Below are 57,671 nucleotides of genomic sequence, written 5' to 3'. Positions count from 1 at the left end.
CTACCCGCATTGGGCGCGGCGGCGGACCGCCTCGCGCCCAATGCGTTCACATAGACACCTGGTGACTACCGTCATCCGTTCAAGGCGTATCTTCGACATTGCGCGGCGTTGCTTCTGCCCCTTGGAAGAGGGGTGCATTTCCTTCCTTTGCCTTGTTCTCTTCCACTTCCGATTCACGGGACATCTGCAACCATCGGTTTAGGGTGCGCTTGTATTCCACAAACATGGCCACGCGCCACGGAACAATCATCCCGTAAGCCAGGAGGAAAAATACCGCACCCGTCTGGGGTAATGTGATATATTGTTCTAGGTAGCTGTGCAACAGCAACCGCACCGCCAGAAGTCCCAGCAAAATCAACACAAAGGCTTTGGAACGCTTGAGATAAATCTTGCCGTCAATGACATGGAACTTCGACGTCCGAATCAATGGATAGGATAGAAATAACGCGCCGGCGAGAAACGCAACCAGGCCCCACCACACAGGGATCCGCATCACCGGAGCTGCGAACATGACAAAACCGGTGGTCATGCCGATGGGCGGCATGATGATCTTTTTTACCGAGGTGGGCCGCTGCGCCGCTTTAAGGCGTATGGCGATCACCATAAGCGCCATCACCACGGCGCCGAGCGTCGCCGTTGTCTGAAGGTTAAAGAAGGCGGCGTGAGGCATCATCAACCCTCCCACGGAAGGCTCATGCCATCAGTATAGCACAAAAACTCCGGATGTGTTCCCCGGGCGGTCAAACACGTCAGCCGAGGGCTTCAGGTCAGACCCCGGAGCTTCGGAACCGGCACCCCGGCAGTGGCCCTTGCAACGGCGGCACAGAACGGCAACTCACGGGCAGGGACACAGCGATTGTCAATAAAAATTCCCATGTCCCGGAACAACGACTGTGAAAGGAGCGCAAAAACATGGCTACTTATCCCGAAAAAGAGCAAAGGATCACCCTCAGAGATGACGAGGGCCATGAGGAAACCTATGATTTGGCGGATATCCTGGAAGTACATGGGCGTACCTACGCCATCTTACTGCCCGTGGATGAGATTCTCAACACCGAGGGGGTGGTGTATCGCCTGGATCCGGACGGAGGCGGGGGCATTGCTTTTGCTCCGGTAGAAGACGACGAAGAATGGCAGGCGGTGGTCGACGCTTTCAACACAGCCCTTTTTGAAGAGGACTGATCTGCAAGATCCAGGGAGCCGGAAAACTGCTTTAAGACTGTCGCTCGATCTCCCGCCGCCGCTTGGCAATGGCCGCCTTAGCCAACAGGTACGTTTCCCGCTCGATGAGATGTTCCTCCCAAAGATCCTCCAACTCGAGCTCCATCATCAGCAGATCGTCTAAGGGTGAGCCGATATATACGATAATCCCGAAGCGGCGCAAAAGGGATTTGACATCTGCCAACGTCCAACCGGGCGGGGACCCCGGCGTCTCGGTTCCGTTTATCCCTGGCACACCGTTTCACCCCTCATGATCCTCGGGAGATCACCGGCCGAGCTCTTTCAACCGCTGCCACAGTTCCACCATATCGGGAAACCACGGGGCGGTCACCTGGATCCGCTCCCCGGTTCGGGGATGGTCGAAAACCAGCCGCTCGGCATGAAGTGCCTGCCGCTCAATCCACGGGGACGGCTCCCCGTAGAGAGTATCCCCAATGACCGGATGACCGAGTTCCGCAAGATGGACCCGGATCTGATGCGTCCGTCCCGTCTGAAGTCGCACTTTCAGGTGGGTGGCATTCTCCACCCGTTCCACCACTTCAAAGCGCGTTCTGGCCCGCCGGCCCGTCGGTGCCACCTGGCGGCGGTTCCCGTGGTTTGGATCTCGTTCGATGGGCAGATCGATCCAGCCCCGGTCCGCTACCACTCGCCCCTGAACGAGGGCGGCATACTCCCTATGCACCCTTCGCATCCCATCCCACCTGCCGGCTTCGTCCGCTCCGAACACCGGACTCCGCCCGCCTTCGGCAAAGCGCAGATCTCGCGACAGCCGATGATGGGCAAATTGATTTTTCGCGATGAGAACGAGGCCGCTCGTGTCCCGATCCAAACGATTTAACGGTCGAAAAGGGCGATGGCTCCCGGTCAGCCGCCAGGCATACACGACACCGTTGGCGAGGGTGCCGGTATAAACCCCTTTGGTCGGATGAACCAACATCCCCGGGGGCTTATTCACCACCAACACGTCCTCATCTTCATAGAGGGTCTCAAAAGGAATCGGCTCGGGCAACACATCATCGGAAGGCGTCTCCCCCCAGCGTATCTCCAAGATATCCCCGGCAGACACGCGTTCAGAAAGGTAGGCCGGGCGGCCATTTCTCCGAATTCCATTTTGGGTAATGGCCAAGCGGACCAGTCGGCGGGAGACATGCAGGCGCCCCTGTAAAACTTCTCTCACCTGTCTCCCGTGGTCTCTCGCCTCGACCCGCCACATCAGCGTACATTCATCGTTCATCGACGCTTACCTCGGTGTAGACGTCCGACCTGTCCGGGGCGCCATCCCCCGCGCGTTCCCGCCGTTTTGCACAATTGCGGGGCATAGGGGGCGGCCCGTAGGCCAATCCTAAGCCCGAAGGGAGGGACGGTCGATGCCCGGTGTCAAATGTATGGTTGAGGAGTGCATGTATAATAATCACCGCGGCGGCTGCACCGCCGAGGAAATTCTCATCGCCACCAACGGCAACCTTATCGCCGGTACCGTAAAAGGAACCATGTGCTCCACCTTCGACTTCGACCATCACACCAACCAATATGGCGACAACGTCAGCGACTGAACCTCCGATCCCCGGCCGCCGCTTATCGGGCGGCCTTCTTTTCGGTGTTTCCTCCGCAATATAACGTTCAGCCCCGAAGTTCTTACTCCCGCCCGAAAACATCATCCAATGCCGCCGTCAATCGCTCCACCGCCATGTCGATTTCCGGTTCCTCGACAATCAACGGAGGCAGCAACCGAATGGTGGTCCCGCCGGCCACCGTTACCAAGAGGCCCCGCTTCAGACATGCTTCGGCCACTTGGGAGGCGCCCTCATCGAGCACCACGCCAAGCATCAGTCCCATCCCGCGAATCTCCCGAAGGTGCGGGTGATTCCCCAGCGCATTGGCTAGGCGGCCTCGCAGGTACGCCCCGCGTCGGGCAGCCTTCTCCCACAGCCGCTCTTTCTCCACGACCTCCACCGTCGCCAAGGCGGCCCGCATAGCCAGGGGGTTGCCGCCAAAGGTGGAGCCGTGAGAACCGGGGACAAAAGCCTCAGCCACCCGGCGTTTTGCCAACACGGCGCCCACCGGAACGCCGTTGGCCAGTCCTTTGGCCAGGGTGCAAATGTCCGGTTGCACTCCAAACTGCTCGTACGCAAAAAATGTTCCCGTTCGCCCCATTCCGGTCTGTACTTCGTCGATGACGAGAAGGACATTGCGGCGATCGCACAGGGCCCGCACTTCTTGCACATAGTCTGTGGGCACGGGCATCACCCCGCCTTCCCCCTGGACCATTTCCATCATGACCGCACAGACCGTTCCATCTAAGGCTTCTTCCAAAGCTTTCACATCTCCCACGGGGACGTGGCGCACGCCGCCAAGCAGCGGACCAAACCCTTCCTGGTACTTCGGTTGGGCGGTGGCTGTAAGAGCTCCCAGAGTCCTCCCGTGGAAGGAGTGCTCCAATGTGATCACCGTCGACCGTTCGGGCATACCGTTGTGATACGCCCATCGCCGGGCCAGTTTGATCGCCGCCTCACTGGCCTCGGCCCCGCTGTTGCAGAAAAATACCTGATCCATGGCCGAGTGTTTCACCAGCCAGTTGGCTAACTCCACCTGCTGGGGGATGTAAAACAAGTTCGAGCAGTGCAGCAAGGTTCGAGCCTGGTCCGCGATCGCCTCGGCCACCGCCGGATGGCTGTGTCCGAGAATCGCCACCGCAATCCCGGCGGCAAAATCAAGGTATTGATTGCCATCGGCATCCCAAAGCCAGACCCCTTCCCCCCGCACCATCGCCACCGGCCACCGGCTGTACGTATGCATGAGCGCGCCGGAATGCGCCACGACCTCTTCGTTGCTCAATGTCACCAGTGCCACTCCCTTTTCAGGTTTCCCTCACGCCGACGCCCCGGCGCTGGACCCCTTATCGTCCTTAAGTTTTCGCGAGTACCATAGAAAAATGGGCAGCGGAATAACGATCCACCCCAGACTTTTTATCAGTCCGTTCAGTCCCCTTCGCCGCGCCTGTTGCATCTCATCCACAACCAAACGTTCATAATCGGCCCGGATCGTGGCTTCATCCGGGACAGGCGGGGCCGGCTCCCCCGGGGGGACCTTGACCGACTGGGCGATTCGCATGTCCCGATAGGAGGCGTAATCTTGAATGACCCCATTTGGCACGATAATGTCGCTCAGGGACATAAAGATTCCCACACATCCGCCGATGGACATCATCAAGGTGGCAAAAAGAACCAGGTACAAATAGATCCTTCGAATCATTCGGGCCCCTCCCCGGCAGGAAGGACCATCGTGCCGATTCCCCGGTCGGTGAACACCTCCAACAGCAAGGCGTGCGGATCCTCCCCATTGATGATATGAACGTGTTTAGCTCCCGCCTCCAAGGCGGTCAGGCAGGCCTTTACCTTGGGGATCATTCCACCGTAGATCTCGCCGCTTTCCACCAGCTGACGGATCTCCTCCGCCGTGATTTTCGACACCACTTCCGAACCACCGGGCCCTCGGCGCACAATTCCGGGTACATCCGTGATGAGGAACAATTTTTCCGCCCCGAGCGCCCCGGCCACAGCCCCGGCGGCCTCGTCGGCGTTCACATTGTACCGCCGTCCTTCCCGATCGACACCCACCGGCGCAATGACAGGGATCAGGTGGCGATCGAGCAATCCCTCGATCAGGGCGGTGTTCACGTGCACCACTTCGCCCACATAGCCGATGTCCCCGGCGGGGTGGTGTTTTTTGGCCACCTCCAAGAGCATTCCGTCCACGCCCGACAAACCGACGGCCCCTCCGTCGTGCTGATTGAATGCCGCCACGAGGCGCGGATTGACCGCGCCGGAGAGCACCATCTCCACGACCTCCATCACCGCCTCATCGGTGACTCGAAGACCCTCCACGAACTGCGCCCGATGGCCCAGGCGCTCCAGCATGGCGGTGATCTCTTTCCCGCCTCCGTGAACCACCACGGGGTGAATCCCCACCTGCTTTAACCAGATGATGTCCAGGATGACATCGGTAAAACGCTCCCCCATCGCACTGCCGCCATATTTGATGACGAAAATCTTTCCCGCAAAGCGCTGGATATACGGCAGTGCTTCAATCAAGACCGCCGCTTTTTCTTCCTCGCTCATCTCCTTAAGCTCCTTCTCTCCCCTTGGCACCGAGAACCCGAATCCTCGAGCTCCTCCTGAAAAGACGGTCCACAACTCCGTTATGTCCGGTAATGGGCGTTAATCTCGATATAACGCTCGGTCAAATCGCACCCCCACGCCACGGCCTTTCCGGAGCCCTCCCCGATCACCACCCGCAATGGCACCGGGTCCCCCCGCAGGACAACCCGGGCGGCTTCCTCATCGAAGGGCACCGCTCCGCCCCGGCGACAAACGGCAATGTCCCCAATATAAATGTCCACATTCTGTGGATCGAAGGAAGATCCGGCATATCCCGCAGCGCAGAGAATCCGTCCCCAATTCGGGTCGGCGCCGTACACCGCCGTCTTGACGAGGCTCGATCCGATCACCGCCTTGGCGACGCGCCGGGCCTCCTCGTCGGTGGACGCCCCTTCCACCCGGGTCTCAATCAAACGGGTTGCCCCTTCTCCGTCCCTGGCAATGGCCTTCGCCAGATGGATCGCTGCCTCGGTGACAGCCTCGACAAACCGGTCCCAGTCCGGGTGATCCGGGCGAAGTGGTCGATTTCCCGCCATGCCGTTTGCCAAAAGCAAGACGGTATCATTGGTGCTGGTATCCCCGTCCACGCTGATGCAATGAAAACTCGCATCCACCGCATGCCTCAGCGCTTCTTGCAAAGCTTCCGATTCCACCTCGGCGTCGGTGGTGAGAAACGCGAGCATGGTGGCCATATTGGGATGGATCATCCCGGATCCTTTGGCCGCCCCGCCGATCCTTACTGTTTGCCCATCGACCGTCAGCTCCCGAACCACTTCCTTGGTGTACGTATCTGTGGTCAGGATCGCTTCAGCAAACGCGCGGCCGCCGTCGTCTCGAATTTTTTTTGCGGCCTCCTCGATGCCCGCGCTCAAACGGTCCATGGGAAGCGGAACCCCAATCACTCCCGTGGAGGCCACCCCGATATCGCCCGGTTCCAATCCGAACAGGTCCGCCGCCTGGATCTGAATAGCGAGCACGTCCGCAGTTCCTTGCTCCCCGGTACAGGCATTGGCGTTTCCGCTGTTAACCACCACCGCCTGCAACCGCCGCTGCTCCCGGATCCTGGCCTCGGTCGCCTCTACGGCCGCCGATCGGACCCGGTTGGTCGTGAACATGCCCGCCGCCACCGCAGGCTGCTCGCTGTACAGAATGGCCACATCGAGGCGTTCGGCTTTTCCGTCCCGAATGCCCGCCGCTGCCGCCCCCGCCCAGAACCCTTTTGGGGCCGTGACCCCCAGCCATTCTTGGCGTTCCTCCTGTTGCATTTCATCCCACCGGTCAGCCACCGTTTACCCCTTCTTTCCGCAGTTCCCTTTTGCACTGCGCCGCACCACCCCGAAGGCGAAGCGGTCCGACCCCGGCTTTCCACAATCTTTGGATCGCTCACGGGTACATGGGGACCAGGTCCAACCCCATCGTTTCAGGCCACCCCATCATGACGTTCAAATTCTGTACCGCCTGCCCCGCCGCGCCTTTCACCAGATTGTCAATGACGCTGACCACGATCATTCGACCCGTTCGGCGCTCCACAGTCAGACCGATGTCACACAGATTGGTCCCCCGTACTTCCTTAGTCTGGGGCCATTGTCCCGCCGGCCGAACCCGAACGAAGGGCTCCTGTCGGTAGGCGTCCTGGTATACCTCCCACACCCGCTCGGTCGTCCACTCCCTCCATTCGCCCGTCAAGGTACCATAAGCCGTTACCAAAATACCCCGACCCATGGGAAGGAGATGAGCCGTAAAAGACACCCGGGCCGAACCTTGGCCAAAAGCTGCCAGATGATACTCGATTTCGGGTGTGTGCTGGTGTTCGGCAACTTTGTAGGCCTTGAAATTCTCCGCCACCTCAGCAAAGTGGTTTCCCAGGTTCACTCCGCGCCCGGCTCCGGTCACACCCGACTTCGCATCGATGATCAATCCATCGGCCTCCACTCCCCTGTTGCGGACGGCCGGTAATAGGCCAAGCAACGCCGCCGTCGGGTAACACCCCGGATTCGACACAAAGGACGCTCCTGCCACCCGCTCCCGGTTCCATTCCGTCAATCCATAGACGGCCTCTTCCCGCACGGCTTCCGACGGGGGATCCTTTTTATACCATTCCCGAAACAAAGGACCCGGAATGCGAAAATCTCCCCCGAGATCGATCACCCGCACTCCCCGTTCGCGAAGCGAGGGCACCATGGTCGAAGATAGCCCCGCCGGCAAGGCCAAAAACGCGACATTCGCTTCCTCGGCCACTCGATCGGGGTCAAAGGCCTGAAGCTCAAAGTCGGCGATACCGGTCAAATGGGGGTACACCCTGGACAACTGTATTCCGGCATGGGAGTCGGATGTCACCAGGGCAAGTTCCGCTTCGGGATGACGAACCAGCAACCGAACCAACTCCACCCCTGCATAACCCGTTGCCCCCACCACCGCCACTCGAGTCACAAATCCCACCTCCATTCTCCAATGGTTTGGTTTTGCGAGCCCGACACATCGACTTGTATGATTATACAACGATATGTATAAGCATTCAATCCTTCGGCCAGCGTTTCCACAGCCCAACTCCGACGACGGCACAGGCCGCTAACCCGGCCGTCCACCAAGCACCTCCCGGCCATTGATCCGCAATGCCCAGCCCAGGATCCTCCGCCACAAGCCCACCTGCCATCCACCCCAAAAGACCTGCACCCGGGTACACCAACCACTCCATCCGATTCAGAAGCAGCCGAATCAAGTCGCTCCCCCATACGATCAGCGGAATACTCAAAGCAAGCCCTGCGACGAGTAACAGGAGATTCCCCTGGGCGGCGGCCGCCACCGCCAACACATTGTCGATGCTCATGGTTACATCCGCAAGAACGATCGTCCCTACCGCTTCCCACCATTGCGGCGGCTGGGATTCCGGCTGTTCGTCCGCCGGCGGCAGGGTCTCCGGCCCCGGCAAAATCAACCGGACCGCGATCCACAGAAGAGCGACCCCCGCAGCCGCCTGGATGTAGGGTTTTGTCAGCCACCGCGCCGCGAGGATTGTCAGAAGAATGCGCAGGGCCACTGCGGCGGCGGCGCCAAAAACGGCCGCCCGGCGCCGCTGGCCCGCCGGAAGTCGACGGGTGGCCATGGCAATCACCAAAGCGTTGTCCCCGCTGAGCATAATATTGATCCACGCCAGCACGAACAGATCAACGACAGTCTGCACGGCACTCTCGCCTCCGCGCGAAATTCGCCAAACTACACCCAGTGCGAAAGCACCAACCCCCCGTACGCGAAAGCGGCAAGAATCACGAAGGCGGGATGAATTTTCCGGACCACCAGCGCCCACAGTGACACCGCCGCAATGCCAAGAAATTGCAGAATCCCGATGCCCTGTACAGATTCCTGGCCCATTTCCCAGGTCAATAGCACCAACATCACGGCGATGACCGGCTGGACCAACATCGTCATGCCCCGAACCGCCTTGGATCCCCGAAACCGAGCCAATAAGCGCATAAAGGCAATCAGTCCGACAGCGGTCGGGACCACCGTCGCCACCAAGGCCGCGAGGAGTCCAGGCCACCCTGCGACCTCGTACCCCACAAAGGCGGCGATCTTCGTGGCAATCGGACCCGGGAGGGCGTTGCCCACCGCCAGTACATCGGCGAATTGTCCGTTTGTCAGCCACTGGTACCGGTGGACGATCTCCTCTTGCATCAACGGGATCGTGGAAGGACCGCCGCCGTACCCCAAGAGGTTCGCGACCAAAAAACCCCATAATAAGTGCAGCCAATTCATCATCGCGAGCCCTCCTCTTCTCCGGACGTACCCGCCCCACTGTGGCCCTCCTGATCATCACGCCCTTGGTCGCCACCTTCGCTTTGCCCGACCCGTCCGCCCGCCACCGTTTCAGTGGGCTGAACATTCGCCCCCTGTTCACCCGACCCCGCCCCGCTGCCCAGCCGCCTGGCCCGAAGGGCGTCAACAACCCTCAAATGCACACTCCCGTAGAGCAAAGCGGCCAGCACTACCAGGGCGGGGTGTACGTTTACCGGTCCCAGCAAAACGAGCGCCAAAAGATCGGCCACCGCGGCGAATAACCATCCCAGTCCCCGGCTCGCAGAGGCGCCAAACTCATAGGCCATCACACCCAGCATCACCACGATCACCGGCTTGACCGCCGCGATCATTCCGGCCACCACCCGGGAACTTTTGAGTGCATACAAGGATCCCAATAACACGATCATCGCAAGACTGCTCGGTAGGATATGAACGACCACAGCGAGGACAGCACCGAGGATCCCTTTAACGCGATACCCGAGATACGCGGCCAGTTTCGTGGCGATGGGCCCCGGAAGCGCGTTCGCCAAGGCGACAATTTCGCCGAACTCTTCATCTTCCATCCAGCTATAGCGCCGGACCGCTTCATGGCGCATCAAAGGAATGACCGCCGGTCCCCCGCCGTACGTAAAAATGCCCGTGCGAAACATGGCGACCAGTAGATTCCACCACGATACCATGCCGCCGACTTCTTTCTCATCGGGCGCCGTGTTTTCCATCAACATCCCCTCGCTTCTCTCGTGTCGCCTAAACATGTGAGGCGCCCGGTGGTGTTTGTCCAACCCCATTCTTCGCTATCTTACCACATCGCCGATCCCAACATCGGGGCCTCCCCCGGCAGGCCGCCTTCTCGGCCCACCGCCGATGTGGGATCAAAGCCCAGTAGACGCCTCTGCCCTCGGTTCCCCTGAATCTCTTCCCTTGCGGCTTCTACCGGCGGTCAGTGTCAACGTCACCCCTGCCACGACCAACGCCCCGCCCAGCCATTGGACCACCCTCACTGGCTGCCCTAGCAGCATGGCCATGAACAACGTAAAAACGGGTAGTAAGTTCATAAAGATTCCCGCTTGGCCTGCCGGGATACGCATCACGCCTGCGTTCCAACAGACATAGGCCAACACCGAAGCGAACACGCCAATGTAAGCCACCCCCACCCAGGTGATGGGCAGGGCCAGCAGTTTCCAATCTAAAGCAGCGGGAATCAGTCCGATCACCGCCCCCATTCCCGAAGTCACCCAAGCCGTGGTCATCGTCCCCACTTCCCGTTGAACCCGGGGTACGTAAAGGGAGTACACGGCCCAAAGGAACACGCAGATGAGCATCAACCAATCGCCGGGGTTGAGCCGCAGCCCAGTCAGCACACTCCAATCCCCTCGGCTCACCACAACCACCACCCCGGCTAGGGAAACGATCAGCCCAATGACCTGTAGCGCCGATATCCGGCTTCTCTGCCAAATGGCAGCGAGGGCTGCGATGAGGGCTGGGTTAATCCCGGAAATCAGCGAAGCATTAACTGGGCTTGTATGATGGAGAGCTTGGTACAGGACAAATCCGTATCCCCCCACCCCCGTGACCGCTAAAAACACCAACCCGCCGAACCGGCGGCGAATCGCTTGGGGACCCGGCGATCCCGGGCGAGCCCACTCCCTTCTGACGAAAGGCCATAAGACCGTAAAGGCAATCCACCAGCGCACCGTGGTCAGAGCCCCTGCAGAAATCACAGGGGCAAGGGCTGCCCCGAACAAGTAATTTCCCGCCCAAAACAGGTTGGCCAGGGTGAGAAAAAGAACCGCCGCTTTATCCATGTCGGACTTCCCCGCTCACCTGAACGCCCGGGTCCCAGTCTTTCAGATCAACGACTTCGACCCGGGATGAAGCTCTTTGAAAATCCTCCACCACCTCCGGATGACACGTCAAATAAAACAGTTGCACGTCCTCGGCCAAACGCGTCAGGAGTTTGGCCCCCTGGCGCCTTCGCACCGGATCAAAATTCACGAGTATATCATCCATAACCAATGGTGGCACAACTCCCCTCTCCCGGAGATCGTCGATCAGCCCAAGCCGAATAGCCAGATACATCTGTTCGGTTGTACCGCGGCTCAACCGGGGTAGTGGCCATCGATGCCCCGCTGCATCTTCGGCATACCACGCCTCCTCCTCAAGAGGCACGACAATCCGTCGGTAACGGCCCCCTGTCAAGGCGGCGAATGCGGTCGACGCCCGGCGTATGACCGCGGGTTGTCGCTCCCGTTCGTACCTTTCCTTGGTTCGGCGCAGGAGATGCAGCGCCAAGGCATCCACTGCCCATTCCCGCACCTCCCGCCGCAGCCCGGCGATGAGATCTTCCCGGCGCTGCAGCCAATGGGACAGAGACCGCCCCTCCTCCAGCTCCTTAAGTCTAGCCGTGTTTTCCGCTCGTCGGGCTCCGATATCCCGAGTCTTGCGATCCAGCTCTTCCTCCATGCGGTCCAATTCTGTTAACTCATCTTCAATTGCAACCGGGTCCCAATGGGCCACCTCGGCCAACTCCCGTTCGTCCTCCGCCAGGCGGTGCAGCTGCTCTTCCAGTGCTCGACGGGTATCCCGCAATTCCCTCCGACGGCGAAGCTCCGGCCGGACTTTGCGCCACTCCTCTTCGCCCGTGATGCCCAGATCTGCCCAGCCCCGCTGCAGTTCACCTTTTGCCGCCGCCAATCGATCGGACGTCTGCTCGGCCATACCCGCCGCTTTCTTCCTTTCGTCTCGCAAGCGGTCTCGGCGCTGTACCCGTCGGATTTCATCGTCTAGTGCCGCCCGCAAGCTCCCACACACCCGGGCGTCCCAATCCGCCTGGGCTGCTAAATCCTCATCCTCCGGCAGGGAAGGGATGGGAAGTCCGCACTGTGCGCACAGCTCAGCCAACTGCCGCCTCCATCTTCGACCCTGGTCTCCCAAATCCGCCTCCCGACGCCGGCGCTCCTCCATCTGCCTCCTCAGGCGGCGCAGGTGATCGAAAGCATCCAGAGCGGCAGACACCTGGGGCCACGAAAGCTTCCTGGGAAATCCCTGACCGACCAACCAGGACTCCCAGGATTCCCGGCAACGAACAAGTTGGTCCTCTGATTCCTGGAGCTTCTTTTGTTCCATCTCTACGGTTCGTCGCGCACGTTCCTCATCCCGGCGCAACTGTTCGATCCGGGCTCGTTTATCCTCCACGAGGGCCATCCGTCGGGCCGCATCGTCCAAAACCCGTTCGATATCCTCAATGTCCCGTTCGCTCCAGTCGGCTCGTCCGAACAGCGACTCCGCCATTCGCGCCTCCCGTTCTGTCAAATCGCGAATATGGCTTTCGACTTCAGATTTTCGCCTCTCCCACGCCTCTCTGCGGGCTTTCGCGTCCCTCTCCGCCCGCCGTCCCCGGCTCACTCCCCAAACTGCCATTGCGGCTCCGACGATGGCCGCACCCCACACCAGGACCGAATGGGCTCCAAACAACGCCCCCACAAGAGCGATGAGTATCAACCCGGCAGCCGGGATGGCCCATGCCCACCTCTCCGGCCCTACCTGGGAGTTGGACGCCGACTGGATCGCTTCCAACGTGCTTTCCAAGCGGGCCTCTTTCTCCGCACGCTGTCGGCGAATTTCTAAAAGCTCTCTCACCTTCGCCCGTCGGCCCGGGATATCCCCTTCGGCAAACTTGCCTCCACGGACAGTGAGCCCGGATCCTTCCGGTGCGACACCGAAGGAGGGCACTTCGTCGCCCACCGCCGCCAGCGCCTCCGCCTCCAGTTCCACCCGCTCCTGCCGAATCCGCTCAAGGGTTTCTATCTCGCGTTCCGCCGTCGCCCGGCGGTCCCGCAGGACCACCTCGGCCTGCTCCAGAGCCCGCCACAATTCGCTGCCCTGCTCCCGGGCGGCAATCGAGGTGTCGGGCTCCGCCCCTTGGCCCGCAAGCTCGGGACCCAAGCGCTGGACCCAATCCCTCTCTTCCACGGCCCATGACGCCAACTCGTTGCGGATGCGTATTCGCTCTTCCCGGCGCCCCGCCTCCAGCCCCCGGCCTTCCAGCACCGTTGCGATTCTCTCCCGCTCTCGCCACAATGGGCCGGGCTCTGGCACACTCCGGAGCTCCGCCTCAAGCGCGTCCCGCTCCTTGGCGGCTCGGGCCGCTTCGAGCTGCAACCCTTCCACCTTCTCCAGAATGCGATCTAAGCGTGCGACCTCGTCCGGGTCCACATCCGGCAGATCGCGCACCTCCGCCCAGGAGGATTCCGTGTTATTCCATGCATCGAAGATTTCCCGCAGTTGTTTGAGCCGCAGCAATCTCCGCCGACGAACGCGGATCTCCTTTCGCCGGTCCGCAACCTCCGCCTCCTGATCGTCACATTGTGCCAGCGCCGCCGTTACCTCGGCGTACTCCGCCGCCGGATCCCCGAGTATGCGAATCTGTCGCTCGCATTCCTGGAGGGCGGTCTGGAGCTGATTAATAACCGGGTTCTTGCCCCGACTCTTGTACCGCTTCTCCATTGCCTGAACCAAGCGCTGCTCTGCCGCTGCCAAATCGGTCCCGCGCAAACCGGCGCCGGCGCTGTACAATTGTCCGGCAACCCTGGGGTCGGACAGGGATTCAAACCGCTCCAACTCCCCCAGACCGAAAGCGAATATCTGATCGTAGACGAACCGGCTCAACCCTCCAAGACGGCGGTTCCACGTCTCCTCGTCCACTTGAGCCCCGCCCGGGGCCAGGATCCGACTGTGCTCCCGCCGTCCCTCCACCCGGCGTTCCACTCTCCACTGCTGCCCGTCCGCAAAAACAACGTCTAAGCGCCCTCCCCATCCCTCTTCCGGCGACCAATACGGGCTCTTGTCCTTTCGAGATTCCCCGAACAACATGGCTCGGATAAAATGAAGCCACGTGGTTTTTCCCGCCTCGTTCAGTCCATACAGCAGGATGAGCCCGCCCGGTGCCACCGTGCGCTCCACATCCTGCCAACGCCCGTAGCGGTCCACCCTCCACCCCAGAATGCGCATCACGATTCCCCTTCCGCCACCAACTCATCCAACAACCGCTCTACAGCCCGATCCGTCCAATCTTCCACATCGATCCAATCCTCCGGCTCCCCCCGGCGATGAACAAAGCGTATGACCTTTCCAAGAACTTCCTGGGCTTCCACCGCCCACTGTCCGGCCTCCCGCCGCTCCTGGACATAGCGCAACAATTCGCCAACAAAAGTGGGCTCATCCAGCCATTTCTCCAAATTGCGCTCGCCACCCACAACCGCATCCAGCCGATTGATCCACACGTCGTTGCCACCACCAAACCAGCGGGTGCGGCTCTCCGACAGCCATTCTTCCAGAAACCCGTCGCGCCGGAGCAACCCGGCCACAGGGCCTCGGCCGACGAAGCGCACGTCGACAATGACCGGCCGCCCGGCCGCCTTCCGCACCTTTTCCAAGCGATCGTCCAGAACTTGAAACAGTTCCTCTTCTCCGGTGATCCCACCGATGGAAATTTCAATGTCTTCCCAACGCAATGAGTCGGTGGCGCGAAACTCCGCCTCCACCCCGTTCGGCCCCAGGGTGAGGATATAACATCCCTTCGGCCCCTTCTCCCGTCGGTGGCGGCCCTGGGACGTACCCGCGTAGAGAAAGTGGACTCCCCGGTGATGCCAGAACCGGGCGCCGTGCACATGTCCCAGCAACCACAGATCCATACCCACATCGGCCAGCTCTTCCACGGAACAGGGAGCATAGGACTCGTGCCCCGGATCCCCACCAACATTGGCGTGAAGGAGCCCGATCCGCCACCCCTCTCCCGAATTGTCGGCAACGGCAGCCGCGAATTCCGGGGCCGGGTTCTCCCGCACCTCGGCCTGTCCATAGCTCACACCCCAGATCCGCGCCACCTCGCGTCCCCCCCGGATCAGGGGCACCGCTTCCACCTTCGGGCCAAAAACGTGGACACCTTCGGGCCACGTCAATCGATGACTCCACCCGGACAGCGGGTCATGGTTTCCGTGAACCACAAAAACCGGGATTCCTGCCTGCGACAACCTCGCCAATTCATCGCGAAAACGCAGTTGGGCCCGGAGACTGCGGGTCTCCCGATCGTAGACATCGCCGCCCACCGTCAAAGCATCGGCCTGCTCTTGCAGACACACGTCGACGATCCGGGAGAACGAGTCGAAAGTCGCCTCGTACAACCGATCCTGTAAGGCCGCGTCTTCCCCCTCCAACCCTACGAAAGGGCTGTCCAGGTGGAGATCTGCGCAATGAACCAACTTCAGCCTATCCACGGGCCCAACACCCCATCTCACCCTTTGTACCGGCTCCGCCCAGCTCGTTTCACCCTCAAAGTGTGGCGGATCACGGCATCAGCAGTTGCCGGAGGAATACACGAACGTCCCGGCCGTTGATTGCATATCCACGGACCGAGCCCTTATCCGTTTGATTTCGCTTCCGACGGTGAAAATCCTGCCTATGATCCTGTACAGTGCCCACCACCATTGATCCCGCGAGAAAATCAGTGGTACAATGACGGCGATCGAACCTGCCGACTCACCGACCAATTAAGTGTGCGGGCGGACAGGACGGGGGGAGACCATTGTTGGAACTCCTGGGCGGCATACATATCGGACCATTGTTCCTGCCTTATCGACTCGTCGGCCTCATCCTCGCCGTCCTCGCCGGAGCTTGGGCGATGCGGCGGGGACCGTGGACCGATCCCGAAGCGCGGACTCCCCGGGACCAAAGCGTGGACGAGGTGGCCCTGACCGCCTATTGGAACGCGGCCATAGCGGGACTTGTCGGTTACCGCTTCGCAAGCCTGATCCTCACGCCCGCCGCATGGTGGAACGAGCCAGGGCGCGCCCTCTTTTCCGCTCCGCCTTCCGGAAGCGTATGGGTGGCCGGGGCGGCAGCCGGTGCCGCTCTCATCTTGACAGCGCTCCGACAAAGACTGTCGATACAGGCCCTTTTGGATCGGATCGTCCCGTCTCTTCTCCTCTCCGGCGCTTTTTATAGCTTTTTTGCCCTGGACGTGGGCAGTATCACCAACCTTCCGTGGGGCATACCCCTGGGAGACACCAGTCGCCACCCCGTCAACATCTACCGAGCCCTCCTCCTGATCACAGCCTTTTTCATCGTATGGTTGGCGGGGTCCCGGCAGGGGACCCATTCGGCGCCCCCTTCCAGCATCCGCAGCGTGCGCCCCACCGGCCTTGCAATCTTCCTTCTCGGTGCCGCCCTGCTCACAGCCGGCTACGCCGATAGCCCCGGCCCTCTCTATTTGGGACTGCGTCCAGACCAGTGGGCCAGTGTCGCCCTATTGGCCATTGGCGCCCTGAGTATCAACCGGGTACAAAAGCCCAGTTCGGTGCATAAACCCTAGGCCAAACCCGTCAACATATAGAGGCCCATCGCAATGAGCAGGCCGCCGCCAATCAGCTCGGCCCGCCACCCCCACCGAGATCCGGCTTTATACCCCAACGCGAAGCCCGCTCGGGCGGCCCCCCAAGCGGTAAGCCCCACGATGGGGATCACCACCCACGCCAAAACCCCCGTAAAACTCAGGGCCATCGCCGCCGTAAAAGCATCGATGCTCGCGGCTGCGGCCAACACCATCACAGGTCCCGACAACGACCAGCGCTCGTTCCGGTGCCTCCACGCCTGAGAGATGGTGTGCACACCAAGTAGGAAAAATACGATCATTCCGACGGGAAGGATGAGATCGCCAAATCGTCCGTGCAATCTCCGACCGAGTTCCAGCCCCAGGGCCGGTAAAACAATGTGAAATACGGTAACCGCCAATTCGAATCGCTCTCGTTCATGCCGCGATACCCCTTGCAGCCCGAGCTTGAGGCTCACCGCGAAGACATCGGTGGCCAGGGCCACGGACATGAGAGCGGTCTCGCTGTACACGATGGCGGGCGAGATGAGCACCTCTTCCAACATCGGGCACCTCTTTCTCAGGGTTTCCTTGTCTGTTTCATCCTCCCTCGTCCGCCCGGAGTTGCCGCAACTGACACCATTCTCGAACCGTTCACCGGACAACCACCTTTCTCACGTCTATGCTCAAATCAATCCGGGCAGAACCCGGCCTCGCATCGGCCACCGTCGCCCCGACCCCGGGCCCCCAATCTTGGCGTTGGTTCAATGGATCAAAGTGGCACCCGCCGAGGTGGTGGCCGGGTTCTACGCCTCCCATTCCGCGTCTCTCTGGTTCGGGTTGTTGCTGAACATGCTCCGTGGCGGGGTGCGGGTGGTCCGGCCGGACATCGACCAAGCGGCATTGGTGGCTGCCGACCACCCTGGACGGGGCCCGATGTGGAAAGGTGACGGTTCGAGGCCGGAAAAGCCTAGCGCCGAACCTCTGTAACCAGGGCCTCCCTCATGGCATCGACCACGCGATCGGCGCGAAACCGGACCACCGACTCTTGAACCGCTTCGGGGTTTGGCAGAATCCCGGGATCCCGGACGATCCGCTGCAGGATCTCCGCCAGTTGGTGAATCTCCCCCACGGGATACAGCCAACCGTTGACGCCGGGCCGGACGATATCTCTCGGCCCGACGGGACAATCCGAACTGACGCAGGGAATGCCGTGGGCCATGGCCTCGGCGAGCACCATGCCAAACCCCTCATACGCCGAGGTCAACACCAGCGCCGACGCGGCCTCCAAGGCACTCCAAGGATCGCTGACCCACCCCGTCCAGCGGATCCGGGAATCGATGCCAAGATCCCGTGCCAACGCAACCAAGGTCTCCTTCTCATCGCCGTCTCCGATCACCACGGCCTGCCAATCCCCATGCACCGCGGCCAGGGCCCGAAGAAAATCCGCCACCCGTTTTTGCCCTTCCACCATCAGCCTGCCCACGTAAACAAAAGTCGCCGTTGTCGGCCGGGGAACGATTCGCCGGGCCGGCGGAACGGGATTATAAATCAAGTAGATCGGGTGCCTCCCGTCAACCCTTTCAATTTGCCGGGCCATGTCTGAACTGATGGCGAGGTGAAAATCCGCCGCCTTAAGAATAAAATTTTGCCGCATGGTCGTCAGGGAAAAATGAAGCCACGATGCCACGGGCACCCGGCGGAAGCGAAACAGGGAGAAAAGCCTGGCCCACACCAGCGCCTTTTTATCGAGAGCGACCACCACATCGGGGTTCCACTGCGCCAGACGAAAAAAACCGCGCAGGAGTTTCGCGATCTTCCTCCCCGGCCCCACCCCCGTCAGCTCACCCGGAAGGTCGCTCAACCACGACCGGTCTTTGAGATCGCCGAATAATAGCACGTGCGTCGCATCCCCGCGCCCCTCGAGGGCTCGGATCACCGTCCCGGTCACGTTCTCGATCCCGCCCCGCCCGGATAAGGCAAAATAAACGACAAAGGCCACTCGCATGTCGATTCCCTCCAGATAAAGACGACTTTGCCAGTCAGGGCAGGTGGAGCGGCGATCCCTCCTCGGCTCCGCCGCGTTCCCGGCGGTGGGCCAACTGGTACCGTAGGACCCCCGGCAGAAGTCGCAGAAAGGACACGATCACCCTGGGATGTTTCAGCACCTCGGCCAACGCGATATGGACTTTTTTCTCCTTGAGAGGTTGGACAACTCGGTAGTAGTCCACCAGCTGCCGGGCATGGCTCACGCGATCTGATAAAGCCTGGTAGATCTCCGGCTCCCTTGACCGGTCCACCTTGGCGAGCAGCTCCACGGCAATGTCATAGACCTGCTGGTGAAGAGGAATTTTATCATGAACCAGAGATTCCCGGCGATTTCGATAGTAGTAGTACGCCTTTGGGGCCAACCACATGGACGCCCCTCGCCGCAGCCACGTGAACAAAAACACAAAATCCTCGCCAAAACGCAGCGTTTCCGGGTAACGAACGCCCGATTCCAGCAGCCGTTGCCGATGCATCAAGGGCTTGACAAGCCCGAGGTCCCAACGGACAAATTGCGCGGGCGCCACCCAGCCCTCGGTGGGCCGCAGGCCACGCTCCCGGAACAACGTGGTCCACGGAAGCTCCGCCCCGTCTTGAATAAAATAAAGGTCATCACAGATAAGATCAGCTTTCTCCCGCACCGCGGTTTCGTACAGCCGTTCCAAACGGTCCTCTGCCCACCAATCGTCCCCGTCCAAAACGGCGATCCACTCCCCCCGGGATTCCGCGATGGCCCGGTTGCGGCTGAAAGACGGCCCCTTGTTCCCTTCGTTGACAAACAGCCGGACCCGGCTATCCGCCTGGGCCTTCACCCGGGCCACGGTATCGTCCGTCGAGGCGTCATCCACCACAAGCACTTCGACATTCCCCAGGGTCTGCCCAAGGGCGGAGCGAAGGGCCCCCTCGATATACCGTCCCACATTATACGTGGGGATGATCACCGAAACCAAAGGTTTCATTGCGCTCCCCCTTCTGTCTGCCGCCCCGGGTGAACCGCCACTCGGACTCGGCAGTCACCCGCGAAAACGGCGACGAAACCGCCTCCATTATATTGAGACCGGATCAGACAGGCAATGTCCCCTTGCGCCAGCGCACCACCATAAACCCAGCCCCAGCTTCATCTTGGGACACCCTTCGCCTCATTTCCAGAGACCAGGCTGAAGCCTCGTCTGTGAATTCCCTTGGGCTGACATACAGTCCGAACCGCACCTGCTCCGGTATACACGGACCGATTTCCACCGCCTCTTCATAAGAGAAAAACCGTGCGCCGTGATAGACACTGGTGGCATCTTCCCGCCCACGTTTTGAGTATTGTTCCGCCCAGGGGCCCAATTTTGCAATAAACCCCACCACCACTCGCCCGCCCGGTTTGACAACCCGGTAGGCCTCTCGCAATGCCGCCTTCGGATCGGCGACAAACTCGAGGGTCGCATTGGCCAACGCCAGATCAAAGCTGTCCGGGGGAAACGGCAGATGGGTGACGTCCGCCCGCATAAAAGGGACGCGCCCATCCCCTTTGCGCCTGGCGACCTCCAACATTTTTTCCGATAAATCGACCCCGGTCACCGATAACCCGAGTTTATGCAGCCAATAAGTGTACGAACCTGTACCGCACCCCAGGTCGATGGCCGATTCCCCAGACCGGGGCCGCGCCATTGCTCCGATGAGGCGGCGTTCCACCGCGTCGACAAAATGCCCCAGAGGAGTGCGGCAAAAGTCATCGTAGGATTCAGCCTTCTGATCAAACAGCGTCATCTCGTCACACCCGTTTCGGTGAACCTTTCACTTTGGACGTCTCTCAACCACAACGCCGCCACGAGACCCGACGCGATCACGAGCACCCCTACAATGCCCATCGACGTGGAGGTACCCAGAGCGTCGGCCAAAAGGCCGGAGACGAGGGCACCGACCGCGTAGCCAAAATCCCTCCAGAACCGATACACCCCCAGCGCCGAAGCCCGCCACTCAGCTTCGGAATGGTCGGCCACAGCAGCGAGCAAGGTCGGGTATACCATCGCGGTCCCGACGCCCAGCAGAATGGAGCCTGTGGACCAGAGGGCAAACCCTTGAGTAAAGACGATCCACAGAATCGCCCCGCCCTGAATGAGCATCCCCACGATGATGAGCCAGGTGCGCCCAAACCGGTCGCTCAAAGGTCCCGTCGCCAATTGGAGGAGTCCCCAGGTCCCAGGATATAAGGCGACAATCGTCCCCACAGCCGCGATGTCCAAGGCATGAGCATTGAGAAACAAAGGGAGTAGTCCCCAGATCATTCCATCCTTAAAATTGGTCATGAACCCGGCTTGACTGGCGCTAAGGAGTGGTGTGTTTTGCCAAGTCGCAATCGCAAAGGCGCGGCCAAGGGGGAGAGAAGACCCCGCCACAGTTTTGGATAAGGCGGTGGTGTCCTTCACCGGAACGCTTGACAACAAAAGCCCGGCCAACGCATATGCGACACCCAAGTAGAAAGGCTGTGGCCGCACCCCGTACACCGCAGCCACATACCCGGACACCAGGGCCGTGATCGAAATGGCGGAATACCCGGCAAACTCGTTGAGGCCGAGGACCAAGCCCCGAAACCGGGGACCGGCCAAGTCAATTTTCATATTCACCGTCATGGACCAACAGAAACCCTGATTGATGCCAAGGAGGACATTGGCGAAAATCACCCAGTTCCAGTTTGGGGCAAACATCACCAGGAAGGGCACGGGCAAACCGACCACCCACCCGGCGACCAAAAGCCGTTTTCGCCCCAAAAGGTCCGCGATGCGGCCGGCAAACAGGTTGGACAGGGCTTTGACGACGCCGAAACTGATAATGAAAGCGACGGCTGCGCTTTTACCGGCAATGCCAAACTCCTCTTTGGCAAGTAACGGGAGGACCGTTCGCTCGAGGCCGACCATGCCCCCGACGAATAGATTGACGATCACAAGCAATGCGATTTGCACCGGGCGACTCTGCAACAGGCCGATGCCTCCCATGCCCGATCCTTCCTTTCCCGAATCGCTTATTGACCAGCGTTGGTGAGCCGAATTCGTTCGTAGTCGGACGGCTTGGGTGGTATGTCCTGAGTCATAAAAGCTATGAATTCATCGAGTGAACGGGCTTGAAGGGCCACATTGAAACGGCGTTCGAACCCAATTGTCGAAGACGGTTTGCCACTCAAGAAACGTCCGCAGACGGAACCTGAGTAGGCTCCGGGATAAACCTCAATCTGGTCATCCAATTTCATCAGTTTTTCAAATAGGCTGTTATACAAGTCTCTAGCTCCTTCCTCCAAACTGGAGGCCAATTCCGTTCGTCCTGCATCACCAACCATCAACGTGTGTCCGGTCAGCACGAACCACGGGGCGTCTGCGCGACGAAGATCAGATACAAGCAGTGAAATATGTTCCGGTGTATGGCCTGGAGTATGAATAATTTGAATCCGTGTATTGCCTGTGAATAAAACATCTCCATCTTCCACAGGGTGAAACGTGTAGCGAACATCTGCCGACCGATGGAGCACATAGCTCGCTCCTGTTCGCTCCGCCAGTCGGCGACCGCCCGAAATATGGTCGGCATGAAGATGGGTATCAAACACGTAGCGGATATTGAGCCCGGCGCGTTCGGCCTCGCGGACGTAGAATTCGACATCGTCTACGGGATCAACAACTGCGCCTTGACCTTCCGTGCCACACCCGAACAGGTAAGATGCGGCAACTGGGTTTTCATGCAAGTATTGTCGGAAAATCACCTTACAATCCCCCCCTGGAAACAGACATGGATCTCCGCCACTCGCGAACACCCTGCTCCACCCGAATCGCTCGATATCCGTGGCGCCGCAGGATCTGTACCGCTTCCGCCGCAAACAGACAGTAGCGTCCTCGACAATAAGCCACGATCTGTTTGTCTTTGGGTAGCTCCGCCATCTTTTGCTCTAATTCTTCAAGCGGGACCGACCAGGCCCCGGGGATATGATCGAATTCGTATTCATCCCGTGGACGAACATCGAGCACCACCACATCGGGGTCCTTCACCAAGGTGTCGAGTTCTTCTGCACTGAGTGGCCTGGATGAATCCAATGGATGAATCCAGCTCTCCCTTTCTGTTTCTATAGCGCGATATAGCCACTCTCCCACTTCCTCAACTTTCAAGAGTAAGTCTAGAACGCGCTCATCCGAAAGCCGGTACATCGAGTAGTTGCCTCGCTTGTAAAATTTCACAAGACGTGCTTCCAGTAAGGTCTGAAGATGTTGAGAGACGTTAGCAATACTTTGCTGAGTTTCCCGGGCCAGCACTTCGACGGACTTAGGTCCTTGTGAAAGCAGGTCGAGAAGCTCTAATCGTCGCGGGCTTCCCATGGCCTTCCCGAGTCTCGCAAGTTCGGAATATACAGCTTCTTTAAATGGTCTCGTATTCGCCCCCACCTCGATTCACCTCTTCTGCGCTGACAATGTTTACCCTCGCGGTAAGTGTCGCTGCAGGCTTGGTCAGTATTCAATTGTTTGCTTGATTAATATAGTCGCTGTGCGTTGTGCTGTCAACATGATTTCCTGCGTACATAATGAAGCCCCGCAGGAAAGATCCTGCGGGGCTTGCGGGAACGCGCCCGGCAACGTCCTACTCTCCCAGGGCCCTGCGGCCCAAGTACCATCGGCGCTGGAGGACTTCACTTCTGTGTTCGGAATGGTGACAGGTGTTTCCCCTCCGCTCTCGTCACCCGACCCTCGTTCCCTCAAAACCGAAAAGCCACCACAGCTTGAGAAAGCCTCGACCGATTCGTATCCGTCCGCTTCACGCCTCGCGGCGCTTCCACGCCGGACCGATCTACCTCGTCTTCTCCAAGGGGTCTTACCACCTTGCGGTGTGGGAAACCTCATCTTGAGGCGGGCTTCGCGCTTAGATGCATTCAGCGCTTCTCCCTCCCCGACTTGGCTACCCAGCGGTGCGCCTGGCGGCACAACTGGGACACCAGCGGTCGGTCCATCCCGGTCCTCTCGTACTAAGGACAGCCCCTCTCAAGTTTCCTCCGCCCGCGGCAGATAGGGACCGAACTGTCTCACGACGTTCTGAACCCAGCTCGCGTACCGCTTTCATGGGCGAACAGCCCAACCCTTGGGACCGACTTCAGCCCCAGGATGCGATGAGCCGACATCGAGGTGCCAAACCTCCCCGTCGATGTGGACTCTTGGGGGAGATCAGCCTGTTATCCCCGGGGTAGCTTTTATCCGTTGAGCGACGGCCCTTCCACTCAGTGCCGCCGGATCACTAAGCCCGACTTTCGTCCCTGCTCGAGTTGTCTCTCTCGCAGTCAAGCTCCCTTGTGCCTTTGCACTCGCCGCGCGATGTCCATCCGCGCTGAGGGAACCTTTGGGCGCCTCCGTTACCTTTTAGGAGGCGACCGCCCCAGTCAAACTGCCCACCTGACACTGTCCCCCGACCGGTTCACGGCCGCAGGTTAGAAGATCAATCCGCCAAGGGTGGTATCCCAACGTCGGCTCCCCCCGGGCTGGCGCCCGGAGTTCCCTGCCTCCCACCTATCCTGTACATGACCGACCCATCTCCCATATCAGGCTACAGTCAAGCTCCACGGGGTCTTTCCGTCTAGCCGCGGGTACCCTGCATCTTCACAGGGACTACAATTTCACCGGGTCTCTCGTTGAGACAGCGCCCAAGTCGTTACGCCTTTCGTGCGGGTCGGAACTTACCCGACAAGGAATTTCGCTACCTTAGGACCGTTATAGTTACGGCCGCCGTTTACTGGGGCTTCGGTTCAGGGCTCTCACCCTTCCCCTTAACCTTCCAGCACCGGGCAGGCGTCAGCCCCTATACCTCGCCTTCCGGCTTCGCAGAGACCTGTGTTTTTGCTAAACAGTCGCTTGGGCCTCTCCTCTGCGGCTCCCTCGGGCTCAGGATCTCTCCCTCACCCTACCGGAGCGCCCCTTCTCCCGAAGTTACGGGGCCATTTTGCCGAGTTCCTTAACGAGAGTTCTCCCGGTCGCCTTCGGATCCTCTCCGTGCCAACCTGTGTCGGTTTCCGGTACGGGCACCCAGGTCCTCGCTAGAGGCTTTTCTCGCCAGTGTGAACCCAGGGACTTCGGTACTCATGCTTCCCTCCCCTTCACGGCTCAGGCGCCCGTTGTGCGGATTTCCCTGCACAACACCCTCGCCGCTTGGACGGCCTCTTCCAGCCGGCCGCTCCCCTGTCCTCCTGTGTCCCCCCTTCGCTCAAACGGACCTCGGTGGTACGGGATTCTCCACCCGTTGCCCTTCGCCTACGCCCTTCGGCCTCGGCTTAGGTCCCGACTAACCCTGGGCGGACGAACCTTCCCCAGGAACCCTTCGGCTTTCGGCGGACAGGATTCTCACCTGTCTTTCGTTACTTATACCGGCATTCTCACTTCCCGCCTGTCCACACGCCCTTGCGGTCGTGCTTCCCCCACGCGGGAACGCTCCCCTACCACAGTCTCCTGTCCGAGGCTTCGGTCGCGGGTTTCAGCCCCGTTTCATTTTCGGCGCAGCCGCACTCGACCAGTGAGCTATTACGCACTCTTTCAATGATGGCTGCTTCTAAGCCAACATCCTGGTTGTCTTCGCACGGCCACTTCCTTTCCCACTTAACCCGCCCTTGGGGACCTTAGCCGTCGGTCTGGGCTGTTCCCCTCTCGACCACGGATCTTATCACTCGTAGTCTCACTGCACGGCATCCGACAACGGCATTCGGAGTTCGACTCGGCTCGGTAACCCTCGCGGGCCCCTCCCCCAATCGGTGCTCTACCGCCCCCGCCTTCTTTGCCGCACGCTCGCCCTCAAGCGATTTCGGGGAGAACCAGCTATCTCCGGGTTCGATTGGCATTTCACCCCTACCCCCAACTCATCCTATGGTTTTTCAACACCAACAGGTTCGGGCCTCCATGGCGTTTCACCGCCACTTCACCCTGGTCAGGGGTAGATCACCCGGTTTCGGGTCTGCCGCATGAAACTCTCGCCCTCTTCAGACGCGCTTTCGCTTCGGCTCCGGCCCTGAAGGCCTTAACCTCGCTTCATACGGCCGCTCGCCGGTTCATTCTACAAAAGGCACGCCGTCAGGCTCTGTGACGCCCTCCGACTGCTTGTCGGCACACGGTTTCAGGTCCTTTTTCACTCCCCTCCCGGGGTGCTTTTCACCTTTCCCTCACGGTACTCTCCGCTATCGGTCGCTGGGGAGTATTTAGCCTTGGGAGGTGGTCCTCCCGGATTCAAGCGGGATTCCTCGTGCCCCGCCCTACTCGGGGTCCGCCCCGGAGCCGCGTCGGTTTCGGATACGGGGCTCTCACCCTCTCCGGCGGGCCTTCCCAGACCCTTCTCCTACCAACCCGGTTTCTCACTCCACATGGGACGCCCCTCGACCCCGGCCCCCTAAAAGACCGGTTTAGGCTCCTCCCCGTTCGCTCGCCGCTACTTGGGGAATCGCGGTTGCTTTCTTCTCCTCGGGGTACTAAGATGTTTCAGTTCCCCCGGTCTGCCCTCGACGACCTATGCATTCAGCCGCCGATGCCGCCTCTCCCAGACGGCGGGTTCCCCCATTCGGACACCCCCGGATCAACGCCCGCTTACGGCTCCCCGGGGCGTTTCGGCGTTCGCCCCGTCCTTCTTCGGCTCCCAGCGCCCAGGCATCCACCGTGCGCCTTTCCTACTTTCTCTCGCTGCGTGGCTTTTCAGTTCTCAAGGAACGATGAAGGAGCCTCGCTCCCTCAGAATCAAACAGTACGCGCACCCCAACCCCTTCTCTTTGCCTTGCTCCCTAGAAAGGAGGTGATCCAGCCGCACCTTCCGATACGGCTACCTTGTTACGACTTCACCCCAATCATCGACCCCACCTTCGGCGGCTGGCTCCGCCCTCTCGGTCGGTTGCCTCACCGACTTCGGGTGTTGCCGACTCTCGTGGTGTGACGGGCGGTGTGTACAAGGCCCGGGAACGGATTCACCGCGGCATGCTGATCCGCGATTACTAGCGATTCCGCCTTCATGCAGGCGAGTTGCAGCCTGCAATCCGAACTACGAACGGCTTTCAGGGATTCGCTCCAGGTCGCCCCTTCGCTCCCCGTTGTACCGCCCATTGTAGCACGTGTGTAGCCCAGGACATATGGGGCATGATGATTTGACGTCATCCCCGCCTTCCTCCGGCTCCTCGCCGGCAGTCCCCTGTGAGTGCCCACCTCTCGTGCTGGCAACACAGAGCAAGGGTTGCGCTCGTTGCGGGACTTAACCCAACATCTCACGACACGAGCTGACGACAACCATGCACCACCTGTCTCCTCTGTCCCCGAAGGAAACCCCTCATCTCTGAAGGTGTCAGAGGGATGTCAAGCCCTGGTAAGGTTCTTCGCGTTGCTTCGAATTAAACCACATGCTCCACCGCTTGTGCGGGCCCCCGTCAATTCCTTTGAGTTTCAGCCTTGCGGCCGTACTCCCCAGGCGGAGTGCTTATTGGGTTTCCTTCGGCACGGATGGGCATCCCCACCCACACCTAGCACTCATCGTTTACGGCGTGGACTACCAGGGTATCTAATCCTGTTCGCTCCCCACGCTTTCGCGCCTCAGCGTCAGGTGTCGTCCAGCAAGGCGCCTTCGCCACCGGTATTCCTCCTGATCTCTACGCATTTCACCGCTACACCAGGAATTCCCCTTGCCTCTCCGACCCTCAAGCCATGCCGTATCCGAGGCCCCTCAGCGGTTGAGCCGCTGCCTTTCACCTCGGACGTGCATCGCCGCCTGCGCGCCCTTTACGCCCAGTGATTCCGGACAACGCTCGCCCCCTACGTCTTACCGCGGCTGCTGGCACGTAGTTTGCCGGGGCTTCCTCCTTGGGTACCGTCCCTCACCGAGTCCCCTCGGTGCCCTCGTCCCCAAAGCCAGAGGTTTACAACCCGAAGGCCTTCTTCCCTCACGCGGCGTCGCTCCGTCAGGCTTTCGCCCATTGCGGAAGATTCCCTACTGCTGCCTCCCGTAGGAGTCTGGGCCGTGTCTCAGTCCCAGTGTGGCCGCCCACCCTCTCAGGCCGGCTACGCATCGTCGCCTTGGTGGGCCGTTACCCCACCAACCAGCTAATGCGACGCGGGCCCACCCGACAGCGGGTTTCCCCTTTCCCGCAAAAAGCATGCGCCCTTTGCGCCTATCCGGAATTAGCGCCCGTTTCCAGGCGTTGTCCCGGTCTGCCGGACAGGTTGCCCACGCGTTACTCACCCGTCCGCCGCTGGCCTCCCCGGGGCAAGCCCCGGGGCGACCCGCTCGACTTGCATGTATTAGGCACGCCGCCAGCGTTCGTCCTGAGCCAGGATCAAACTCTCCGTGAAAAGATTCATCCGGGCTAAAAGTGGCGTACTGTTTGATTCTCAAGGATCGAGGTGCCGCTTCGAGCGGCGACAAGAGATACTTTATCAAATCCCGGCTGAAGATGCAACCGGTAGTTCGTGGAAAAGCCCGCGACGTCTGCCGCGCACATTTTCCGGCCGCCCCGGGGGTGAGCCCATCGGGGCAGCGAGGAGAATTATAGGCCCTTTGAGGGGCTGGACACAACCCGGGCGATCCCCGATTTCAGCAGGGCAACCGGCTTCATTCGCCCCCATGCGCCCGCACGCTCGGGAATGCGCGATTTTTTACCGGCGCATGCGGCCAAATGCCGGAGCCCGCCGGCCCTCGCCCCCCGGGGGTGGCGGGGCGGCGACAAGCCGCGCCCCGGGTCCTGGCGAAGAGAAGATCAGAAGCGAGACGTTCACAGCCTTTCCCGGCCGGCTTTCCCGGACTGGGCCGGCCCCGACCCGATGCCTACCTCCGCGGGAACCCCTCACACCCCCGGCTTCACCAGCCGCCCCACCGGGCCCGCGATCGGCCGGCCGTCCTCCATCACCTGAATCCCCGCACAAAAACGGCCACCGGCCCCAGTAAGCCTTTCCTAAATCCCCCTCACACTGCCAACCAGCCACCATCCACCGCATAGATGTACCCGGTACAAAACGCCGACGCATCCGAGGCGAGGAACACCCCTATCCCCGCTAAATCTTCTGGCCTGCCCCATCGGCCAATTGGAGTCCTTCGGGTGATTTCCTCATGGACCTTGCGCAGCTCGGGATCCGGAACATCCTCGCGCAATTTTCCTTCCCCGAGATTCGTCCGAATAAAGGCCGGGGCGATCGCGTTCACCCGAATCCCCATCGGAGCCAATTGCACCGCCAGAGTTCGGGTGAGCTGCACCACACCGCCCTTCGCGGCTGTATACCCGATGGCTCCCATTCCGAAATCCCCCACGAGACCGTAGATAGACGCCGTATTAATAATACTCCCCCGTTTGCGCTCGACCATCACCCGGGCCGCCGCCCGATCGGTGAGAAACACGCCGGTGAGGTTCACGGCAATCACCCGGTCCCAATCTTCCTTGCTGTATTCGGTGACCAGTGCGCCTTCATCCCCGATCCCGGCATTGGCAAAACACACATCGAGCCCGCCGAGTTGCCGAACCGTCTCTTGTACCATGCGATCGGCGTCCTCTTCCTTGGACACATCCGCCCGGAGCGCGATCACTTTCCGCCCAGTCTCCCCTGCCAGCTGCTCCGCAGCCTTCCGGGCCGCCTCCTCATTCCAGTCCACCACCGCCACATCCGCGCCGGCTTCCGCCATAGCCCTTGCAAAAGCAAGTCCGATTCCACTTCCGCCCCCAGTTACCAGAGCAACCCGGTCATTCAGTCGAAAGGCGTCCATCACACTCATGTCTGCATCCACCCCCTTTAATCTTTACCCTTTTAGTATAACCTCACATAATACTCCATTCGAGCCAGGCCGTTGATCAACTTCCGGGCACAACCCATCCCGAACACTCCGGAAAAGGAAACCGCAACAACGGCCGCGGAAACGAGATGGGATCCCATGGGGATCACCGTAACGGGATGGGATTGGGTATTGAAAACCCCGGACAGAGCGAACGCGGAACACAGGAACGTTGAACCGACGGTACATATGGCAGTTGCGAATGGAATCTGCCCCAGAAAAAAAACCCCCTCACCCCGAGGGGGCCGCTGCCCATTGCCGCCTCACCGCCTCACGCGGTCACTTCCCCATGTCCGCCACTAAGAAAACCGCGCCGTCCGGCGTGCCAACCCGGCACCCGTACATCGCCCGCCTTCAGGCAGTTTCATGTTTCGCCGCCGCCTTTTGTTCTTCCGCCCCGGACTCGTCGCCGGGCACCGTCAATCCCGCCACCGCACTATATAACCAGGCGGCCAGCGACGCCCCGAGGATCGGGCCGATCACATACACCGGATACTCTGCCCACCGCACCTGCCCACCAAAAAAACTGTCCATCACATAGGGACCAAACGTACGGGCCGGATTAAACGACGAACCCGTGGGCCCCGCCGTGGTCATGATAATCCCCGCCACCGTCAACCCGATAACCAACCCTGCAAACCCTTGGGGCGCGCGGCCGTCCACCGCCGCGCCCATGATCACCGTCATCAGGACAAACGCCTCGATCGCCTCAATCACAATTCCCTGCACATACCCTGTGGAAGGAGAGAGCACCGTCGCCCCGAGATTGCCCACCGTCGCTCCGGCCGGCCCCAGGATCGCGACAACCCCCAGCGCCCCCGCCATCGCGCCGATCAGTTGGGCCGCCACATAGGCCGGAACCTCCCGCCAGGGAAACCGCCGGATCACCGCCAACCCCACCGTCACCGCCGGGTTGATGTGGCACCCCGAAATATGCCCGAATGCATAAATCATCCCCACCACAATGATCCCAAACGCCAGACTGATGACACCGACATCGGCCAGGGTCGCCGAGTGATGCGCCTGCCCCGTCAATATACCGTTGAACGCCGCACACCCCGGCCCGATCAACACCAACAACGCCGTCCCGATCCCCTCGGCCAGGCTTCGGCTCCATAACGAAGGTGCCCGGTCCATCGACTCTCCCCCGCATTTCGGCCCGCCGCTCTCAGCGCCGGATCAGGCCGTGGGGATCGATCACAAACTTCCGGGCCACACCCCGGTCAAAATCTTTATATCCCTGGGGAGCCTCATCCAGTGAAATCACCGTGGCGTTGACCGCCTTGGCGATATGGGCCTTCTCGTTCAAAATCGCCATCATCAACTGCCGGTGGTACCTCATCACCGGCGTCTGCCCTGTCACAAAGCTGATCGCCTTTGCCCATCCGAGGCCGATGCGCAACTTGAGCGTTCCCTGTTTGGCATCCTCGTCCACCGCGCCAGGGTCGCCGGTCACGTACAGGCCGGGGATTCCCATCCGCCCGCCGGCCCGGGTGACTTCCATTAATGAGTTAAGAACCGTCGCCGGCGCCTCCCGGTGCTCCGGTCCGTGACCGTGGGCCTCGAAACCTACGCAGTCCACCGCGCAGTCTACCTCTGGCACTCCAAGAATCTGCTCGAGTTGCTCCGGAAGGCTGTCATGTTTGGTGAGATCCACCGTTTCACATCCAAAGCTTCGGGCCTGGGCCAACCGCTCGGCGTTCAGGTCACCCACGATGACCACCGCCGCCCCCAGCAACTGGGCAGAGTGGGCGGCCGCCAGTCCTACAGGTCCGGCCCCGGCCACGTACACAGTCGACCCCGGTTTCACCCCGGCACTCACCGCTCCGTGAAATCCCGTGGGAAAAATGTCCGAGAGCATTGTGAGGTCCAGGATTTTTTCCATGGCCTGGTCCTTATCCGGAAATTTCAACACCTGAAAATCTGCATAGGGCACCATTACATACTCGGCCTGACCGCCGACCCACCCGCCCATGTCGACATACCCGTAAGCAGAACCCGGGCGATCGGGGTTCACATTGAGACAGATATGTGTATTGCCTTCCTTACAATTCCGACAACGGCCACACGCAATATTGAAGGGAACGGAAACCAAATCTCCCTTCTTGACGAACTCCACATCCCTCCCGACTTCGATGACTTCGCCGGTGATCTCGTGCCCCAGCACCAACCCCGGAGGGGCGGTGGTCCTCCCCAGCGGTTGCTTCAATCGGGGTTAACCCAGGAGGTTCAGCAACTCCTGCAATTGTGCGGCCTTTTCGATACCGGGCCTTTCGTCCTGGTATCGATGGACTTAAAAGACCATCGCGCCCCTTTCCAACACATGGACGTCTTGCGCAAATTCATGTTGGCCCACATCTGGGGATATCGAACTAAATTTGATTTTCTCGCGTATCGGCCCAATGGACTCACGGGAATTTTCGTGTCCAGAGACCCCGACAACTGGTCAAGACAAGGCAAAGCCTTGTACGAATCCTGGCGAAACTACCGCCCCGACCTCGGGCTTCTGATTGTCGTTTCCAGCACACCATCGTTGTCGGATCTTTCCGTCACATTAAAAGAAACGGAGCTTTTGCTCCGCTTTGCCGCTCGCAGTGAACTTCGAGGGGTGATCCCCCCGCTGTTTCACCGGCGAATCAGCCGGGTGCTTGCCCAACTCAGCCCCGAGGCGTTACATACGCTGGTGGAGGACACCTTGGGCCCACTGCTGCTGCCGGAGCACAGCCATCTATTGGAAACCCTCCGCATGTACTTGTTCCTCGGACAAGGGACGAGCCAAACGGCCGACGCGCTCTTTATCCATCGCAACACGTTGATGTACCGACTCCGCCAGATCGAGCAGATTCTCGGCGTCCAGCTCCGGCGCATTGAGGATGTTTCGGCGATCTGGACCGCTCTCCAGGCAGCGGAACTTCTCGCTATGACCGAGTGAAGGGGCCGACAGGCCCCTGGCCTTCACACCGCCCCATACCCCAATCGTGGCCCTGCCCCAGGGACCGCTCACACCCACAGACCTACCCTTCCACCCGCTCCATCACCGCCCGGTGCAGCCGATCCACAAGCTCCCGGGCCTGGGCTTCGTCCTTTCCACGGACTCCAAAGTAGATCTTCAGCTTTGGCTCCGTTCCCGAAGGCCGTAAACAGAACCACTGCCCCCCTTCCAACACGAACTTCAGCACATCTGACCGGGGCAACTCCAGCTTCCCCTCACTGCCGTCCGCCCGGCGCACCCGGCTCACGAGGTAGTCCTGCACCTCCATCACTGCCAGCCCCGCCACCTCCCGGGGGGGCGCCTCCCGCCAGCCCTTCATCATCCCCGTCATCCGGGTCTGACCCTCGGCCCCGGGCATGCTGACCGACACCAACCGCTCCCGGTAGTATCCGTACTGGCGATAGAGCTCCTCCAAGCGGTTGAGCAGGGTCTTACCCGATCGCTTGTGGTACGCGATCATCTCTGCCACCAGAGCCGACGCCTGCACCCCGTCTTTATCCCGGACAAAATCCCCGATGAGGTAGCCGCAACTTTCCTCATATCCGAAGACAAAGCTCCTTCCGGTGCCCTCAAGGAGTCCGATCTGTTCGCCGATGAATTTGAACCCCGTCAACACGTCGATGGTCTCAAGACCATACGCATCCGCCAACGCCCGCCCCATCTCCGAGGTGACGATGGTCTTGATCATCACGCCCCTGTCGGGCAGCGCGCCAAGATCTTTTCTCCGCTCCAAAATATAATCCAACAAGAGCACGCCGACCTGGTTGCCGTTGAGATATTCGTAATCCCCGTGGCCGTCCGCCACCGCCACCCCCACCCGGTCGCAGTCGGGGTCGGTGGCCAAAGCCGCATCCGCTTTCAACTGCCGGGCCAGTTCCAGAGCCCGGTCGAAAGCCGCGGGATCCTCAGGGTTCGGCGACGACACGGTGCGAAACTCCGGATCCGGGCGCATCTGATCCTCCACACACACCACCCAGTGGCCCATCTCCTTCAGGACCCGGGGCACCAATTTGCCCCCGGTCCCGTGCAGCGGCGTATAGACCAGCGTCGCCAAAACTCCCGGCCGCCCAGCTCCCCTCTTGTCCACCGCACCGTCCCCCGGGCCTTGGGCCAAGGTCAGCTGCCGCACCCGGGCGACGTACCGATCGTCCATCTCCGACCCGAGCCGCCGCAGCAGCCCCGCCCGGACCGCCTCCTGTTCATCTGCCGTGATCACCGCAAAAGGATCTTCCACCTGGTCGATCTCCCGGACAATCGCCTCGGCCAGGGACGGCACCGCCTGGCAACCGTCCGGTCCGTACACCTTGTACCCGTTATACTCCGGCGGATTGTGGCTCGCCGTGATCACCACCCCCGCCGCCGCCCCAAGCTCCCGCACCGCAAAGGACAACTCCGGGGTCGGGCGAATGTCTTCAAACAGATAAACCGGAATCCCTGCCCCGGCCAGGGTTAACGCCGTTTCCTTGGCGAATACGTCCGACCATCGCCGGGAATCGTAAGCCACCACCACTCCGCGGTCGGCAGTCCCCTGCCCTTTCAGATACCTCGCAAGCCCCGCCGTAGCCAGGCGCACCGTGAAGCGGTTCATCCGATTGGTCCCCGCCCCCATCACCCCGCGCAATCCTCCGGTTCCAAACCGCAAGTCATCACCGAACGCTTCCGCCAAGGCCGCGGGATCGCGCTCCAACCGCGTCAGATCTTCAGCCAGATCCGGGTCGGCCATTAAGTGTTTCCTCCAAACCCGGTAGCGCTCTTTTCGTTTCTCGGTCAGCCGATCCCCTGCCGCACTTTCACCCATCCGGCACCCCTCCACCCATCGATTCGTCCGATCATGTCATTTTAACTATACCGGAAAATCTCTCACTCTGTGTAGCCGAACCGGACGGGCAGGGCATCGCCGCGGACTCCATCCGTCGGTTGACCGGGCTCCACTGCTAAAAGCCTTCCGAAAACGAGTGGGCGGGCCGGCCCCTCATCCCCCGTTGTGTGTCCCGCCATACCTCGGGTAGTATAAAAAGGAGCGAAAGGGGCTGACACAATGGGAAAACGCTTCGTCATCATCGGCGGCGACGCGGCGGGGATGAGCGCCGCGTCCCAGATCCGCCGCCTGCAAGCGGACGCGGAAATCCTCGCTTTTGAAAAGGGATCGACCCTCTCCTACGCCCAGTGCGGCTTACCGTATCTCATCGGGGGCGTGGTGTCCGAGGCCAAGAATTTAATCGCCCGCACCCCCGAGGAGTTTCGGGACAAGTACCGCATCGAGGTTTTCATCCGCCACGAGGTCACGAAGATTCTCCCCGAAGAAAACGCGGTGATCGTCAAAAATCTGGCCGAGGGAAGCGAGGAGGGCTTCTCCTACGATACCCTCCTCATCGCCACGGGTGGACACGCCATTTTCCCGCAGTGGGAAGGGCGGGACCTGGAAGGAGTCTTCCCCCTCAAAGATATGGACGACGCCCTCCGTATTCAGGGTTGGGTACAAAAGAAAAATGTCGCCAGGGTGGTCATCGTGGGCGGAGGATACATTGGCCTGGAGATGGCCGAGGCGTTTCATCATTTAAAGAAAGAAGTGGCGGTGTTAGACTTGGCGCCCCAAGTGGCCGGAACCTTTGATCCCGAGTTGGCGCAATTGGCTCAACAGGAATTGGAGCAGAATGGCATCCGCGTGGCGCTGAACGAAGAGGTGGTGGCCCTGCGGGGAGAGAACGGCCGGGTGACCGGGGTGGAGACGAAGACGGGCTTTTACCCGGCGGACCTCGTGCTCGTGGCCATCGGAATCCTTCCGAACAGCGAGCTCGCCAAGGACGCAGGAATTGAGTTGGGAGTCAAAGGGGCGATCCGCGTCGACGACCAGATGCGGACCAACCGGTCGAACATTTACGCCGCCGGCGACTGCGCCGTTCACTATCATCGAGTAAAGGGGACCGAGGATTACATCCCCCTGGGGACGACGGCCAACAAGCAAGGGCGCATCGCCGGGACCAATATGGGCGGCGGAGAAGCGCATTTTGCCGGAGTCGTGGGGTCGGCGATCATGAAGGTGTTGAATGTGGCCATGGGCAGAACCGGGCTGTCGGAGCGCGAAGCGAAACAGCTCAACATTCCGTACGAAGTGGTGTCGATTCGCTCCCGGGACCACGCCGGTTACTACCCGAACGGGGAGCGGCTTCACCTCAAGCTGCTCTATCACAAGGAGAATCGAAAGTTGCTCGGGGCGCAAATCGTGGGGAAACACGGGGTAGACAAGCGGATCGACGTCATCGCTACCGCCTTGTACGCCGGCCTCACCATCGACCAACTGCAGGAACTGGACTTGTCCTACGCCCCGCCTTTCAACTCCGTGTGGGATCCGGTCCAACAAGCCTCCACGGTTGCTGGCCGGTCTTAATTTCGGCCGCGCCCCCCAAACCCTTCGCCAGGTGGTGTACAATGAGAAGATGAGAATCTTCGACCGGGTGAGGGGATAGGCATGCAACCGTTTCCGACCACAGCGAGGGAAATTCTAGCCCTGGTCGGCGACCGGGCTACGTACAACCGCGGGAAACGCTATGCGGACGAAGGACGCGTGCAAATCACAAGTCCGCCCGAAGGGAATCTCGCGGTCAGCGGCCGCCAACAGTGGGAATGCTCGGTCCTGGGAAGCAAGGAATACCGGGTCGTGATCGAGAAACACCAGGGCACCCTGGAACTCCTGTGGTGTTCTTGCCCGGCTTTCAGACGAATGGGCGTGTGCAAACACATCGCCGCAGCCCTGCTGCATTTGATTGAGTGTGGCTTTGTACAGCGGGAGATTGAGCCGGGCGGCAAGCGCCCTGGAGACGACCGCTCCGGTGCGTTTGTGCAAGAGAGTCCAAACTTCGGGAATGGGAGCCGAAGGGCGGTGGATCAACGGCCCGAGCAAGGTGACAACTTGGCATCCGGCGCCAGCACAGGCCAGACCGTCCGCGACAGCAAGGCCCGGGAAAAGGAATCGCAGAAGGTCCGGGTCGCCGTCGCCCACCTCATCCGAAGATTGGGGGACCTGTTGGAATCGGAACACCAACCGGGCGGGACATCGGCCGGGCCGCTCCCCTCCCCGGAGCCTCGGGCGACATCCCGCCTGACCATCGATTATGTTCTCGTTTACGAAGGCCACGTGAGCCTTGAGCTGAAAGCCGGGGTGGACCGTACCTTTGTGGTCAAGAATATCCGGGATTTTATCCGGGATGTTCAGATCGGCGCCCCCCACCCCCTGACTCCGAGGTTCTCGTATCAGCCGGAGTTGCACCACGTCGCCCCCGAGGATTTGTCGATCCTGCGGGTACTCGGCCAAGTGATGGCCGAAGAAAGTTTTTATCGCTCGGTGAACGGCTATTACTCTTACGATCGCAAGTACGGGGATCGCCGTTTGGCACTTCCGCCTGCGGCAGCAGACGCACTCCTTGACGAACTGCGCGGCCGGCAGATCTTCCTGACCCACGGCACCGCCGCCCCGGCGCCCATTTATGTCGCCGAGGATCCACTGCCGAAGGCGGGGCTCGAATTCCGCCTTCTCCCGGGCGACAAAACGACGGAAGGGGGCGTTCGGTTGGATCTCGCCCCCTTGGCCCGGGCTGAGTACTTGGCAACTTACCGGTGGCTGGTGGTAGACGGAACTTTGTATCGCCTGTCCGAACAGGAGGACAATCTGGTCTCCAGCTTCATGCTGGCACTCCGTTCTGAAACGAGACCCGGGGGGTTCCTTCGCCCGTACGAGCGCCCACAGACTCATCTTTCCATCCCCCGGGATCTGGTGGGCACCGCCCTGTCCCTGACCGTTCCGGCTTTGGAGACGATCGGCAAAATTCAGGTCCAACCGTCTTTATCGAAACAGATTGCAAAATTCCCCCTGCGCACCGAGGTCCTCATTGACGAGGGGCCCGACGCCCTTTCCCTGGACGTCTCTTTTCATTACGAGGATGCGGTGTTTCGCCCGGTGGCCGGATCTGCGCCGGAATCTCCCAGCAAGGACGCCGACCGTGCCGTCTCGCCGTCTATGGATAAGTTTTACATTCGAGACATGGATCGGGAAATGCAGGTCATTTCGATCCTGAACAGAGGCCCTGTAACCGTCAAACCGGGTCCCGGGGGACAAGCGAAACTGTCCGTCCCGAAAGACGACGAAACGCTTTATCGGTTTTTTCACGAAACGGTTCCCGCCTTGACGGCCCTGGACCACGTCAGTCTCTACCTGTCCGATGGCGCCTCCGCCTACGTCACCGACGTTCAGCCACAACCAGAGATTCGCTTTGATCTCGACCCGGCCGGGGGCTGGCTGACCGTGCGTTTCGACGTACATGGGGTCGACCCGGCGGAGGTCGAACAGATTCGGCAAGCTCTGCTTCGGGGGATGCGCTACGTGCGCCTGGAGTCGGGTGCCTTTCTCTCCCTGGAAGATGAATCCTTCCGCCGGGCCCGATCGGTGCTCCAAACGGTCCTTGGAGACGCGCGATCCTCATCCCGGAAAGGCCGGGATGCTCGAGGGTTTCGCGTGCCGCTATACAAGACGGCGCTCCTCGTAGACGCCGACGACACCCGGGGTGTAGCCCGGTACAGCGCGGCCGTCCGAACTTTGGTGGAGTCCCTCAGTGACCCGGAAGCCTTGGAAATCGCCCCGCCAACGGGCCTTCGCACCGCTCTCCGCCCCTATCAACTCACCGGTTTTCGCTGGATGAAAACGCTCGCCCACTATTCCCTGGGGGGTATTCTCGCCGACGAAATGGGCCTGGGAAAAACGGTGCAAACCATTGCCTTTTTGCTGTCCGAGCGGGAGACGGCGCCCACCGATCGGCCGTCCCTCCTCGTGGTGCCGGCTTCGCTGATTTATAACTGGGAGGCCGAGTTTCGCCGTTTCGCCCCCTCCCTGCGGGTCATTGTGGCGGACGGGCCACCCGAGAGCCGGAACCAGAAACTGCAAAATCTACAGGCCGGGGACATCGCCGTCACCTCGTACCCGTTGCTCCGGCAAGACATCGCCCAATATGCGGAAATTCCCTTTGAACATTTGATTTTGGACGAGGCCCAGACTGTCAAAAACCACACCACCCAGATTTTCCGGGCGGTCCAACAGATCCAGGCCCCGAAGCGGTTCGCCCTGACCGGGACGCCCATCGAAAATGCCCTGGACGATCTCTGGTCGATCATCCACACCTTGATGCCCGGGCTTTTCCCGCCCCTTCAGCGGTTCAAAGATCTCTCGCCGGAACAAGCGCGGCGTCGCGTCCGCCCTTTTATTCTGCGGCGGACAAAACAAGATGTCCTCAGAGACCTCCCGGAGCGCACGGAGATGATCCACTGGGTGGAGCTCGACGACAAACAGAAGGCGGCCTACCTGGCATTCTTGAACGACGCCCAACTCAGGGCCCAGCAGCTGATGCAAAAAGGCGGATTGACGGAGAATCGCATCGCCATCCTCGCCCTGATCACTCGGCTTCGCCAGGTCTGCGCCGACCCGGCCCTGGTGGTGCCGGAGTACGAGGGAAGCTCCGCCAAACTGGAAGCCCTTCTGGAGTTGCTGCGGGAGTACCAGGCGGCAGGCCGCCGAGCCTTGGTCTTCTCCCAGTTCACCCAGATGCTGGAGCGCATTCGCAGGCGCTTGGCCGAGGAAGGAATCGAGGCCTTTTATCTCGACGGCCGCACCCCACCTAAAGATCGTTTGGCCATGGCCGACGCATTCAACGCCGGTGAACGGGGCGTGTTCCTCATTTCCCTGAGGGCCGGGGGGACGGGACTGAACCTCACCGGAGCGGACACGGTGATTCTGTATGACCTGTGGTGGAATCCGGCGGTGGACGCCCAGGCCATCGGCCGGGCCCATCGGATCGGGCAGAAAAATCCCGTCCTCGTGCTCCGGGTGATCGCCAAAGGAACAATTGAGGAGCGGATGTACGCCCTGCAGATGAAAAAACAGGCGTTGTTCGACCGGGTCATCGAGAGTGAAAAAGACCCGTCCGCATTCCGCCTGACGGAAGAGGACGTCCGGGCGCTGTTGTCCCTGACCGAAGCCGACGCCGAAGCCGTGCGCTGAACCTTGCCCGAACCCTTGTGCGAGGCCATAGATGCGCCCTTTGATCAAATCCCAGCGCGGGTGTGGCATACCGCATCCTCGTGTTCCTTGACTTCCTCCGGCATGAGCGTGGCGTGAGGTCCGCCTATGACCGTGGGGATGCCGCGGGATCGGAATCTCTCTGAAATGGAGTAGGCATGCGGGGCGGCGAGAGTGTTGGCGGTGGCCGATCGCCGCGGGAGCGGCGATCTGGCCCGGACACATGAGGTGGCGGTGGGGCCGGCGGATCGAAAAAGGTGAGGAGGGGTATGTCCGAGTGGCTGAACGCAGAACGAACCCCAAGGTGGATGAATTCCTGAGGAAGGCGGACAAGTGGAGGAAGGAGTTTGAGGCATTACGGTCGATCGCTCTGGAATGCGACCTGACCGAAGACTTCAAGTGGGGTGTCCCCTGTTACACGTTTCAGAACAAGAACATCGTCTTGGTCCACGGATTCAAGGAATACTGTGCGCTCCTGTTTGTCAAAGGCGCTCTGTTGCGGGATCCCCACGGAGTTCTCGTCCAACAGACGGAGAACGTGCAGGCGGCGCGCCAGATTCGGTTCACCGATGTTCGGGAGATCGTTGAGATGGAAACGATCTTGAAATCCTATATCCATGAAGCCATTCAAGTCGAAAAAGCCGGCTTGAAGGTGGATTTCAAGAAGAATGCAGACTTCGATATCCCCGAGGAGCTACAGCAGAAATTCCATGACATGCCTGCCTTGAGGACGGCTTTCGAGGCGTTGACACCGGGCCGGCAGAGAGCCTACCTTCTTTACTTTTCTCAACCCAAACAAGCCAAAACCCGAACGTCGAGAATTGAAAAGTGTGTACAGCGAATTCTCGACGGAAAAGGATTGAATGATTGAGATAGCGGGAACCCGATCCGAGTCGGTCTGCGCAAGCGCATGCCGTGTCGAGGTGTGCGTCAGCGTGCTTCACAGAGGCGTGGAGAATTGGGGAGTTTCATCCGATACTCCCCATTGAGGATATCGCAAAATCCACGCTCACATTCATTGATGGCTTGACGCTGCACATTCTCCATCCATGGCCGTGGGTGCAATCTTCCTCGCCCGCTGTGCGCTGAATCAAGAAGCCTTCACCTCGGCCAACAATTTCATCACCCCGGCGGCCAGAGCCTTCACCCCGATGGGCAGAGCATCCTCATCCACGGTAAACCTGGGGTGGTGGTGCGGATACACAATACCCTTATCCGGATTTCCCGCGCCGATGAAGAAGAAGCTCCCAGCCACCCTGGATTGATAAGCGGAAAAATCTTCTCCCCCCATGGTGGGCACGGCTTCGACGATCACTTCGGGGCCAAAAGCTTCCTCGAGCCCCTCCCGAAGCCACGCCGTCACAGTCGCATCGTTGATCACCGGCCGGTATCCGTGGGTGTACTCAAAATCGTACTCCGCCTCGTGGGCTTCGGTCACCCCCTTCAGAATCCGCTCAATCCACTGGGGCGCCTGCCGCCGCAACTCCGGATTAAAACAGCGCACCGTCCCCCACAATTCCGCCGATTCCGGAATAATATTGTCCGCCGTTCCGGCCATAAACCGCGTCACCGAGACCACCAGCCGGTCCAGTGGGTCCACATAGCGGGACACAATGTGTTGCAGGTTTGTGACCACCTGGGCGCCCACGGCGATGCTATCCACGGTGAGATGCGGCTGAGCCGCGTGCCCGCCCCGCCCGCGAATCACGATCCGGAACCTGTCCGGCGAAGCCATGAGTTCCCCGGCTTTCACGCCGATTTTACCGACCTCCAAGGGAATCCAGAGGTGCGCCCCGATCACCGCCTGCACCCCGTCCAGCACCCCGAGATTCACCAACTCCTGGGCACCTCCGGGAAACAGTTCTTCTGCGTGCTGAAACAAAAACCGCACCTCGCCCCGCAGCCGTGAGCGAAGCTTGGACAGGACCCGGGCTACCCCCAGCAGCATCGCCGTGTGCCCGTCGTGCCCACAGGCGTGCATCACCCCGGGATTCGTCGAGGCGAAGGGCAGATCATTCTCTTCCTGGATCGGCAAAGCGTCCATGTCCGCCCGCACCGCCACCACCGGGCCGGGGGCCTCCCCGATCAACCGGGCCACCACGCTGGTCTTCGTCGGCCGACTCAGCTCAAAACCGCCAAAAGACAGCAGAGTATCGTAAACGAATTGCGCCGTATTCTCTTCCTGAAACGACAACTCCGGATGGGCGTGCAAATACCTCCGCCAAGTCACCACATCGCCGCCCGCCGCTGCCGCCAACGCTGACAGTTCCTCGGCCAAAATCGCCAAGGCGCCCCCTCCTCCCCAGTACGCGCTCATTTCGGCTGACTTACGGACATCTGAGTTTTATTACGATACCGCCCGGGATCGCAATAAATTTTTGTTTCTTAATTGAGTGCCCGGGCCCCGGCGGGATGGCCTGCCCCTTCGTGGGCCGACGGCCGCACCCCAGTCCTCCGGCCCCTCAGCAAAAACACAACCCGGATCCGGACGACACCTCGGCCGGATCCATCACCGCTGGAACCGCACGGGCACCATCACCACATCCTGTTTCGACCCGTCCCGGGGGCTCGCCGCGTAAACCATCAACATCCCCGCCGGATTCGTCGGGGCCTTATAGGCGAAATTTTTGTCGATGGTCATCCATTCCGGCGCGCCCGCTCCGGACAACACTTGATCCAGGAGGACATTGTGACCATCTTCCAAATACACGTGAATCTGGCCCTCGAAGGCCCGGGCTTTGCCCTGGAGGTGGAGCGATGTTCCTGTCAGTGTGTGCTCGGGCTTGGGCGCCGTCACCATGATGTTCGGCTCCACCAAACCCGGGGATTTCGGCGCCTTGGGCCCTTCAAAAATCAGTTCATACGCAGTGGCCCAGGCCGGCGTCTCCACCACATCCACCGGATAACTGATCACCTGGGCGTACAGTTTGCCCGGCTCGGGATCACGAAAGACGGCCCTAACCTGAAGGTGCCCGCTTGGCAACTGTTTGATTTCTTGCACCTCGACTTTATGGCCCGGATTCGGGCTTGGGCCCCGGCTGACCATCAGGTACCTGGTCCCGCCAAAGGTAAAAAATCCCCAGAAGGGCCGCTCACGATTGGCCCGCACCCAATCGCCCATCTCCGCCGCGGGATAGTCCCCCTCCGCCACGTGCCGGACCGCCAGCTTTTTGACCTGCGAACCGTTCGAATCGTTGGGATTCGTCGCGGTTGCCCCCTTCTGCCCATCCGAGGCGGACGCCGTATCCCCGGTCCCTTCCGGCACCGACGCCCCGCCGCCCTGACCCGGCGCGGATGGTGCCGCCGCCCCGCAGGCCGAAAGCACCAGCGCCGCCGACACCACGCCCGCCATCGCCGTCATCCCCCGTCTCCACACACCGCCACTCGCCATGGCCCTCACCTCGCGAATGTGGGTAGGCCGCCATGTGGATAACAGCCTTCCAAGACCACCATAACATACTTCATCCCGGGTGGGCGAGGGGAGATGTTATACAGGAGGGCTTTGCGACCGATTTGCGTTACAATGTGAGTTAGATCCTCATTCAAAGGAGCGAATCCCATGTGGAATGACACTACCGTCACGCGCATGTTAAGCATTCAATATCCCATTATCCAGGCCCCAATGGCGGGCGGGCCCACGACGCCTGAACTCGTCGCCGCGGTGTCCAATGAAGGCGGACTCGGTTTTCTCGGAGCCGGATATATGTCGCCCGACTCCATCCGGGCCGCCATTCGCCGGATTCGTGAACTCACCGATCGGCCATTTGGAGTAAACTTGTTTATTCCAGACCAGAACATCCAAGTGGACAGGGAAGTCGTCAAGGCCATGATACATCATTTAAAATCCCTCGAGGCGTTGCCCGAGGAGGTGGGGAGGGAGATTGACAGCATTCCCATCGAAAATGCCCCCGGGGATACGTTTACCGAACAGTTGGAAGTCATCTTAGAAGAACGCATTCCCGTCTTTAGTTTCACTTTCGGCTGCCCGACCCAAGAACAGATCACAGAGTTGAAATCCCGCGGAATCCGAGTGATCGGCACGGCCACCAGCGTGGCGGAAGCCGTATACCTTCAGGAGGCGGGTGTGGATGCCGTCGTGGCCCAGGGTTGCGAAGCGGGCGGCCACCGCGGGACCTTTCTCGAAGCACACTCGTCTTCCCTTGTCGGCACCATCGCCCTGGTTCCCCAAATCGTGGACAGAGTCCGCATTCCCGTCATCGCTTCCGGAGGGATCATGGACGGCAGAGGGATCGCCGCTTGCCTCACCCTCGGGGCCTCCGCCGTTCAAATGGGCACCGCCTTTCTCGCCAGTCGGGAGAGCGGCGCACACCCGGCCTACAAGAAAGCCCTGCTCCACAGCCGCGACACCGAGACTGTCATCACAGACGCCTTTTCCGGAAAACCCGCCCGGGGCCTCAGAAACACCTTTATTTCGTGGATGGCACAATATGACGCCCCAATACCCCCGTATCCCATTCAGAATGCCCTCACCCGCCCCATTCGCAACTGGGCCGCACGACAAGCCGATCCCGAATTCATGTCTCTGTGGGCCGGCCAGGGTTCCGCCCAGAGCCGGGACGCGAGCGCGAGAGACATCGTCCGGCAACTCATTCAAGAGGTGGAACGGGCGATCGGCAAGGCGACCGGTTGGACCCGGTACCTGGCCACGAGGAACCCCCACTGAAAGGAGGTACCCCTAACCCCGTCGACGCCTTAGGTCGGCAGTTCCCAGAAGAAGACAAATGGCACGTGTCCCATTTATCGAAGTGGAGTTCACCAAATCCCTCATGATGCTCCAACAGCCTGGTCTTGACGTATTCCAACTGTACCTGGATATTGTCAAGCCGCTTTTCAATGTCGTCGAATTGTTGCCAGGTTTTCTCGTTGCCCTTTCGGAGACTCCGAGTGATGTTGGAAGGTGGGATGGCGGATGGAAATCCAGCTTGACCCCAAACAGTTTGAACGGTGGGAACGTATCGACGGTGTGATTTACGACATGACCCCGTCGCCTTCCACAGAACACCAAAGGATTGTGGGCAGACTGTTTCGTGACATAAGCGGATATCTAAAAGGAAAAACGTATGAATGTTTTACTGCACCATTTGATGTTTACCTGGATGGTGACAAATCGGGAAATTATGTGCAACCAGACATCACCGTCGTGTGTGATCCATCGAAACTGCGTCCGCATGGATGTGTGGGCGTTCCGGATATGGTCGTGGAAGTTCTGTCACCTGCTACAGCATACAAGGACAAGACGGTCAAGCTCCGGGCCTACAAGGCTGCAGGAGTTCGTGAATATTGGATTGTCGACCCACACCACCAGATTGTAGAAGTCTATCGACTGACTGATACCGACGTGTTCCCGACAGTACACAACAAGGACGAAACGGTCACGGTGAGCATCTTTGAAGGGCTGGACATCAGCCTGCGGGACATATTCTAAACGACCAGGGCGGCCCGTTTCTTGGAACGCTACAAAAGGCTATCGCCTTACGGAGCGCAATGTTCTGGAGCGCCTGCCGGAGAAACCGAGAGATTGGGTCAAGAGGCAACTGCAGGGGACCTGGCGTCAGGAGACCGCGAAAGAGTCGCCGGCGGCCCCACGGCGATTGGCCGCGCAGCTTGAGAAGGCGTATCCAGGGACTGCAGCCAGTTTGCGGGAAGGAATGGAAGAGACCGTGACCGTGATCCGACTGGGTATTCCGGAACTCTTGCAGGGAAACTGCGCTCGACGAACGCGATTGCATCGGCACATGAAAAGGTGCGTATGGCGAGTCGGAACGTGAAGCGCTGGCAGAATGGGGAACAGGTGCTGCGCTGGGCTGCCTCTTAAGACCCGAGATCCGCTAGCATCATGGTGGTATACGGTCCGGCCAGTACGCGCGTGAGACCGATCACGCGGATTCCTTCGAGTGGTTCCGTCCCATTAGACCGTCCCATTTCTTTCCTCGAAGAGATAATCCGCCAATTACTTTGCGTAACTTGGGCCAAGATAGCTAGCACAATCCAACAAATTTACCGTTCACAGCCACCAAATGACCTTTTTTCACCACGGCGTGGGCGTGGTTCACCGCTCTCCCAAACCTACACAAATCTCACTTTGCGCAGGATTTGGGTTCAGGACTGTCATGTCCCTCATTTGATCTCTTGGCGGCTGGCGGCGTGATCAACTCACCCGCCCGCCGACGGCCCCCGGAATCTCTTGGATCCCTAGACCGTCGAACCGCCAAGCCCGCCTGGTCTTAACGGCAATTTGGCCTCCCAGACGGCCCGAGCAAGGCACCTCTAAGGTTTTCAGCACTTGTTCTAGTCCGTTGATCGACGAATTCTCGTCCCGGATGTGGTGCGTCCCGCACTCCGGACAGGTCCACTCCCGAACCTCCGGAGGAATCCCGACCGGCACTTTGTAGTGGCACTGGCAACACGTCCGGGTGGACCCGTCTTCGTCCCACTCCCCGTACACTTTCCCGGATCGGGTCGCCACCCACGCCAAGGTTCCCTTGAACCGCCCAATGAGCGACTGGTTGTTCATTGCTCGGCGCATCCCCCGGCTGATTTCCCCACCCCGGGGCGTGTAGTCCCCCACGAACACCGCGTCATACTCCCGGTACAACCGGTTGACCATCGTCCACAGGTACACCTTCGTCTGCTCTCGGCGCACCCGCCACAGCTCTTCCAGCCGCTCGTTCAGCTTCTTCCACCTTCGCGACGGCAACCACACCTCCGATCCGTCTTCCCGTACCACCCGAACCGACTTCCTCTTGCACCGGTCCCGCAGGGATTTCACCTCGTCGATCCTCCGGTCCAGAATCTTGAGAAACCACGGATTCCGGATTTCCGTCGCCACCCCGTCGGTCCCCACTCCGTAGCCCAGGTTCTTGTGGTTCGGGTCAATGGCAATGACCCGCCCCGCCGGCCGCCGGGCCGGTACAGGCCTCTCCACCGTGAACACCGCGTAGAATAATCTTCCCTCTTTGACGATCCGAAGCTGACGAACCATTCCCGGTTCGAACCAATCGGGCAAGGGTTCCGCCAGATGGGCCGTCACCTGGGCTTGCTTCTCCTTGCCCGTCTTTTCGTCCAGGACTTTCCCCAGGGATAACCGCAAAGTCCGGCCCTCCAGCCCGAAGCCCTTCCAGGGCTCGTCGTATTGCAGGGAGAACCATTCCCGCCTCCACGACCGGAACTTCGGCCAGCCGACCTTCTTCGCCCCCTTTTCGCGACGCGCCTTCTGGTATTTCCGGATCGCTCCGCTCAGCCGCAGGGCCGCGTTCTTCAGCACGGACGAATACACCGTCCGCAGGAATGGATACTCCTGTTTGAGCGCCGGAACCCGGTCCCGCAGGCCCCGCTTGGTGTACAGCACCCTGGCCGCTTCCGGGTCCTGGGTGCTCCGGAACTTCTCCCGCAAGGTGTTCGCCTCTTCGAGCAGGTGATTGTACAGCCAGTTGGCGATCCGCGACTGCCCGTCCAGCACCGCCGCCGTGTGTTCATCCACTTCCAGAAGCATTTTCAAGGCAGATCGCATCGGCCGCCTCCTTCAACGTCTTCAGGATGTCCCGGTTCTTCCGGCTCCGGCTCCCGTACAGCCGGGCCGAAAACACCGTGATGATCTCCAGCACGTCCTGCACCAGCTCTTCCTCGAAGGTCGCCTCTTCCGAGGCATTGATGATGACCACCTCCGTTCCAAAATGCTCGCACAAGGAGAAGACCAACTCCGACCCGAACCGAAGCAGACAGTCCTTGTGGGTGACCACCAACCGGCCCACCTCCCCGGAACAGATCCGGCGAATGAGTTCCCGCAGGCCCCTTTTGTTGTAGTTGAGCCCGGAACCCAAGTCGCGGACCACCTCAAACCGCCACCCGTTTGCGGCGCAGAACGTCTCCAGCAACTCCACTTGCCGTTCCAAATCCCCCTTCTGGTCGTGACTGGAGACCCGGGCATAGGCGAGAGTGACCCGCTCTTTCGGTTCCGGTTCCTTGCGGGCCCATCCGCGAAGGCTGGCCAGGTCATACCGACGGTGACCTCCGGGCGTCCGCTCCACCTGAATCTTCCCCTCCGCTTCCCAGCGGCGAAGGGTCTCCGGGGCAACTCCCAGCTCTTTGGCCGCTCTACCAATGGAAACCTTCATGAGATAATATTACACAAAATGATGAGGAATATCAATCTTTATTAAGTTTTATGTGAGCAGTTGCGAGTCCCAAAACGATAGACGAGATACGCCGGATTCTCCGCCTCCCACAATACAAAATCCGCCCATTTTCCGGGCTCCAGCGTTCCCGTCTCCCCGCCTCGGCCCAAAGCGCAGGCCGCATTGAGAGTCACCGCCGTCACGATCTCCTCGGGCGTCATGCGCATCGTCGCCGCCGCCATGGCCATGACCAACTGCAGCGATTCCGTCGGGCTACTTCCGGGATTATAATCGGTCGCCAAAGCAACCGGCAGAGCGAACTCATCGATCATTTTCCGCGCCGTAGCGGGCGTCTCCCCCAGAAAAAACGCCGTCCCCGGCAGCAGCACCGCCACTACGCCCCCATCGGCCAGGGCCCGCAACCCTTCCTCCGTCGCATGGAGCAGATGATCCGCCGAAACCGCCCCCACCTCCGCCGCCAGCTCCGCCCCGCCCGTGGCCGCCAACTCGTCGGCGTGCACCTTCGGACGCAGACCCCAGCGCCGCCCCGCTTCAAGAATCACCCGGGACCGCTCGGCCGAAAACACCCCCTGCTCACAGAACACATCGCAAAACTCCGCCAGCCTTTCCCTGGCCACCGCCGGCACCATTTCCTCGGCCACCTGGGCCACATAATCATCCGGCCGATCCCGATACTCCCCCGGCACCGCGTGAGCGCCCAAAAAAGTGGAAACGACGTCCATCGGGTGGCGCCGATTCAACTCCCGGGCCACCCGCAGCTGCTTCCGTTCCGTCTCCCACTCCAACCCGTACCCGCTTTTCGCCTCCACCGTCGTCGTCCCCATCGTCATCTTGATAGAGTAGGCCAACCCCTTTCGGGGCCAGCCCCTCAATGAACGGCTCGTGCGGTTTTCCCGCAAACCGCTCTACGTCACTTACTCTCGAACTTGCGTACTCGTTCCTGGGCTCGTTGATACGCAGCAGCTCGCTTGGCCCAGTACGCTGCGTCATCAGCTTTGCGTTGCCGCTTGGCAGCGGCTGCCTTCTCCCTGCGCTGACGGATAAGCGCTAAATACTCGTCATCTGTCAGCGGCAGGCCCGTAGCCGCATCCCGAACAATTCTCTCGGCATATCGAAGTCCCGCCTTTATAAGGCGCTCGTGGGTGTAGATTGACCTGAGCATGTTAGCTCTCCTGTACGTCTTGCTACCGCCACGCTGAGGCAGGCGGCAACGCCGAATACGTTGACGGACATACGCATCTAGCCTGCTCGTCTGTTGACCGAGGAGCGCTGTGGCACAGCGGCATCGGCCTCGAATTGATTTATACACCTGCACCGCTTTAGCAGCTTGTGCCCAGTACGCCGCCTTTCCCATGATGATCGGGTTCACTCTCTCGACCAGCGCTGCCAGACTTAGGGTATGCGTCTTTGGGGTCTTTTCCTTCACTGCCACTCGGAAATCCTTCATGGCTTCCGAGGTACATTTCAGCCCAAAGCTCCATGTTCCGTCCCGTTTTCGAAACCATCCTTGGATTGCCACTCCGAGGTATTCGAGTTCAGGAATTATCCTTCCGTCTGAGGTGCGTTCCTCCATCAGGTGCAGGGTCTTGGTCTTTTCAACCGACAGTTCGAGCTTTAGTCTTTTCATCACAGTTCGAACGATATTTTCCCCATGCTTGACGCCTTCTTCATTCTTTGCGAAGACCAAAAAGTCGTCGGCATAGCGCACAAACTGCACTCCAGCCTTACTGAGCTCCCAGTCCAACTCGTTGAGGTAGACATTGGCCAGCAATGGAGAGATGACTCCGCCCTGCGGCGTACCCGCCTTGGAGAAACTTCTCACACCATTCTCCATGACCCCAGCCTTTAACCACTGCCAGATGAGGTCCAAAATGGATCGGTCGGCAATCCTTCGCTTCATAACCTCCAGCAGTATTCGATGGTCTATACAGTCAAAGTAGCCCTTGATGTCAGCATCGTACACCCAAACATAGCCTTGCTCCATCAGGTGAATGATGCGTCCGAACGCATTGAACGCACCTTTTCCGGGACGGAAGCCGACGGAGGCCGGATGAAACTCCGTCTCGTATAGAGGTTGGAGTATATCCACCACCGCTTGCTGTACAACCTTGTCCCGTATAGACGGAAGGCCAAGTGGACGTTTCTTGCCGTTTCGTTTCGGAATGTAGCGTCTGAGTACTGGCATTGGCTTATAAGTCTTGGCTTTGAGGTCTCTTAGAAGCTCTTGGAGGTTTTCCTCCAATTTGCTTTCAAAAGCGGACAGACTGATTCCGTCTACTCCGCCAGCCCCCCGATTCGCCTTCACTTTTAGCCACGCCTCATACAACCGTTGATAGCTGAGCAAACGTCCGTAAAGATTGTGCCACTTCAAGTTCGAGCGTCTCCTCGCAAGCAGGACCATCTTGGCAGTGTTTCGCAGCGGAGGCTTACCAATTAGCATGCCTGCTTCTGAATCAACTTTTTCAGCAACGACGCCTTCCTTCACTTCACACCGAGTTATGGTCTCGGGGTTACTTCGCTACTATGAAGGCGCTCTGACTTCTCTCGGCACACGAGCAACTTCGGATACCCTTATATGCCCATGCCCACTACGGTAACCGAGAGATCTCGACGGGTCACCCACATTGGCTACAGTGCACATGTCTCACCCTCCACGTGATGAACCGCATACCCCGTTATCGTGGTCGACAGGGCTGCCTCACCCCTCCCTCATGGGGGGGTTTTAGGTTCCGCAGAGAACGCAGCGTCCCCAGTTCATCCCGCCGCTTTGGCATTCAGCATTTCGCTTTCAACCTGCACACTTCGGATAGGGACCTCTCGGCACTCCCTCTCTCCTTCGCCACGTTCCTCACGGAAACGCCCTAGAAGTATCCTTTGCTGCACTGACCACTATGCAGCGCTGACCTGTCCAGCAGTCCAACCGTTGCTGGATGTTCAGCATCCAATGTGGGCTGCCGCCCGCACACCTCCTCCCCCGCCTGAAGGCGGAGGATTCCTTCCTGCCACCAGGGGCCTTGTTGCACCCCTTGGATCGGTCGAACAACCGACTCCCCGGCGCTACACCGGAGAACAGGCGATCCGGGCCAGTCCAGCCCTTAAAATGTTCATCGCTCCCACTGTGTCGGCATTGCCCTCATACCCGCACCTCTCGCACCGGAATGTCGATTGCCTCGGCCGATTCGCATTGCTCACATGCCCGCATTCCGGTACCGGGCATCTTTGGCTCGTGTACGGGGCCGGGACGGTCCCCAGCCAGCCTCCCGACCAGTGGAGCTTGTACTCCAAAAACGTCTGGAACATCGACCACCCTTGGTCCAGGATCGCTTTGTTCAGCCCGCTCTTCGCCCGCACGTTCTTCCCCGGATTCTCCCTCGTCCCCTTGGCCGACCGGCTCATGTTCTGGATCCGCAAATCCTCCACAAACACCATCGCGTGGGTTTTGCTGATGGCCGTGGAGGTCTTGTGCAGAAAATCCCGCCGGGCATTCGCGATATGCGCATGAAGACGCTGAATCCTGGCCTTCTGTTTCTGCCAGTTTCGCGAGAACCTTTTCTTCCGCGACAGCTTCCGCATTTCCCAAGCCAGTTTCTTTTCATGCCGCCGGAACCACCCCGGCGCATCGACAAACGTGCCGTCCGACAACGCCGCAAAATGCACAATTCCCCGGTCGATCCCCACAGCCGACTCCGACGGGTGGACCGGCTCCGGCACGTCGATCTCCGTCTGGAAAGAGATGTACCAGTGCCCGGCCTGCCATGTTACCGTGGCATTCCGAATCGTCCCGTCGATGGTCCGGGACTTGCGGAACTTCACCCACCCGATCTTGGGCAGGAAAACCTTCGGCAAGACACACCGCCCGTCCGCATCCTTGGTCGACAGGTCGAGCTTGATCTGTTTCGGGTCCGGAAAGCGCAGGCCCGCCTCGTCCCGGTTCTTTTTCTTGAACGTCGGGAAGCGCGCCGGGTTGGACTTGTCAAACGCCGCCCGGATTGCCCGATCCAGGAACTTGAGCGTCCACTGCAAAGGGTGCACAGGGGCGTTGGCCAAAAACCCGTATTCCTCGCTGTGTCTCCAGAGTGTCAGGAGCCGGGCAAGCTCCTCATACGAGAGTAAAGGGTACCCGGCCTCCAGTCGCCCCTTTTGCAAGGCCAGCGCCTTGTTCCAGACCAACCGCGCACATCCCCGGTAACGGGTGAGGCACTGGGATTGTTCGGTTGTGGGTTCCAAACGGAATCGAAAGGACTTGAAAATTTTCATGGTTCTAAGATACCCCGAATGTTCGAGTCTCGCAAACGCATATTCGCCAAAAGAGCCGCTCTTCCTCTGTCCGCTCAATGACGCGCCGCAAACCTCTTCCTGAAGGAAGAGGTTTGCGGCGCGTTTTTTCAGATCAAAAATTCCAATAAATGTGTTCTCCCTGCTCCAACGTTTCCACCCGGTTCAGCCGCTCTTCAATCCCGGGGATCCGCTTCGCCGTCTCCAGAAGGAGCAAGTTGAGCAGCACAATAGGCGCCCCGTACACATCAAAAATCGACGAGGTGGTCACCGGCACCGTGATCACCGGATCGGCAAATTGGGTAACGGGGGAGACGACGCGATCGGTGACGGCCGCGATGGAAAACCCGGCATCGTGCAAGCGCTCCACATGGGAAAGGAGAATGTTCGGATATCGCGGAAAGGCGATGGTCACGATCTGCGTGCCCGCCGGATCCCTCAAGGGCAAACTGTTCCAGGCCGGCGTGTGGGGAAGAACCTCCTCGACCCCATCCCGCATTTTATTGAGCACATAGGTCATATAGGGGAGGAGCGTCGCCGACATCCGGGCGGACAAGAGCACCACCCGCGGAGCCGTGGCCAATTTGTCCGCCAGCCTCCGGAAGGCCTCCTGCTCCGCGACTTCCCTCAGTCCGGCGATATTGAGCTGTTCATTGGCAAGGATCTCTTCGTAGTCGTCCCGGTTCCCCCGGGTGGCGTATCGCAGGCGCTTGGGCGCCGTAATGTCCTCCCGGACCAATTTCTGCAACTCCCGGAGCAAATCGCTGTATCCGTGAAAGCCCAGGGACATACAGAAACGGGAGACACTGGCCTGACTGACCTTGGCTTCCGCCGCCACCTCCCCGGCGGTCATGAAAGGAATTTCAAGATAATGGGTCGCAAAATAGTCCGCCAAATGCCGGTTGGTCTCGGATTCGCCCGCTGCGGCTCCGAGGCGTTGCAGGAAATCCTCCAAGCTTTTGAGATTCTGCAATTCTTTCATCCTACGCTCTCCCGATGAGTTGGATCACTCCGCTCGACGCGTCCAACCGAACGGCATCACCGGTCTTGACCCGTTCATAAAAAGCGGCCTCCACCCGATCGACCATGGGCACGTCGAGAATGATGCAGGTCGCCACGAGGACGGTGTCCGGGTGCTGGACCACCACCGCTTTCGGGGCATTCCCCCGCATGGCCAACTGGTATAGCCCGTCGGTCTGGACGACGGAGCTCCCTTTCCCGCTGGGGAAGACCAAAATCTTCCCCGAGACGCTGACGCCGTAAAGACAGTGGCCGTCCTCGATGACCTTGCCCGTCTCCGGGTCGCACAGATAAAAGCAGATATCATCCTGGGAAAACAGAACTTCCCCGGATGCCACGCCCCCGGAGATTTTGTGGCACGCAAAGGCCTCCGCAGCTTGGGGTGCCGTCATGCGATCACCCCCTCGATCGCCGCCTGAACACAGGCCTCCAGGCTCCGGATCACAAAGTTCATCTGCCTGCGTTTCGTGTAATAGGCGCATTTGGGCGATTCCGTGGCTCCGGTTTTACCCTCCAGGTGCTTCCAGATCGGCTGGTCCACGCAGGTGTCCTGAAGCACGTGCCCCCCCGCCCTCTCGATAACGTCCACCAGGCCCATCCGGGCCGCCACCTCCCGGGTATACGCCGAGGTGTTGATCCACAGCTCCACCCGCAGCTTCTTCCCCCGCACCAGCTCGGCGATGGTCTGCAGCTGGCGCAGGCTGAGGTGGGGGCAGCCGAGAAGAACGAAATCTACCTGACCCGGGGCTTGGGAGATCTGTTCCCGAACCTCCAGCAAGTCCCGGTCTGTGACGGTCACGGTGTCCACGGGCTCCCGACCGCCCAGGGCCGCTTCCAAAGTCGGTGCCTCGGGGGTGAGGCCGACTATGTGAAACATGGGCACGGCCCCGGCGGTGTTCAGCTCGGCACACAGGTTCATGAGTGCCTCCGGGGAGGCCGTATCGGGGATGCCCACGAATACCGGGATCCGGTGGCCGATCTTTTTCGGCACAGCATATCCCAACAGTTGGTAGTCAAAATCACTCGACAACTCGGCCTTGACGTCCACCACGATTTGCCCCCGGCGGTTCTCAGCCAGAAGTAGCCCGTACTCCGGTACCCGGCCGGCCACCGCGGCGCACAGCGCGCTCTGGGCCGACTCCCGGTTGCTCCGGGCCCCGTAGACGGCGTTCACATAAGGGGTGGCGCTGGACTCGGAAAAGGGCGACCACCTCTCCCTGACGCGGGATGTTGTCCAACAGGTAGGGGGTGCAGCTAAAATTCAACACCGCCCCGATGGCCCGATACGCCCGGTACGTCCGCTCCATCTGCTTTTGCTCGGGGGTCAGCCGGCCCACCATCATCGGAGTGCTGAGGCTGCATCCGCTGTATCGAGAAGGGCCGCAACGCCAGGTGGGGGGAATCTCGTGGTCACAACCGAGCGTTAAGCCCACGTAAAGACTTCTGGGGTTTCCGGGAACTATGCCGTGGCGGCACACTGGTGTTAGAGGCTAGAAAGTCGATCCTCACAGTGGGGGGATTTCGGTGGCAAAGCGAATCGGCAATCTTGGCACTAACCGGAGAAGTCCCGGGATTCGCAAAAGACCCTCGGCCGCACCGGAACGATTCACCGCGAGATTCCCCCTCTTCTGCTCCCCTGCGCAAAAGACCCCGTGGGCATCAGCCCGGTCAATGGGAGCGGAATGTCCAACACGATCTCTCCCCCCTCCGCGATGGCGATGCCACGCTTCACAGATTCAGCAGCGCGCGCAGTCCCCTGCGGATCGTCTCCAGTTCCGTCGGGGCCAGCGTACCCAGGTACTCCACCGTCCGCTGTAGGTCGAGTGCTCGCACCTGGTCCAAGAGGATGGTCGATGGCCGACGAAGTCCGCCGGCGCCGGCCGGCAAGCGTGGGTAAAGCAGGGGATTCCTCCTGGCCCACTGCCCGGCGCTCGTCGTCGCCGGTGCAACGAGGACCACGCCAAAGCGGACGGGCTCCGGCGGCACGCCAAGCACGACAGCCGGGCGAACCCCCTCCTGCTCGTGTCCCGGCGGGACGTGCCCAGGCAGGTGAACCAAGAGAATGTCTCCTGGCTCGAGGCGGTCACCGATCATGCTTTCCGCCCTCAACCACAGGACCTACGCCCGGCACGTACCGCACCGGCTTTCCCTTCGGCGGGCCTTCCGGTCCCCAGTCATAAGGTGGAAGTTCCCCGCCCAGGTCCGATTCCAGCCATGCGCCGTCCTCTTCCGTTGCCTCACGTTTTTTGGGCAGCTTCTTCCAAGGCACCACGAGGCTGCCCTTCACGCCCTCCAGCCCACGGCGTGCAGCCGCCGGATCCTCGAAAGACAAAGGTTCCTCTTCCTCGCCCTGGAGGAAAGCCTCCAAGTCCTTCTCACGCACCCGCCACAGGCGCCCGAGTTTGATCCCTCGCAGGCGCCCGGTCCGGAGCCATTCGTAGACTGTACGTTCAGCCACAACCAAGTGCTCAGCCACCTGCTCAGGAGTCAGCAGCTTCTCCATGCTTCTACACCTACCTACGTAGAAGTATATGTCACTTCATGCTCTCAGACAACGTGTTCGCATATAAGGTGTAACGTAAAGATCTCTAGGGTTTACGGGAATTATGCCGTGGCGGTACACTGGTGTTAGAGGCTAGGAAGTCGATCCTCACAGTGGGGGGAATTCGGTGGCAAAGCGAATCGGCATTCTTGCGGCTGCGGCCTTGATCACCATCGGTCTCATCTACGTCATGACAGGCCCCTTTCGCGACAATCGAATCGTCACCGTGGCGGGCGACATCCTGTTGCCGATCCTGTGGTTTGCCACCATAGGGATCTTGGGCGCTAACCGGAGAAGTCCCGGGATTCGCAAAACACCGGTGACCAACCGCGCCCCGGTTTCCGGGAATGGCCGCACCCAGGAGAGTTCCCGCACCCACTCTCGGCCCGACTGGGGGACCATCCCGAAAAGTCTGGATCTGCAAAAAGACACGCCCTTGGAACCTTTAGCGGAACGATTGGCCGCGTCCCTGGATCCGGCCTATGTGGAGAAGGTCAGAAATCGTTGCCTCAAAGATCACCCGGAGTGGACAGCCGAGGAATTCGATTGGGCCTTATTCGAGCTCAAACGCTTTTTCCTCATGTCGGCCATCCTCCGCTACACGCCCATGTACAGCCAGACGGTGGACGAAGTGTGGCACACCATGCTCCTGTTCACCCTGGAATACGAGGATTTTTGTACCCGATTTGCCGGCCGGATGATCCATCACGTCCCGAATCCCGATCCCATCCTCAACCCCGGGGAGAGGGCGTGGTTCGATTGGACCTATCACCAGATTTTCCATCCGCTCCCCTACAGTTGGTTCGCATGGAACGGATTTTTCCGCTATCCTTTGCCCGCCGATCTCATTCAGGAGTTTGAGAAAAGCGAGTTTTCAGCCTTGAAGGAAAAATATTTCCGTCCAGACACTCCTTACGCCCATTGGCTGGTCAACACCCTGCGGGACCAGATCAGTCAGGCAAAAATAAAGCTCGCCGGGAGTTCGGGAAGCACGAAGGGGCGCCGAACCGCCAAAAAATCGCCCATCCCAGCCCTGGCCGCCGGCGCCGCTTCGATGGTTTATTTTTCCTTGGCCGAACCGGAACAGTTTGCCGCAAGAATGGCCTCCGCATCGCCTGCGACGGCCGCCGCTGCAAAACGGGACCGCTCGGGCGGCGGCAGCTCCTGCGGATCCTGGGGGTACTACTGGGGGGATGGCGATTCCCACCACCACTCCCCGGGTCACAACGGCTCCTCTTGTGGCGGCAGTTCCTGCGGAAGCAGCTGCGGCAGCAGTTGCGGAGGCGGATGCGGAGGGAGTTGAGGAACGAGGCCGTGAAACACCCAAGGTTGAGCTCAAGCAAACGCTTGATCTATGCAACATGCCCTCGCGACCGTTCCAATCCAGAAGACTATATCGTGGGATTTATCCATCCAAATACTGACGAACTGTACATAAAAATGGTGCAAAATTCTGTAAGCCTGGTCCGGATAGGACACCTTGCAGTGATTACGACAGGCGAAACGATTGCCGCTCCCTCCCACTTATCCCCCGGCCCTGAGTCCCGCAACGCGCGCAAGCCCGCCCACACTCAGTTGCCCTGGCCGCATCGCTTCCAGCGGGCATGGCGCCCTTTTTGAATGCACTCGATGACACCTTGGCGGCTCAATTCGTTCAAAACACGCGTAACCATTGACCGACTGATTCCGGGACACAGCTTTTCCACGTCAGAAATGCTAAAATCCGCCACAAACCCGTGAACCACGTTTTGAATTCGTTCCTTCTTCCATCCCCGATGCTTCGCCGCCTCAGTGTCCCCCACCCGCTGCTCGAATCTCCGATACGCTTCAAGCAGCATGGTCAGGAAATATTCCATCCAAGGCGTTAAATCATGTTCACCCTCATGCCAACCCTGCGATGACCGGTACAATGTGTCATAATACTGATCCTTCGTATCTTCGATCACCCGTGCCAAACTGATGTATCGTCCCACGACGTACCCGCTCTGATAAAGCAACAGAAGGGACAAAAGCCGCGCCATGCGTCCATTCCCATCAGCAAAGGGATGGATGCACAAGAAATCCAGGACAAAGGCGGCGATGAGCAGAACGTCCGGCCATTCTCCGCGCTGCAGTTCCAGGAGAAACAGGCGGCACAACTCTTCCACTGCGCCTGGTGTTTGCCATGCCGGTACGGTTTGGAAACGAATCCTCCGCTCACCATCCGGGGCAACCTCTTCGATATAATTGTCCGCCATCTTCCATTGCCCGCCT

Annotated in this window: 49 protein-coding genes, 3 rRNA genes and 3 pseudogenes (1 of these 55 running past the window's edge); 13 read left to right on the top strand and 42 right to left on the bottom strand. The window is 60.1% G+C overall.

Annotated features, from left to right (window positions below; genetic code table 11):
- Positions 1–79: 79 nt before the first annotated feature.
- Positions 80–670, bottom strand: a complete 591-nt coding sequence (locus tag CVV65_RS02105; protein WP_100666740.1) for a CcdC family protein — start codon at positions 668–670, stop codon at positions 80–82.
- 242 nt (positions 671–912) lie between these two features.
- Here CVV65_RS02105 and CVV65_RS02100 point away from each other — a divergent pair, with 242 nt between their 5' ends.
- Positions 913–1,182: a DUF1292 domain-containing protein gene (locus tag CVV65_RS02100; RefSeq protein ID WP_100666739.1), complete on the top strand. Its 270-nt coding sequence runs from the start codon at positions 913–915 to the stop codon at positions 1,180–1,182.
- Positions 1,183–1,213: 31 nt separating this feature from the next.
- On the opposite strand, the gene CVV65_RS02095 is transcribed toward CVV65_RS02100, so the two are convergent.
- Positions 1,214–1,456: a YqgQ family protein gene (locus CVV65_RS02095; RefSeq protein ID WP_232796684.1), complete on the bottom strand. Its 243-nt coding sequence runs from the start codon at positions 1,454–1,456 to the stop codon at positions 1,214–1,216.
- A gap of 30 nt (positions 1,457–1,486) precedes the next feature.
- Positions 1,487–2,455: an RluA family pseudouridine synthase gene (locus CVV65_RS02090; RefSeq protein WP_100666738.1), complete on the bottom strand. Its 969-nt coding sequence runs from the start codon at positions 2,453–2,455 to the stop codon at positions 1,487–1,489.
- A gap of 133 nt (positions 2,456–2,588) precedes the next feature.
- Here CVV65_RS02090 and CVV65_RS02085 point away from each other — a divergent pair, with 133 nt between their 5' ends.
- Entirely contained in the window at positions 2,589–2,774 is a 186-nt protein-coding gene (locus CVV65_RS02085; RefSeq protein ID WP_100666737.1) for a DUF1540 domain-containing protein, read from the top strand.
- 82 nt (positions 2,775–2,856) lie between these two features.
- On the opposite strand, the gene CVV65_RS02080 is transcribed toward CVV65_RS02085, so the two are convergent.
- The 11 genes from CVV65_RS02080 to CVV65_RS02030 all read right to left on the bottom strand — a co-directional run bounded on the left by CVV65_RS02080 (position 2,857) and on the right by CVV65_RS02030 (position 15,448).
- Complete coding sequence (locus CVV65_RS02080; protein ID WP_100666736.1) at positions 2,857–4,062, bottom strand: acetylornithine transaminase; 1,206 nt, start codon at positions 4,060–4,062, stop codon at positions 2,857–2,859.
- 27 nt (positions 4,063–4,089) lie between these two features.
- A complete protein-coding gene (locus CVV65_RS02075) occupies positions 4,090–4,473 on the bottom strand; it encodes a hypothetical protein (RefSeq protein WP_100666735.1) in 384 nt (127 codons plus the stop codon).
- Positions 4,470–5,339: an acetylglutamate kinase gene (gene argB / locus CVV65_RS02070; protein ID WP_100666734.1), complete on the bottom strand. Its 870-nt coding sequence runs from the start codon at positions 5,337–5,339 to the stop codon at positions 4,470–4,472. Before argB ends, CVV65_RS02075 begins: the two co-directional genes overlap by 4 nt.
- An 80-nt stretch (positions 5,340–5,419) precedes the next feature.
- Entirely contained in the window at positions 5,420–6,664 is a 1,245-nt protein-coding gene (argJ, locus tag CVV65_RS02065; protein ID WP_232059560.1) for a bifunctional glutamate N-acetyltransferase/amino-acid acetyltransferase ArgJ, read from the bottom strand.
- Positions 6,665–6,761: 97 nt separating this feature from the next.
- Entirely contained in the window at positions 6,762–7,808 is a 1,047-nt protein-coding gene (argC, locus tag CVV65_RS02060; RefSeq protein WP_100669109.1) for an N-acetyl-gamma-glutamyl-phosphate reductase, read from the bottom strand.
- Between the two features lie 85 nt (positions 7,809–7,893).
- The gene (locus tag CVV65_RS02055) at positions 7,894–8,559 is read right to left on the bottom strand and encodes a YjbE family putative metal transport protein (RefSeq protein ID WP_100666733.1); all 666 of its coding nucleotides are present in this window, start codon (positions 8,557–8,559) and stop codon (positions 7,894–7,896) included.
- Positions 8,560–8,591: 32 nt separating this feature from the next.
- A complete protein-coding gene (locus CVV65_RS02050; protein WP_100666732.1) occupies positions 8,592–9,134 on the bottom strand; it encodes a chromate efflux transporter ChrA in 543 nt (180 codons plus the stop codon).
- Positions 9,131–9,892, bottom strand: coding sequence for a chromate efflux transporter ChrB (locus CVV65_RS02045; protein ID WP_331250449.1), 762 nt, complete (start codon positions 9,890–9,892; stop codon positions 9,131–9,133). Before CVV65_RS02045 ends, CVV65_RS02050 begins: the two co-directional genes overlap by 4 nt.
- A gap of 153 nt (positions 9,893–10,045) precedes the next feature.
- Positions 10,046–10,978, bottom strand: a complete 933-nt coding sequence (locus CVV65_RS02040; protein WP_100666731.1) for a DMT family transporter — start codon at positions 10,976–10,978, stop codon at positions 10,046–10,048.
- The gene (locus CVV65_RS02035; RefSeq protein ID WP_100666730.1) at positions 10,971–14,183 is read right to left on the bottom strand and encodes an AAA family ATPase; all 3,213 of its coding nucleotides are present in this window, start codon (positions 14,181–14,183) and stop codon (positions 10,971–10,973) included. Before CVV65_RS02035 ends, CVV65_RS02040 begins: the two co-directional genes overlap by 8 nt.
- On the bottom strand, positions 14,183–15,448 hold the full coding sequence (locus CVV65_RS02030; protein ID WP_157935341.1) for a metallophosphoesterase family protein: 1,266 nt from the start codon (positions 15,446–15,448) through the stop codon (positions 14,183–14,185). The genes CVV65_RS02035 and CVV65_RS02030 overlap by 1 nt, the downstream gene beginning before the upstream one ends.
- Before the next feature lie 308 nt (positions 15,449–15,756).
- On the opposite strand from CVV65_RS02030, the gene CVV65_RS02025 reads away from it, so the two are divergent.
- A complete protein-coding gene (locus tag CVV65_RS02025) occupies positions 15,757–16,542 on the top strand; it encodes a prolipoprotein diacylglyceryl transferase family protein (protein ID WP_100666728.1) in 786 nt (261 codons plus the stop codon).
- On the opposite strand, the gene CVV65_RS02020 is transcribed toward CVV65_RS02025, so the two are convergent.
- Positions 16,539–17,105, bottom strand: coding sequence for a manganese efflux pump MntP (locus CVV65_RS02020; protein WP_100666727.1), 567 nt, complete (start codon positions 17,103–17,105; stop codon positions 16,539–16,541). The genes CVV65_RS02025 and CVV65_RS02020 overlap by 4 nt on opposite strands.
- Here CVV65_RS02020 and CVV65_RS16495 point away from each other — a divergent pair.
- The gene (locus CVV65_RS16495; RefSeq protein WP_133121191.1) at positions 17,086–17,529 is read left to right on the top strand and encodes a hypothetical protein; all 444 of its coding nucleotides are present in this window, start codon (positions 17,086–17,088) and stop codon (positions 17,527–17,529) included. The two genes, CVV65_RS02020 and CVV65_RS16495, sit on opposite strands and share 20 nt — an antisense overlap.
- On the opposite strand, the gene CVV65_RS02010 is transcribed toward CVV65_RS16495, so the two are convergent.
- The 12 genes from CVV65_RS02010 to fdhA all read right to left on the bottom strand — a co-directional run bounded on the left by CVV65_RS02010 (position 17,510) and on the right by fdhA (position 31,579).
- The gene (locus CVV65_RS02010) at positions 17,510–18,547 is read right to left on the bottom strand and encodes a glycosyltransferase (protein WP_100666725.1); all 1,038 of its coding nucleotides are present in this window, start codon (positions 18,545–18,547) and stop codon (positions 17,510–17,512) included. The two genes, CVV65_RS16495 and CVV65_RS02010, sit on opposite strands and share 20 nt — an antisense overlap.
- Before the next feature lie 34 nt (positions 18,548–18,581).
- Entirely contained in the window at positions 18,582–19,544 is a 963-nt protein-coding gene (locus tag CVV65_RS02005; RefSeq protein WP_100666724.1) for a glycosyltransferase family 2 protein, read from the bottom strand.
- A 103-nt stretch (positions 19,545–19,647) separates the two neighbouring features.
- A complete protein-coding gene (locus CVV65_RS02000; RefSeq protein WP_100666723.1) occupies positions 19,648–20,340 on the bottom strand; it encodes a class I SAM-dependent methyltransferase in 693 nt (230 codons plus the stop codon).
- Positions 20,337–21,566 (bottom strand): MFS transporter, encoded by a 1,230-nt coding sequence (locus tag CVV65_RS01995; RefSeq protein WP_100666722.1) that lies wholly within the window; start codon positions 21,564–21,566, stop codon positions 20,337–20,339. The genes CVV65_RS02000 and CVV65_RS01995 overlap by 4 nt, the downstream gene beginning before the upstream one ends.
- A 26-nt stretch (positions 21,567–21,592) precedes the next feature.
- Positions 21,593–22,321, bottom strand: coding sequence for an MBL fold metallo-hydrolase (locus tag CVV65_RS01990; protein ID WP_100666721.1), 729 nt, complete (start codon positions 22,319–22,321; stop codon positions 21,593–21,595).
- 1 nt (position 22,322) lies between these two features.
- Complete coding sequence (locus CVV65_RS01985) at positions 22,323–22,994, bottom strand: ArsR/SmtB family transcription factor (protein ID WP_100666720.1); 672 nt, start codon at positions 22,992–22,994, stop codon at positions 22,323–22,325.
- A 180-nt stretch (positions 22,995–23,174) separates the two neighbouring features.
- Positions 23,175–23,291 (bottom strand): 5S ribosomal RNA (gene rrf / locus CVV65_RS01980).
- A gap of 34 nt (positions 23,292–23,325) precedes the next feature.
- Positions 23,326–26,250, bottom strand: a 23S ribosomal RNA gene (locus CVV65_RS01975).
- Positions 26,251–26,354: 104 nt separating this feature from the next.
- Positions 26,355–27,902 (bottom strand): 16S ribosomal RNA (locus tag CVV65_RS01970).
- Together the 16S, 23S and 5S rRNA genes form the textbook arrangement of a ribosomal RNA operon.
- Before the next feature lie 610 nt (positions 27,903–28,512).
- A complete protein-coding gene (locus CVV65_RS01965) occupies positions 28,513–29,313 on the bottom strand; it encodes an SDR family NAD(P)-dependent oxidoreductase (protein WP_100666719.1) in 801 nt (266 codons plus the stop codon).
- A gap of 411 nt (positions 29,314–29,724) precedes the next feature.
- Positions 29,725–30,507, bottom strand: coding sequence for an MIP/aquaporin family protein (locus tag CVV65_RS01960; RefSeq protein ID WP_100666718.1), 783 nt, complete (start codon positions 30,505–30,507; stop codon positions 29,725–29,727).
- 31 nt (positions 30,508–30,538) lie between these two features.
- Positions 30,539–31,579, bottom strand: coding sequence for a formaldehyde dehydrogenase, glutathione-independent (fdhA, locus tag CVV65_RS01955; RefSeq protein ID WP_232796683.1), 1,041 nt, complete (start codon positions 31,577–31,579; stop codon positions 30,539–30,541).
- On the opposite strand from fdhA, the gene CVV65_RS01950 reads away from it, so the two are divergent.
- Entirely contained in the window at positions 31,571–32,302 is a 732-nt protein-coding gene (locus tag CVV65_RS01950; RefSeq protein WP_100666717.1) for a PucR family transcriptional regulator, read from the top strand. The two genes, fdhA and CVV65_RS01950, sit on opposite strands and share 9 nt — an antisense overlap.
- Before the next feature lie 82 nt (positions 32,303–32,384).
- Here CVV65_RS01950 and CVV65_RS01945 read toward each other — a convergent pair whose 3' ends face one another.
- Complete coding sequence (locus CVV65_RS01945; RefSeq protein WP_232796682.1) at positions 32,385–34,160, bottom strand: phospho-sugar mutase; 1,776 nt, start codon at positions 34,158–34,160, stop codon at positions 32,385–32,387.
- A 240-nt stretch (positions 34,161–34,400) separates the two neighbouring features.
- On the opposite strand from CVV65_RS01945, the gene CVV65_RS01940 reads away from it, so the two are divergent.
- The 3 genes from CVV65_RS01940 to CVV65_RS01930 all read left to right on the top strand — a co-directional run bounded on the left by CVV65_RS01940 (position 34,401) and on the right by CVV65_RS01930 (position 40,296).
- The gene (locus CVV65_RS01940) at positions 34,401–35,750 is read left to right on the top strand and encodes a CoA-disulfide reductase (RefSeq protein WP_100666716.1); all 1,350 of its coding nucleotides are present in this window, start codon (positions 34,401–34,403) and stop codon (positions 35,748–35,750) included.
- A gap of 81 nt (positions 35,751–35,831) precedes the next feature.
- Positions 35,832–39,407: a DEAD/DEAH box helicase gene (locus CVV65_RS01935; protein ID WP_100666715.1), complete on the top strand. Its 3,576-nt coding sequence runs from the start codon at positions 35,832–35,834 to the stop codon at positions 39,405–39,407.
- Between the two features lie 295 nt (positions 39,408–39,702).
- Positions 39,703–40,296 (top strand): YdeI/OmpD-associated family protein, encoded by a 594-nt coding sequence (locus tag CVV65_RS01930; RefSeq protein ID WP_100666714.1) that lies wholly within the window; start codon positions 39,703–39,705, stop codon positions 40,294–40,296.
- Positions 40,297–40,515: 219 nt separating this feature from the next.
- Here CVV65_RS01930 and CVV65_RS01925 read toward each other — a convergent pair whose 3' ends face one another.
- Positions 40,516–41,706, bottom strand: coding sequence for a M20 family metallopeptidase (locus CVV65_RS01925; RefSeq protein ID WP_407928401.1), 1,191 nt, complete (start codon positions 41,704–41,706; stop codon positions 40,516–40,518).
- 228 nt (positions 41,707–41,934) lie between these two features.
- Positions 41,935–42,816 carry a Gmad2 immunoglobulin-like domain-containing protein gene (locus CVV65_RS01920; RefSeq protein ID WP_157935340.1) on the bottom strand — a complete coding sequence of 294 codons (882 nt, stop codon included), beginning with the start codon at positions 42,814–42,816 and terminating at the stop codon, positions 41,935–41,937.
- A 168-nt stretch (positions 42,817–42,984) separates the two neighbouring features.
- Here CVV65_RS01920 and CVV65_RS01915 point away from each other — a divergent pair, with 168 nt between their 5' ends.
- The 4 genes and pseudogenes from CVV65_RS01915 to CVV65_RS17370 all read left to right on the top strand — a co-directional run.
- Complete coding sequence (locus CVV65_RS01915) at positions 42,985–44,109, top strand: NAD(P)H-dependent flavin oxidoreductase (protein WP_100666711.1); 1,125 nt, start codon at positions 42,985–42,987, stop codon at positions 44,107–44,109.
- 58 nt (positions 44,110–44,167) lie between these two features.
- A complete protein-coding gene (locus CVV65_RS16880) occupies positions 44,168–44,413 on the top strand; it encodes a hypothetical protein (protein WP_198592087.1) in 246 nt (81 codons plus the stop codon).
- Positions 44,356–44,871, top strand: a complete 516-nt coding sequence (locus CVV65_RS01910; RefSeq protein ID WP_100666710.1) for a Uma2 family endonuclease — start codon at positions 44,356–44,358, stop codon at positions 44,869–44,871. The genes CVV65_RS16880 and CVV65_RS01910 overlap by 58 nt, the downstream gene beginning before the upstream one ends.
- Positions 44,872–44,923: 52 nt before the next feature.
- Positions 44,924–45,258: pseudogene (locus CVV65_RS17370) on the top strand (transposase); the annotation flags it as partial.
- A 2-nt stretch (positions 45,259–45,260) separates the two neighbouring features.
- On the opposite strand, the pseudogene CVV65_RS16485 reads toward CVV65_RS17370, so the two are convergent.
- From CVV65_RS16485 to CVV65_RS01860, 11 genes and pseudogenes are all read right to left on the bottom strand, one after another.
- Positions 45,261–45,368: pseudogene (locus CVV65_RS16485) on the bottom strand (CoA transferase); the annotation flags it as partial.
- Between the two features lie 226 nt (positions 45,369–45,594).
- Positions 45,595–46,956 (bottom strand): RNA-guided endonuclease InsQ/TnpB family protein, encoded by a 1,362-nt coding sequence (locus tag CVV65_RS01905; RefSeq protein ID WP_232796680.1) that lies wholly within the window; start codon positions 46,954–46,956, stop codon positions 45,595–45,597.
- Positions 46,919–47,560: an IS607 family transposase gene (locus tag CVV65_RS01900; protein WP_100669106.1), complete on the bottom strand. Its 642-nt coding sequence runs from the start codon at positions 47,558–47,560 to the stop codon at positions 46,919–46,921. The genes CVV65_RS01905 and CVV65_RS01900 overlap by 38 nt, the downstream gene beginning before the upstream one ends.
- 41 nt (positions 47,561–47,601) lie before the next feature.
- A pseudogene (gene hutI / locus CVV65_RS01895) lies at positions 47,602–48,402 on the bottom strand (imidazolonepropionase); the annotation flags it as partial.
- Between the two features lie 89 nt (positions 48,403–48,491).
- Positions 48,492–49,952: a group II intron reverse transcriptase/maturase gene (gene ltrA / locus CVV65_RS01890; protein WP_157935332.1), complete on the bottom strand. Its 1,461-nt coding sequence runs from the start codon at positions 49,950–49,952 to the stop codon at positions 48,492–48,494.
- A 686-nt stretch (positions 49,953–50,638) separates the two neighbouring features.
- Positions 50,639–51,838: an RNA-guided endonuclease InsQ/TnpB family protein gene (locus CVV65_RS01885; protein WP_100666709.1), complete on the bottom strand. Its 1,200-nt coding sequence runs from the start codon at positions 51,836–51,838 to the stop codon at positions 50,639–50,641.
- Positions 51,839–51,971: 133 nt separating this feature from the next.
- Complete coding sequence (locus CVV65_RS01880; RefSeq protein ID WP_100666708.1) at positions 51,972–52,838, bottom strand: MurR/RpiR family transcriptional regulator; 867 nt, start codon at positions 52,836–52,838, stop codon at positions 51,972–51,974.
- 1 nt (position 52,839) lies between these two features.
- On the bottom strand, positions 52,840–53,268 hold the full coding sequence (locus CVV65_RS01875) for an aconitase X swivel domain-containing protein (protein ID WP_100666707.1): 429 nt from the start codon (positions 53,266–53,268) through the stop codon (positions 52,840–52,842).
- Positions 53,265–54,050 carry a 3-isopropylmalate dehydratase large subunit gene (locus tag CVV65_RS01870; protein ID WP_269148832.1) on the bottom strand — a complete coding sequence of 262 codons (786 nt, stop codon included), beginning with the start codon at positions 54,048–54,050 and terminating at the stop codon, positions 53,265–53,267. Before CVV65_RS01870 ends, CVV65_RS01875 begins: the two co-directional genes overlap by 4 nt.
- A 554-nt stretch (positions 54,051–54,604) precedes the next feature.
- Entirely contained in the window at positions 54,605–54,970 is a 366-nt protein-coding gene (locus CVV65_RS01865) for a type II toxin-antitoxin system PemK/MazF family toxin (protein ID WP_100666706.1), read from the bottom strand.
- Positions 54,960–55,379, bottom strand: coding sequence for a helix-turn-helix domain-containing protein (locus CVV65_RS01860; protein ID WP_100666705.1), 420 nt, complete (start codon positions 55,377–55,379; stop codon positions 54,960–54,962). The genes CVV65_RS01865 and CVV65_RS01860 overlap by 11 nt, the downstream gene beginning before the upstream one ends.
- 166 nt (positions 55,380–55,545) lie before the next feature.
- Here CVV65_RS01860 and CVV65_RS01855 point away from each other — a divergent pair, with 166 nt between their 5' ends.
- A complete protein-coding gene (locus tag CVV65_RS01855; protein ID WP_100666704.1) occupies positions 55,546–56,721 on the top strand; it encodes a glycine-rich domain-containing protein in 1,176 nt (391 codons plus the stop codon).
- A gap of 268 nt (positions 56,722–56,989) precedes the next feature.
- Here the strand turns inward: CVV65_RS01855 and CVV65_RS01850 are convergent, their stop codons facing one another.
- Positions 56,990–57,671, bottom strand: partial view of a Fic family protein gene (locus tag CVV65_RS01850; RefSeq protein WP_232796679.1) — the 3' portion only. The gene runs 377 nt beyond the window's last position; 682 of the gene's 1,059 nt are visible here — the last part of the coding sequence; the start codon falls outside the window, past its right edge — the gene reads right to left on this strand; the stop codon is at positions 56,990–56,992.

It is taken from the genome of Kyrpidia spormannii, from assembly GCF_002804065.1.
Lineage (GTDB): Bacteria > Bacillota > Bacilli > Kyrpidiales > Kyrpidiaceae > Kyrpidia > Kyrpidia spormannii.
This window is presented reverse-complemented; position numbering and strand designations above follow the sequence as displayed.

Excerpts from the sequence above, each read along its gene's own strand:
- CVV65_RS02105 (WP_100666740.1), bottom strand. The coding sequence starts at position 670 with ATGCCTCACGCCGCCTTCTTTAACCTTCAGACAACGGCGACGCTCGGC.
- CVV65_RS02100 (WP_100666739.1), top strand. The coding sequence starts at position 913 with ATGGCTACTTATCCCGAAAAAGAGCAAAGGATCACCCTCAGAGATGAC.
- CVV65_RS02090 (WP_100666738.1), bottom strand. The coding sequence starts at position 2,455 with ATGAACGATGAATGTACGCTGATGTGGCGGGTCGAGGCGAGAGACCAC.
- CVV65_RS02085 (WP_100666737.1), top strand. The coding sequence starts at position 2,589 with ATGCCCGGTGTCAAATGTATGGTTGAGGAGTGCATGTATAATAATCAC.
- CVV65_RS02075 (WP_100666735.1), bottom strand. The coding sequence starts at position 4,473 with ATGATTCGAAGGATCTATTTGTACCTGGTTCTTTTTGCCACCTTGATG.
- argB (WP_100666734.1), bottom strand. The coding sequence starts at position 5,339 with ATGAGCGAGGAAGAAAAAGCGGCGGTCTTGATTGAAGCACTGCCGTAT.
- CVV65_RS02050 (WP_100666732.1), bottom strand. The coding sequence starts at position 9,134 with ATGATGAATTGGCTGCACTTATTATGGGGTTTTTTGGTCGCGAACCTC.
- CVV65_RS02045 (WP_331250449.1), bottom strand. The coding sequence starts at position 9,892 with ATGGAAAACACGGCGCCCGATGAGAAAGAAGTCGGCGGCATGGTATCG.
- CVV65_RS02040 (WP_100666731.1), bottom strand. The coding sequence starts at position 10,978 with ATGGATAAAGCGGCGGTTCTTTTTCTCACCCTGGCCAACCTGTTTTGG.
- CVV65_RS02035 (WP_100666730.1), bottom strand. The coding sequence starts at position 14,183 with ATGCGCATTCTGGGGTGGAGGGTGGACCGCTACGGGCGTTGGCAGGAT.
- CVV65_RS16495 (WP_133121191.1), top strand. The coding sequence starts at position 17,086 with ATGAGCACCTCTTCCAACATCGGGCACCTCTTTCTCAGGGTTTCCTTG.
- CVV65_RS02020 (WP_100666727.1), bottom strand. The coding sequence starts at position 17,105 with ATGTTGGAAGAGGTGCTCATCTCGCCCGCCATCGTGTACAGCGAGACC.
- CVV65_RS02010 (WP_100666725.1), bottom strand. The coding sequence starts at position 18,547 with ATGCGAGTGGCCTTTGTCGTTTATTTTGCCTTATCCGGGCGGGGCGGG.
- CVV65_RS02005 (WP_100666724.1), bottom strand. The coding sequence starts at position 19,544 with ATGAAACCTTTGGTTTCGGTGATCATCCCCACGTATAATGTGGGACGG.
- CVV65_RS02000 (WP_100666723.1), bottom strand. The coding sequence starts at position 20,340 with ATGACGCTGTTTGATCAGAAGGCTGAATCCTACGATGACTTTTGCCGC.
- CVV65_RS01995 (WP_100666722.1), bottom strand. The coding sequence starts at position 21,566 with ATGGGAGGCATCGGCCTGTTGCAGAGTCGCCCGGTGCAAATCGCATTG.
- CVV65_RS01965 (WP_100666719.1), bottom strand. The coding sequence starts at position 29,313 with ATGAGTGTGATGGACGCCTTTCGACTGAATGACCGGGTTGCTCTGGTA.
- CVV65_RS01960 (WP_100666718.1), bottom strand. The coding sequence starts at position 30,507 with ATGGACCGGGCACCTTCGTTATGGAGCCGAAGCCTGGCCGAGGGGATC.
- CVV65_RS01945 (WP_232796682.1), bottom strand. The coding sequence starts at position 34,160 with ATGGGTGAAAGTGCGGCAGGGGATCGGCTGACCGAGAAACGAAAAGAG.
- CVV65_RS01940 (WP_100666716.1), top strand. The coding sequence starts at position 34,401 with ATGGGAAAACGCTTCGTCATCATCGGCGGCGACGCGGCGGGGATGAGC.
- CVV65_RS01935 (WP_100666715.1), top strand. The coding sequence starts at position 35,832 with ATGCAACCGTTTCCGACCACAGCGAGGGAAATTCTAGCCCTGGTCGGC.
- CVV65_RS01920 (WP_157935340.1), bottom strand. The coding sequence starts at position 42,816 with ATGGCGAGTGGCGGTGTGTGGAGACGGGGGATGACGGCGATGGCGGGC.
- CVV65_RS01915 (WP_100666711.1), top strand. The coding sequence starts at position 42,985 with ATGTGGAATGACACTACCGTCACGCGCATGTTAAGCATTCAATATCCC.
- CVV65_RS16880 (WP_198592087.1), top strand. The coding sequence starts at position 44,168 with ATGGCACGTGTCCCATTTATCGAAGTGGAGTTCACCAAATCCCTCATG.
- CVV65_RS01910 (WP_100666710.1), top strand. The coding sequence starts at position 44,356 with ATGGAAATCCAGCTTGACCCCAAACAGTTTGAACGGTGGGAACGTATC.
- CVV65_RS01905 (WP_232796680.1), bottom strand. The coding sequence starts at position 46,956 with ATGCGATCTGCCTTGAAAATGCTTCTGGAAGTGGATGAACACACGGCG.
- CVV65_RS01900 (WP_100669106.1), bottom strand. The coding sequence starts at position 47,560 with ATGAAGGTTTCCATTGGTAGAGCGGCCAAAGAGCTGGGAGTTGCCCCG.
- CVV65_RS01885 (WP_100666709.1), bottom strand. The coding sequence starts at position 51,838 with ATGAAAATTTTCAAGTCCTTTCGATTCCGTTTGGAACCCACAACCGAA.
- CVV65_RS01880 (WP_100666708.1), bottom strand. The coding sequence starts at position 52,838 with ATGAAAGAATTGCAGAATCTCAAAAGCTTGGAGGATTTCCTGCAACGC.
- CVV65_RS01875 (WP_100666707.1), bottom strand. The coding sequence starts at position 53,268 with ATGACGGCACCCCAAGCTGCGGAGGCCTTTGCGTGCCACAAAATCTCC.
- CVV65_RS01865 (WP_100666706.1), bottom strand. The coding sequence starts at position 54,970 with ATGATCGGTGACCGCCTCGAGCCAGGAGACATTCTCTTGGTTCACCTG.
- CVV65_RS01860 (WP_100666705.1), bottom strand. The coding sequence starts at position 55,379 with ATGGAGAAGCTGCTGACTCCTGAGCAGGTGGCTGAGCACTTGGTTGTG.